This window comes from Evansella sp. AB-rgal1, assembly GCF_041820985.1.
Classification (GTDB): Bacteria; Bacillota; Bacilli; order Bacillales; family Salisediminibacteriaceae; genus Evansella.
On record NZ_JBGUAU010000012.1, the window covers coordinates 57,672 to 115,342 of the forward strand.

A 57,671-nucleotide genomic window follows, 5' to 3' on the forward strand; every position below is an offset into this window, starting at 1 on the left:
AGTACAACGAGACGCCCTAATTTTAAATGACCTGCCAATGATGCAGCTTCTGCAGACACACCTTCCATTAAATCACCATCACCACATATGCTGTATGTATAATGGTCGACTACATTAAAATCTTCCTTATTATAGGTAGCCGCAAGGTGTCTTTCTGCCATTGCCATACCTACTGCCATAGCAAAACCTTGTCCTAATGGACCTGTTGTCGCTTCAACACCAGGAGTATGCTTATATTCTGGGTGACCTGGAGTTTTACTTCCTAATTGACGAAAGTTTTTTAAGTCATCTATGGAAACATCGTATCCATGTAAATGAAGTAAGCTGTATAATAGCATAGAACCGTGTCCTGCTGATAACACAAACCGATCACGGTTAAACCAATCAGGATTTTTTGGATTGTGATTCATATATTTCGCAAATAAAGAATAGGCCATAGGAGCCGCTCCCATTGGCATCCCAGGATGTCCAGAGTTTGCTTTTTCAACACCATCAATGGACAACGTTCGAATCGTACTAATAGATAGAGCCTCGATATTATCTACCATAAAAAAATCATCCTCTCATCAAAAATTGACATTTTCTTCATTCATCATATACTTTCTTTTTTATTAAGACAACAGTATATACATGATTTGCTCAAAAAGCATAATCAGCTAGTATATAGTTAGTATGTACAAAAGAAGGTATGATAACAATGAAATCACTTACATACTTTTTCTTCCTTTTAAAATTTGTCAAAATCCATCTTTTCTTTTTTAAAACATGCTTACTATCATAATGATTTAATGATAAAGATATTAAGAAAAAACACCACAGGTAAAAAAATATACTTTCACAATAAAAAAACAACTACTAAAAAATTAGTAGCCGATAGATTTAATGTATGAAAGGATCATTGTTTTTATCTTTTTTTAACTTCTCCGGTGTTACATCATTTCCCTCTTCATCTACTATCTTTACAGATTTTAATTGATTTTTAAAAGATTGCCTTACATTTTTTAGATATGCCTCTCGTAATTCTTTTTGCTCTTTCTGTTCCTTCAATGAAAGACCTTCTTTTTTCGCTTTTGCTGATAACTCATTTATGCGTTGTAGCTTCTCTTTACTTAACATTACACTACCTCCAATGTATTACATACATTCTATCGTACATAAGTGACATAGGAGAATCAAGTTTTATGCCCATCATAAATATAACATACTTATCAGTCATGTTCAGAAGCAAAGGATTCCAATAATATTGGAACATAAATGGTTTGTCCAGGGTAAATTCTTTCACTACTTAACCCATTTTTATTTTTTATCCATGTAATTATCTCTTCCATTACCATTTGATCCCCCAGTTGATTCTTTGAAGCAATAGTCCATAACGACTCACCTTCCGAAACAACCCACTCTACCGTCACATAGTCATCTATTGCATGAACTTGATTAGAATTTATGTATGTCCATGTGAATAATCCGATTGCTAGTAATAATACTGCGAATGATGCATCTATTTGGTTTTTAAATTTTCGTATAATTTTCATTTTTCATCACCTCATGAGAATGTATGTTCGAGTATAGTATAACAAGAACACTCGTTCGTGTCAACAGGAAAGTAGAACGAATGTTTGCACCACTGCCACTCACATGGTATAATGTTCCTAAATATATCTCTGGTCTTGCATCAAATACATATATTCAAGTTTCGTAATCTAGTAAACGAGGTGCTATTATGTCAAATTTATCGAAACGTCAACAAGATATTTTAGATTTTATAAAACGGGAAGTGAAAGACAAAGGATATCCTCCTTCTGTTAGGGAAATTGGGGAAGCTGTTGGCCTAGCCTCTAGTTCCACAGTTCACGGTCATCTTTCTAGGCTAGAAAAAAAAGGACTCATTCGTCGCGATCCTACGAAACCAAGAGCCATTGAAGTAAGGGGAGTACCATCTTCCAACATCTCGGAAACTCCATCAATCTATGTTCCCATTATCGGGAAAGTTACCGCTGGTTCTCCTATTACAGCCATAGAAAATGTGGAAGAGTATATACCTTTACCTGCAAATTTTGTACAAGATGAAAATTCGTTTATTCTTGAAATCCAAGGAGATTCTATGATAGAGGCGGGTATTTTCGATGGTGATTATGTTGTAGTTCGTCAACAGCAAAGTGCCAATAATGGAGAAATTGTTGTCGCAATGACAGAAGAAGATGAAGCAACGGTTAAACGTTTCTTTAAAGAAAAAGATCACTTCCGTCTTCAGCCGGAAAACTCCTCGTTAGAACCTATCATTTTGCAAAACGTTTCTATACTCGGTAAAGTAGTTGGTGTATTCCGGTCTATTCATTAATATGTATTTATCTTATCTTTAAGCCTTTAAATAAAGACTCTTACAAACCGCGAATTGTTATTCTCTGTTTGTAAGAGCCTTTTTCTTTTGATTTCCCACACGGCTCCGATTAATACCTTTCCTTCATACTATAATAAAATTGTCCACCCTCATCCATGGAAAGTAAAAATACATCTTTATGGTCGGTAATCCCTAATTTTTTCATCTGATTAGAAAGCCATTGGAGTGATCCAACCTTCTTAACATTGGCATGAATGATTCTTCCGTCTTCAATTAAAATTGTTGGATAACCTTTTGGGTTTGTACTTTTGTTCATATCATTTGGAGTGATTGATTGAAATTCGCTTTTCTTAATTACGCTAATTTGTCCATTTGCCTCTAAAACAGCATAATCGATTTCATTAAAATCACTAGCACTCTGTAAACGTAAGTCCATCAATAGCGAATCAATCGTTACTTTGGCTTTCGTTAGCTCCTTATGCATAATTTTTCCATCTTTCATTAATATAAGTGGTTCATCTTCAATAACTCTGCGAAACCTCGGAGTTTTTAGAGCAATATACGATAAAGCTAAATGAAAGAACCCGATCATTGATGCAGCAGCTAATGGACCAGCCAACGGGAGGTCTCCACTGGACAATGGTTCACCGATAACATCCCCAATAACAACACCGAAGATAAAATCAATTGGGCTAATAGTTCCCATAGATCGTTGACCTAAAATTTTCACAAGCAAAAATACATATGTATAAATTATAGTGGCTCGAACTAAAAATCCATAGATTGGAAGATCTTCTGCTCCAGTCCAAAAATCAAACATTATTATCTCCTTCCAAATATACCTTCGAATAGTATCAATCTTAAAGGTTCTCTTTATTGTTATATTTTCCATTTATCATATTGGTATGTAAGGAGAAGTTTGGTAATTATGAAAAGCACAAGCATCCGAATCTAACATCATTCAATAGTTATATGGTTTTTTTGCATAAGAAAACCCCAAAGCCTAAGCTTTGGGGTTTTGCATATTAATAAGTAGTCATATACTGCTCTCTTTCCCAAGGGTGTACTTGGGTACGGAACATGTCCCACTCAATCTCTTTTGCTTCAATGAAGTGCTCTAATACGTGAGCCCCTAAAGAGCTTGTAATGATTTCATCTTTCTTTAAAGCATCAATAGCACCTTTTAAAGTTGCTGGTAAAGCTTCAATACCTTCAGCTAAACGCTCGTTTTCATCCATAACATAGATGTTTCTGTCTGTTGCTGGAGGTGGTGTTAATTGATTACGAATTCCATCTAATCCAGCTGCTAGCATTGCTGCCATTGCAAGGTATGGATTTGCTGATGGGTCTGGACTACGAACTTCAACACGAGTACTTATTCCTCGAGAAGATGGAATACGAATTAATGGTGAACGGTTTCTCATAGACCACGCAACATAACAAGGTGCTTCGTAACCAGGAACTAAGCGCTTGTAAGAGTTAACTGTTGGATTCGTAATTGCAGTAAAAGCTGCAGCATGTTTTAAGATACCAGCAATGAATTGCATCGCAGTTTCACTTAATTGTGCAGGTGCATTTTCATCAAAGAATGCATTTTCTTTTGGTCCACGGAATAGTGACATATTAGCATGCATACCACTTCCGTTTACACCGAATAATGGTTTTGGCATGAATGTCGCATGTAAACCATGTTTTGCTGCAATCGTTTTTACAACTAATTTAAATGTTTGAATGTTATCGCACGTTGTAACTGCATCTGCATATTTGAAATCAATTTCATGCTGACCAGGAGCTACTTCATGGTGAGATGCTTCAATCTCAAAGCCCATATCTTCTAATTCTAACACGATATCACGACGGCAGTTTTCCCCAAGGTCAACTGGTGCTAGATCGAAATATCCACCTTTATCATTAAGCTCTAATGTAGGCTCACCTTTTTCATCTGTTTTGAAAAGGAAGAACTCTGGTTCAGGTCCGATATTAAAATCAGTGAAACCTAATGCTTTTGCTTCTTCTAATACTCTCTTTAAAGCTCCACGTGGGTCTCCTGCAAATGGAGTTCCATCTGGGTTGTATACGTCACAAATTAAACGTGCTACTTTACCTTTTTCTTGGTTCCAAGGGAAGATAACCCAAGTGTCTAAATCAGGGTATAGGTACATATCAGATTCTTCGATACGTACAAACCCTTCGATAGAAGAACCATCAAACATCATCATGTTATCAAGTGCCTTAGGTAATTGATCCACTGGAATTTCTACGTTTTTGATAATCCCTAGTAAGTCAGTGAATTGTAGACGAATATAACGTACGTTTTCTTCCTTTGCAATTGCTAAGATGTTTTCTTTTGTGTATTTACTCATTATTCTTCCGCCTCCTTAAAATATCTCCTACATGGAAGTACAATAGAGATTAATTTCTTCCCCATTCATCTTCACCTGTTTGACCTCGAGTCCCTTTTGAAAAAGTAACTCGTTGTCTTTGTTATCTATTATACTATCGAAGATTAAATCCCTTGTGTTAAATCATGTTAGATTATCTGACATGGTAATTTATCTGACATTATAAAGTTATATTTAATGAGGGTTGATGTGACAAGGGTTTAGTAGTGGAAACAAAAATATATTTTTCTAAAAACTTTTTTCCGACCACACCTTTAAGTTTCAACAAATACCGTCAAATTTACACATTTACTTTCAACAAATTTTTATTAATCAGAGACAAAACAGCATCAAAGACGCCTACTTTTACATGTTCATATGTTAGTCCTCCTTGCACATACGCAGTAAATGGGGGGCGTATTGGACCATCCGCTGTTAATTCTATACTTGCACCTTGTATGAAGGTTCCCGCTGCCATAATGACATCATCCTCATAGCCAGGCATTGGACTCGGGTATGGTGTCACATGCGCGTCTACGGGAGAGGAAGCCTGTATAGCTTGGCAAAAAGCAATCATCGTCTCTTTCGTTGGAAAAGAAACAGATTGAATTAAATCCGTTCTTTGATCATTCCAACTAGGAGATGTGTTCATCCCTATTTCTGCTAAAAACTTTGCAGTAAACATGGCACCCTTTACTGCTTGATTTACAATATGTGGTGCTAAAAAGAAACCTTGGTACATTTCTAATAAGCTATATAAGGACGCTCCTCCCTTTAGACCGATACCAGGGGCAGTTAACCGAACAGCACATTGCTCAATATAATTTTTCTTCCCAACTAAATACCCACCAGTTTTTACAATGCCTCCTCCTGGATTTTTTATTAAAGAACCTGCCATTACATCTGCCCCTACATCACAAGGTTCGCTTTCTTCAACAAATTCACCATAACAATTATCAACAAAGACAATGAGATTTTCATCAATTTCTTTAATAAACCTTACCATTTCCCCTATTTGGTCCACAGTAAAGGAAGGTCGATTGTCATATCCTTTCGATCGTTGAATTCCAATAACTTTCGTTGAATTCGTTATCATCTTTTGAACTTGAACAAAATCAATAGCACCGTTATTCAAAGGTACAAATTCATAAGATATTCCAAAATCCTTTAAAGATCCGTTTGATTCTCCACGGATTCCAATTACCTCTTCTAAAGTGTCGTAAGGCTTTCCTGTAATATATAACAACTCATCCCCTGGACGAAGTAAGCCAAACAGTGCTGTACTTATTGCATGTGTTCCTGAAACAATTTGTGGACGAACAATTGCCTTTTCCCCTCCAAAAACTTGCGCATATATTTTTTCTAACGTTTCTCTCCCTACATCATCATACCCATACCCCGTAGATGGCTGGAAATGAAACTCCGAAACTTCATGATCTCGAAATGCCTTCAAAACTTTCCGTTGGTTACGTTCACTTATTTTATTTCTCGTAGTAAAACTTTCTTGTAACTCCTGTTCAATAGTACTTGCTAAATGATCTAATTGGTCCTCAATACTCATTCTCTACTTCTCCTCTAGTTTCTCTTGTTTTCATTTCGTGATAAATAGCTGACTCATCAGGTGCATACCCTCTTACAACATATTGCTCTGTTTCTTCATCAAACACTCTTTCAAGTTGGATGGTTTCCTTTTGTAAGCGGTGAAGCGCTTTTCCATCATGTGCATCAATATGCACAATATATGGCGAAAAGTTTTCTTCCATGATGGATTGTATTTTTAATTGGAGCTTGTCCAAATCATCTTCATTCATGGAACTAATTAATATGGAAGGACCATTTGTGTAAGAAAAGAAATCCTCTGTTAATAAATCTCGCTTATTGTATACAGTAAGCATAGGAATTTTTTCAGAGTTTAGGTCTTGCAACAAGTCAAGAACTGTCTTTTCATGGTTTGGATGATCTTCATTGGACGAATCAACAACATGTAAAATTAAATCTGCTTCTTGTACTTCTTCTAATGTGGATCGAAAGGCAGCAATTAAGGCGGTAGGCAACTGTTGAATAAAACCAACAGTATCAGTCAAGAGTACTTCCATCCCAGATGGTAGCTTTATTTTTTTTGTCGTTGGATCTAACGTAGCAAACAATTTATCTTCCACATAAACATCCGCCTGTGTTAATTTATGTAATAATGTTGATTTACCAGCATTCGTATATCCAACCAGAGAGATTTGAAATACTTGGTTCTTTTTTCGTCTACTACGATATCTCTCTCGGTGTGACACAATTTGGTCTAGTTGGGTACGAATGTCTGTCATTCTTGATCTTATATGTCGTTGATCTACCTCTAACTGCGTTTCACCTGGACCTCGCGTACCAATACCTCCACCTAATCTTGATAAGGCTACTCCTTGGCCCCGAAGTCTTGGTAGCAAATAGCTTAACTGTGCTAACTCAACTTGAAGCTTCCCTTCTTTTGATCTAGCTCTTCTTGCAAAGATATCTAATATTACCTGCGTCCGATCAATTACTCGAACCTCTAGCGCATTGGATAAGTTACGAAGCTGAGAAGGAGAGAGCTCATCATTAAAGATAACGAGCTCTACTTCTTTTTCTTCAATTAGCATCTTCAATTCATCTACTTTTCCACTTCCGATATAAGTCGCCCGATTTGGATTTTCACGATTTTGCGTCATTTCCATTACAACTGTACCACCTGCAGTAGAAGTTAACGCCTTTAATTCCTGCATTCGATACGAAAAATCATCGTCTGCTATTTTCGAAGTTTTTAATCCTACTATAAGAACTCGTTCTTCTACATCTTTACTATTCAAGTAAAAACACCTTCCTTATTCTAATTTAACATCAGGATGATAATAAGCTTTTGATATATCTACACCTTTTATTGTAAGTAGCTCTTCTTTTTCGTAATTCCCTTCTTCTAACAAACGAACTGCTTGAGCTCGTATTGCTCTCTCCAGCAAATTACGGATAAACCTACCATTACTAAAATGTTCTTCTTCTTTTTCTTTGGAATGCCTTAACAAATCTTGTAAGGTAGTTTCTGCACGGGCATCTAATTGATACTCTCTTTCTTTAATCATTTTTCTTGCCATATTTGTTAACTCTTCCACTGTATAGTTGGGAAACGTAATTTTCATCGGAAAACGAGATGGTAAACCTGGATTTAGCTTTAAAAAACGGTCCATCTCTTTAGGATATCCAGCTAAAATTAATACAAACGAATGTTGCTGATCTTCCATAGCTTTTACTAACGTATCAATGGCTTCTTTTCCAAAATCCTTTTCTCCACCACGTGCTAACGAATAGGCTTCATCTACAAAGAGAATCCCACCTAAAGACTTCTGTACTAATTCTCTTGTTTTTTGTGCTGTATGTCCTATATATTCCCCTACTAAGTCGGCTCTCTCGGCTTCAATAAGGTGTCCTTTTTCTAACACTCCCATATCTTTGAATAATTTTGCGATCAGCCGAGCAACGGTGGTTTTCCCAGTACCAGGATTCCCTTTGAATACCATATGAAACACCTGTTTCCCCGTTTTCAATCCTTCCTCCTGCCGTCTTTGGTTTAGATATAACCATGCATAAATCTCTTTCATAAATTGCTTGATGCTTGATAGCCCAATGAATTCATTCAATTCTTCTTGGATTTGTTTATACGTTGTATGTTCCGGTTTTTCTAACAAGTCGGATTCTTGATGGGAGAGGAGAGCTTCATCTTCCGTTTGTTTTTTTAGTACAATATTAATTTGCCCTCTTTTTCTCATTCTTGCTGCTTGTTCCAACGAGGTCACCATCCTCCATTGTATAGTGGAAACTTCTCACTCACAACTACTATACGCAAATATATGATGCACGTGACAAAAGCCCAAACAAAAACACAGGAAAGTTATATAGTGTATACTCCTTTGAAAAGATCTTAAGCTTTAATACCCAGGTTGCTAAAAAGGGTTGACCTTTTTTGTACCATTCATCACTATCATACTAGTTGATAAGCAAAGACAAAACCGAAAACTTTCTTTATAATGAAACTAGAATAAGAGATGGGGTGAAATAATGGACTTAACACAAAATATAGACCAGTTTTTAGACCATTTATCACTAACAAAACAGCCTAGTACAATAAAAAGGTATCGTTATGATTGTTTACAGTTTCTTCAATGGATGAAACAGTATCGAAAAAACCCCAGTACCTCTATCACACCGTTTCCGTCTATTGAAGAAGTCTCCTCTTACTATTCATATTTACATAGGGGTGAAATATATTCACCAAATACAATTCGACGAATATTGTCTGTGCTACGTCACTTGTTTATTTTTACTACTAAACAAGAGCATGTATATCTTATTTCCGACTTAATTAAGGAAACAAAGGTGAAAAAGCCGGGGAAAAACACACCATACTTACACCTCGATGACATAACAAAATTATTTAAAACGATTCATTCTAACCGAGGTTTAACTGAGAAGCAGAAGCAGTATCGTTATATGATGTATGAAAGAAACGAATCTATCTTCCGGCTAATTCTTCATTACGGCTTAACGATTCAAGAAATATCATCGTTAACAGTAGATCGCATCCACTTTGCGTCAAATGAAATTGAATTGTTCAGCCGTAAAGGAAAAAAACGCACTTTAAAGATCACACCTGACGACAGAAAGAAGCTGTTTGATTATTATATGAGGATACCGCCAGCAATACGACCAAATCGTTATGATTCCCTTCCTTTTTTCATCGCATTTGATTATCAAAGGGGGTCTTACCGCTGGGATGAGGAACATAACTGTGGGAAACAATTATCGGATGTTGCACTTCAAAAAATGATCCGAATGGAAATGAGACGAGCTGGATTTACAAATAATATGAATGCACAGAAGCTTCGAAAAACATACATCATCAATCAATTTATGGACGGAGTTGAAAAAGAAGAGTTACGAAAGAAATTAGCACTAGAAACAACACAGCCTTTAGATTATCTAGAACAAGTTGCTGACGAGATCATGAAGAATAAAATAACGATAAAGAGTATGAAACAATAATTTAACTACCAATAACGCACGTATTTTCACGGTAAACCCCAAAGAGTAAAACCTAACAACGTTAAAATAAGGCCATTGAAAAGGAAATCCCTCCTTTTCAATGACCTTATTTCTATGCTTCATTACCTATTGTTGCTCTTGGTTTAACTGAACGTTGCGTTGCGGAGAAAAAGTAGAGATTGCATGCTTATATACTAGCTGCTGCTTCCCATCTGTATCTAAGATCACAGTGAAATTATCAAAGCTCTTTACAAATCCCCGTAATTGAAAGCCGTTTGTTAAAAATACAGTAACTGGAATATTCTCTTTCCTTAGCTGGTTTAAAAATTGGTCCTGAATATTAACTGGTTGTTGTTTCATGACTGGTAGCCTCCTCATATCCACATTATTATCTATATTCGCTATTTAAAACAGCTTTCCTTCAACAAATTGATGAATTTCTTTTAGCTTTTTTTCTTGATCTGTTGTCATGGAAAACCATGTTATATCCATTTTATTACGGAACCAAGTTAATTGGCGCTTCGCATACCTTCGTGAGTTCCTTTTTAATAGTTCAATTGCTTCCTCTTTCGTCAATTCACCATCGAAATAAGCATAGATTTCTTTGTAGCCGATTGCTTGAACAGATTGACAATTGCGTATCCCTTGATCGTAAAAGTGTTTCGCTTCTTCTATTAATCCCTCTGCGATCATCCTATCTACTCTAAGATCTATCCGTTCATACAATTTTTCCCGTTCCATCGTTAAACCGATCACCGTTGCATCGTATGGAGAGGTTTCTGGCTGATCCGGGCGATCACCTATGGTTTTCCCTGTTACATGATATACTTCTAAAGCTCGAATGACTCTTCGTACATTATTTGGGTGAAGTTCCCCATAGCTTATTGGATCAATCATTTTTAATTTTTCATGCAACGCTTCATTCCCATAATTTTTTGCATACATTTCTAATTCTTCACGGAAGTCAGAATCTCCTTCTGATGAGGAAAAATCGTAATCATAAATAACAGAATTTATATATAACCCTGTTCCTCCTACGATAAGAGGTATTTTTCCTCGATTATGTATCTCTCCAATAGACTCTTTCGCTTGCGCCTGGAAATCGGCAACTGAAAAAGACTCTCTCGGATCCCTAATATCAATTAAATGGTGCGGAACACCATCCATTTCCTCTTTGGTTACTTTTGCAGTTCCTATGTCCATTCCTTTATAAACCTGCATTGAATCTCCACTAATGACTTCCCCATGAAAGGTTTTTGCTAACGAGATTCCTGTTGCTGTTTTTCCCACTGCAGTAGGACCAACAATAACAATTAGTTTTTTCATGTGTTCACCTGATTCCTTCTAATTCAATCGTTCCATAGTGATAGGTAGCAGATGGTCTTACTTGTACTTGGAAACCAAACTGCTGAAATCGTTGACTTCGGAAATGATCTTTAAGCACAACTCTTTTTCTTGCAACTCGCTTTGCTTCTATTATAGCGGTTTCTGTAAGCGGTGTAAAAAGCGTGAAAGGTCGCATACTATCAAAACCATCAGATCCTGATACTTTTTCTTCAAACATAGGGTCAAAATAAACAATATCCACTGAGTTTGTTGAAGCTTTTTGTAACCATTGTATATGAGACAAGTTCATTACTTTAATTCTCTTTAATGCTTTATTAAACTCCTGTACATCCGTTTCGTAACTCTGTAGACCTTCTTTGACTATAAAAGCAAGAAGAGAAGATGCCTCCGTTCCAAGTACCTTACCAGTGTGACCAACAGCCAAACTAGCTAATATTGCATCGGAACCAAGACCTAAGGTTGCATCATATAACGTATCACCAGGTGTCAGTTTACAAGCATCAATCAGAGGTTCCTTTCCCGTCTTCAACCATTTCTTTGCACGGAACATAGCTGTATTCGGGTGAAAGAAAAACGTAGTCTCCTTCGTTTTAACAGAAAGTTTGTCTTTGCCAACGACTACAACAGCATCTGCCTTATTTGTCATACGTACACTTTCAACAGAAACTTTGTTACGTCTTACAAAGGCAATATTTAACGTTTTAGCTATTGCTTTAGCATGGTTTATACTTTCATTTGACGGTCTTCCTGACGTTGTTACAATAATGTTCATTCACGTTTCCCCTTTACATACCATCACGCTTTTTTACATAATGCGCTTAAACATCCGTTCAATTTCATACGTTGAATGCTGAATGATTACTGGCCTACCATGAGGGCATGTATATGGCTCTTCACATAATCGTAAAGTTTCTAACAAGCGGAACATCTCCTCTTTCGTTAAATAGCGGTTTGCTTTAATTGCAGCCTTACAAGACATTAAGATAGCAGCTTCCTCACGTAATTTTCCAATATGAATGGACGATTGATTCTTCAATTGTTCTAGCATTAATTCTATAATTTCTTTTTCTTGTCCTTTCGGAAACCACGTCGGATGAGATCTTACAACATAGGTTCTCGAGCCAAACGGTTCAAGGAAGATTCCTACTTCTTCAAGAATACTCTTTCTTTCCTTGAATCTTTCTTCCTCTGCATGGGTCATTTCGAACGTCAAAGGTACAAGTAAGTCTTGAATCTCTAGGTCTACTTCACCTAGTTTCTCTCGGTAATATTCATATTTAATTCGTTCCTGTGCTGCATGTTGGTCAATGATAAATAAGCCTTGGTCATTTTGAGCTAAAATATACGTACCATGTAACTGACCAATGGGATATAAGGTAGGAACTTCTTTATCACGATGTTTTGTACTAGATGTAGAACTTTTTTCAGAAAGTTCTACCCTTTCTTCAAAAACAGTTGTAGCAGTTTCTTCTTCAAAAGATTCCTCTTTTTCCACTCCAGAAGATTCACTATCACTTATTAGTTGCTGCGAATAATTCTCGTTTGTAGCTACGTCTTCTTTCATAAGGTTCCATTTTTTTTCTACAAGCGGTGCTGTTCTTTCAGGTTCCACCGTCTTTTTCACAACATCATGAGTTAAGGTAAAGGTTAGTTGTTCTGAAGCTTTCTTTTCTCTTTTAGAAGTAGTAGTTACTTCTGGAATAAAACGAGTTTGTTGGAAAACCTTTTTCATACTTTCAATGACAAGTTCCTGTAGTGCCTGCTCCTTACTTAAACGAACTTCCAATTTCGCAGGATGGACGTTTACATCAATTAAATAAGGGTCCATTTCTATATGGAGCACCACGATGGGATACTTCCCGATCGGTAGGAGTGTATGATATCCCTCTTGAATTGCTCGTAATAACGCATAATTTCGAATATATCTTCCATTAATAATGGTGGACATATAAGAACGAGAAGAACGTGTTACTTCCGGCTTTCCAATAAAACCTGTAACTTTAAAATCTAATGATTCTCCTTCTATTTTCAACATACTTTTTCCAATACTGGAGCCATAGATAGAAGTAATCACTCGAAGGAGATCCTCATTTCCAACAGTTTTTAACAGTGTTTTCTCATTGTGTGTTAAATGAAATGCAATCTCTGGATGAGCTAACGCCATTCGATTGATACAATCAGATATATGTCCTAGCTCTGTATGGATTGTTTTTAAATATTTTAATCGGGCTGGGGTGTTATAAAATAAGTCTGTAACAACAATTTCCGTTCCTTTTCTGGCAGAGGTATAGCCTTTATGACTAATCTTTCCACCTTCTAGACGTATTTCTTGCCCTTTCTCCGTACCGTCACTCGTTTTTAATATAAGCTTTGATACTGACGCAATACTGGGTAACGCTTCCCCACGAAATCCTAACGTAGCAATTCGAAACAGATCTTGATCATTTCGAATTTTACTCGTTGCATGACGGTAAAAAGCTGTTTCTACATCGTCTTCCGCAATGCCGTCTCCGTCATCTAATATCCGAATGAGCGAAAGTCCACCTTCTTGTATATCTACACGAATATGTTTGCTATTCGCATCAATGGAGTTCTCTACAAGCTCTTTCACAACAGAAGCGGGTCTCTCTACTACTTCCCCTGCAGCAATTTTATTAGATAATTCATCATCTAGTTGATATATTTTCCCCATAAAAACCCACTCCTGTTCTTTACTTTTTCGTTACTTTTCGTTGTAATTCATCCAGTAATGTAATAGCTTCAATCGGTGTTATATGAAGCAAATTCAATGATTGTAGCTTCTCAATGACTGCCTTTTCTTTGTTCGAAAGCTTCTTTTCATCAGAACTTATAAACTCCTCACCAAACAGAGTCATTTGACGAACTTCTTCCTTTATTGAAGCCTCCTCTACATAGTTAACGTTTGATCCTTTGTTCGCTAACTGATCTCCCTGTTCAAAATCCTTCAAAATTGTTTTTGCTCGAGAAATTAACTCTTCCGGAAGTTCGGCTAATTCTGCAACATAAATACCATAGCTACGATCCGCTGCCCCATCTACTACTTTATGAAGAAATACAACTTTACCGTTTTCTTCCATGGCAGAAACATGGACATTTTTTAGTAAGGGTAATTGATCTGCTAAAATCGTTAACTCATGATAATGTGTGGAAAACAATGTTTTCGCACCGATTTCATTGTGTATAAATTCAACAATCGATTGTGCTAACGCCATTCCATCATACGTAGACGTGCCTCTACCTATTTCATCTAGAAGTAGTAAACTGTTTTTCGTAGCTCTCGTAACAGCGTGTTTTGTTTCTAGCATTTCAACCATAAACGTACTTTGACCTTGTGCCAAATCATCCGCTGCACCAATTCTCGTAAAGATCTGATCAAATATAGGAAGTTCCGCTTCTTTAGCAGGAACAAAGGAACCGATTTGTGCCATGATGGATATTAATGCTAGCTGTCGCATATACGTACTTTTCCCGGCCATGTTCGGACCTGTAATAAGAAGCATACTATTTTTATCATCTAGAATAATATCGTTTGCTACGTAATCCCCTTCATCAATCATTCTTTCTACAACAGGGTGTCTCCCATCCACAATATGAACATTTCCACCAATTGCAACATTTGGTTTCACATAATGATATTGTTCTGCCACTTCTGCAAAGCTCTGAAGAACATCGATTGTACTAATGGCAGATGCCAATTGTTGTAGCGGACGGATGAATTTTTTTACCTTTTCTCGTATCTCCATAAAAAGCTCGTATTCTAGCTTCTCACTTTTTTCTTCCGCTTCTAATATTAAAACTTCCTTTTCTTTCAATTCTTCCGTAATATAACGCTCTGCATTCGCTAACGTCTGTTTACGTTCATACCTTCCTTCTGGTAAATGGGCAATATTTGCTCTTGTCACTTCAATGTAATAACCAAAGACTTTGTTAAACCCAATTTTTAACGATTTTATACCAGTCTCTTGGCGTTCTTTTTGTTCAAGAGACGCAATCCATGTTTTTCCATTTCTCATTGCGTCACGGTACTGATCTAATTCGGGATGATATCCGTCCCGGATAAGGTTTCCTTCTGTAATAGATACAGGGGGATCATCTACAATACTGTCTGCCAGTAGTTCGCAAAGTTCGTGACAATCGTCTATGTTTTCTAACAACGTCGTTCCATAACCGTTGTTCATATTTTTCACCGTTTCAAAGATTTCCGGAACTGCCTGCAAAGAACGCTTCAATTGAAGCATCTCCCGTGCATTTACATTACCGAAGGCTACTTTCCCAGAGAGTCTCTCTAGATCATAGACACCATGAAGCTGCTCACGAAGGGTCTCCCTCGCAAAAAATTGATCTAATAAAGTTTCCACAAAGCCATGTCGTTGTTCTATTACCGACTTTGAAACGAGTGGCCGCTCAATCCATTGCTTCAGTAAACGTCCTCCCATCGCAGTCTGTGTCTCATCTAATATCCAAAGAAGGGATCCTTGCTTCTTTTTCTCTCGTAACGATTCTATTAATTCTAAATTTCGTTTTGAATGAACGTCAATTCCCATATACTCATGTGGCAAATAGAATACCGCTTTTTGTATATGATCAAGAGATCGTTTCGTTGTTCTGTGAAGATAACGAATTAAACGGCGACAAGCTTCTTTTGCACATCTGTCTTCTATTTCACCTACTAAACTTTCACTAGCTTCTTCACTTGCCAATTCTGACTCGTGAGATAAAGTAACTCCTAAACGTTGCTGAAATAGAGCTTGTCCTTCTTGCGGAAAAAACTCAGGTAGTACAATTTCTCGTGGACGAAACGAAGATACTTCGAATAATACATCCTCTAGTTCTCCAGTAATGGAAGTAACAAGAAACTCTCCTGTTGTCATTTCTACTGCTGCAATCCCAAATAATCCATTTTCATATGGAGTTATCGAAATTAAGTAGTTATTATCTTTATCTGCAACAATATTTCCATTCATCACGGTACCAGGCGTAATTACTTGAACTACTTCTCGGCGAACGACACCCTTCGCTTGAGACGGGTCTTCTGTTTGTTCACAGATAGCAACTTTATAGCCTCTTTTAATTAATTGAGTGATATACTGTTCTGCCGAGTGATGTGGCACTCCACACATAGGAATTCCTTCCTCACCCTTTCCTCGGCTAGTTAATGTAATCTCTAGTTCCTTAGCTGCTTTTTTCGCATCATCAAAAAAAAGCTCATAAAAGTCACCTAAACGAAAAAATAAAAAGGCATCCTCATATTGTGCCTTAATGGATAAGTATTGCTCTATCATAGGGGTTTGTTTCACTGCCATAATGAACCTCCAAATTAAGAAAATCTTAAGCACCTTGGCATAGTGCAAAAGGTACTAAGCTACCATTTATCGTTAAGTTTACCTGCCAAAAACAGATAAAGCGTCACATATGTACATCCGTTTTCATATACACGACATATTATAACATACGTCTATCAATCTGCTAATCAATCTCCTCGTTTTTTTCTAACCATATTATCCAATTTTCCATATTAACTTCTTCTTTTTTTGTCAAAAAATTCCTAGCGTATGTGAAAAGTTGATATACTTCTTCTTTCAGTGTGCTATGATCTCCTTCATAATAAGCATGTATTGTTCTTTCAGCCAGGTTTATTTTCGGTAATCCACTGTTAAAAAGAAGAGTTTCAACCCAAGTGAAAAAAGGCTCTCCTCCTTCAATAAAGTGATACCAAGATGGAAGACTTCGATATTCAAACCCTTTAAATCTATTTAACCGAACAGCTCCTAGTTTTCCATACAGACTACGTCTGTCCGGCTTCTTTAGTTTCGTAATCGACGCAATAGGTAAAGTAAGCAAAGAATCTAAAAGAGAAATTTTACGATAGGTAGGTGTTGCATTTGAAACATGAAAATGCCCTCCTAAAAAGAATCTACCTGTAGGATTTTCCTCTGAAACAATTAGAAGATTGTTTTTATCTGCTCGAGATTCTAATTCTTTCTTTAAAAACATGAATTCCTCATGAAGCTCTTTTCCTGATTTTTTCGGATCTGCTCGTAATTCTATGATTGGTTGAGAGAAGGACGTTCCTTGGCGAATTAACGCACGGTCCGCGCCTATTTTGTTATCATATCCATTGCCTAATGGAAACGAGATAAATGGTCCATTTTTTCTTCTAGCCATTACCTCTAAGTCTGCACCAATAAGGGATGTATTGTTGGATAAATTACCATTTACGCATGTTCTTGTTTCTTTTTTTTCTTCTACATGTATTATTTGAATGTCTTTCCCAATCCTTTGAACTACTATAGAGAAACAGGAAATATCAGCATAGTACGCTGACATCACAGCAGCATCAAGCATGTCTTGTCCTAAATAGAATGCACCAAGTTCCTTTCTATTTTTAAGTACTTTTCTTGCTCCACTTGGAAAGAAAACATGAATAGAAGTAGGAATGAATTCATGTCCTTGAATATGTAATTGAAAGGATTGACTATTTGATATAGAGGAAGAAATTTTATGAATATTCCATGGGTCATTCACGATACTCACTTCCTTTTTTTGGCCTGTATTCCTTATGGTAGACTTCCATGGAATATTTTTACCATGGAGGATGAAAATTCGTTGTGAAGAAGATTAGTACAATAAACTTCCGATGGAATGAGCGCAAGTCCACGAACTCCTGTGGATGAAGAGCAGAGGCGTGACTTCGGAGCGACGAAGGAGTGTAAGCTCCCCTAGGAAAGCGAATGGAATAAAGACCAACGAAGTTAGTAGTACTAGATAGATAACCTCTAATTAACATACTTATTTTCATGTAAAATAAAAAGAAATAAGGAAGAAGACTTTCTCTCCTTCCCAATAACAATTATTCTTCTAAATCACCCATGAGGAAGTTCGGATCTAAATCTTCAAATTCTTCATCTTCCACATCGTAATCCCAGACTTTGTCATCCCAATCGTCTGTACAACCGTCTGGATTGACGTAAACACATACTTTAGTTTCGCCAATTACTTCTACTAAAAATTCACGTTCCACTTGAACTTTCACATCGCATCCATTAGCTGCAATTGTCGCTTCTAACGTGTTTGGCTGTTGAACAGCTCTTGCAACTACTTCTAGTTGGTCAGAAAGAACATTTTTATCTTGCATTGCTAATGGTACAACATCGGTGTAAGTAACCGTTTCTGTTGCAACATCTGTTTTTGTATTGTTACTGTAGGAATACCATATATTAATATCGTACTTCCCTCGTACTTCGATGGCATCACCTTTTTTGGTTGCCTCATATTTGTGATTAATGATCCAACAACCTAAAATACTCGTTGGTTGTTGTGCAGGTGTAATCGTGTGACTCGCCTGCGAAAACTTTCTACCTTTTCCACATACGGCTTTCGTGATAATCTCTCTGTAGTTTAGCTCTCTGTCTGCTGGTGACATACTTTTCCCTCCTCAAACAATTGATTGACGCGCAGCAAACGAAAATTCTTAGAAATCAAGACGGTTTCACTTGCATACTATGCAAGACAAATGACCAATGTGATTATTAAAAATGTTCTACTGCAACCTATGAATTGATAAGCCAAATGGTTACAATTGTTTTGGTCAAATTGGCTTACATTCAAGTGAATACTGTTCATTACGCCCCGAGAATTTACATATCAACCTAATAGTTCAATTATTTATATGTTATACATACGAGGTTCATGAATGAGAAATAACAAATATTTTATTTTTATAAAAAAAATTTCGTTAATTAGGATAATTTGAGTAAGATAAATATCTGTTTTCCTATTACTACTATATGTATGATTGGGTGAATGGGTGACTATATAGGAGACATGGTGTCTAGTATTCGCTTGTAAACAACAAAACCAGCACCCTATCGAAGGGCACTGGTTCCAACACTTTCTATTAATGTGTCGTTATACGTTAAACTTAACAGCCTTGAGAATGTAGTGGGTTCTTTGTTGTAGTTCCTTTTAATACATCTCCACCTGTTGATTTGATAATCTCATTCGTTACATTGTTCGAAATTGTAGTACTAACAAGCTGAAGTAGTTGGTTTACATCTGTTTGAGACTGTTTAAATTCTCTTACTAATGGAATCTCATCTAATTCATCTTGTAATGCGTCGATTTTCTCTTCCACTGCTTTTAAGCCTTCCTGCTTTTGATAGTGCTGTAAATTAACCGCTTCTTTTTGAAGAGACTTAATTTGTGCAATAATTTCTTGAACACGAAGATGGTCATTTATTTGTAGCTCTGCACGTTTAAAAAAATCAACTTCTTCTGTTTCTGCAATCATTTTTGATAATTCTTTTGCTTTATCAACAATTTGTTGTTTCGTATAAAGATTCGACATTATTTAATCACCTCAGCAGTTTCGACAAGCTGGCCATCTAGTGACCAAGACTTTGCTTCTGTTATTTTAACATAAACGATCTCACCAATGCTTGATTTAGGACCTTCAAAGTTTACAAGACGGTTTGTTCTCGTTCTTCCAGACAATACATCAGGGTTCTTCTTACTTTCCCCTTCTACAAGAACTTCCACAACTTTCCCCTGAAACGCTTTGTTTTTCTTTGCAGAAATCTCTCCTACAACTGCATTTAAGCGTTGCAGGCGATCTTTTTTCACTTCCATCGGAATATTGTCTTCCATTTTCGCAGCAGGAGTACCCTCACGTGGTGAGTACACATATGTGTACGCACTATCGTATTCGATTTCTTTCATAAGAGACAGGGTATCTTCAAACTGTTCATCTGTTTCATTAGGGAAACCAACAATAATATCTGTTGTAAACGATGCATGTGGAATTGCTTCTTTAATTTTATTTGCCAAGACAATATACTCTTCTCTTGTATATTTACGTGCCATTAGTTTTAATACATCATTATTTCCACTTTGAACTGGTAAATGAATATGTTCTACTAAATTACCGCCCTTAGCTAAAACTTCAATTAAATGGTCATCAAAATCTTTAGGGTGACTTGTTGTAAAACGAACACGAGGGATATCAATTTTGCGAATTTCAGCCATTAAATCTCCTAATCCATAGTCCATATCTACCAAGTCTTTTCCATATGCATTTACGTTTTGACCTAGTAACGTGATCTCTTTATAACCATTTCGCGCTAAATGACGTACTTCTTCAATAATGTCCTCAGGACGTCTACTACGCTCTTTTCCGCGTGTATACGGTACAATACAATACGTACAAAACTTATCACAGCCATACATAATATTTACCCAGCCTTGAATTTGACCTTTTCGAGCACGAGGCATGTTTTCAATGATGTCGCCCTCTTTAGACCAAACTTCAACAACCATTTCTTTATTAAAGATAGCATTCTTTAATAGAGTTGGAAGACGATGAATATTATGTGTACCGAAAATTAAATCCACATGTTGATGCTTTTGAAGAATCTTATTAACTACTGACTCTTCTTGAGACATACATCCGCAAACACCTACAATTAATTCTGGTCGTTCACGTTTCATTGTTTTTAAGTTTCCAATTTCACCAAAAACCTTATTTTCTGCATTTTCGCGAATAGCACAAGTATTTAATAAGATAACATCTGCTACGTCCGTTTCTGTCGTAGATTCAAATCCCATGTTCAGTAAAATTCCAGCCATGTTTTCAGAATCATGTTCGTTCATTTGACATCCATAAGTTCTAATAAGAAATTTCTTCCCTTTACCGATTGCTTTCATATCTTCAGGGATTTCAAAATCGTAAAGAATTGATACATCTTCTTTCCCACGTTTTTTTGCTTGTTTTAAGTCAGGAGCAATATACGTTGTTTGGAAATATTGAGAGAAGTCCTTCTTACCCTGGTCGGATTTTTTGTCCGCAGAATAAGCTCCTTCTGTTTGCTGTTTGCGTTGTTCTTCGTTCATGTTATATCCCCTTCCCACAAAGTTTAAAACTATTAACTATTGTTAACATACAACTTATCATTATAAACCTTCCAAGGGAAACAAACAATAGATTCTCTGTATTCACCAAAAAGAGGTAGAAACAAATTGTTTCTACCTCTAAAAATGTAGCTTAGTGATTTACTTCATATCCAGCTTCTTTCCAAGCCTTTGTTCCGCCTTCAATGTACGCTACATCGGTAAAGCCCATTCCCTTTAATATGTATGCCCCTAGAGTCGCTTGTCCACCTGCTCCACAAGTAACTAAAACAGGACGACTACGGTCTGCTAAATCAGGATCTCTCATTTGCTCTGGTAACTCTAAGTCTGCACGAATTGGTAACATTCCGAGTGAGATGTTTTTACTGCTAGGAATTAATCCACATGCACCTGCGTCTGCAGCATCTTGTACATCGATTACTAACGTATTAGGGTTTTCACTGATCTTTTTGCGTGCTTCCTCTGAAGTTACACCATTTACATGTTCACGAGCATGAGCAAGCATTTGTTTAAAAGTTAATACCATAGTAAATCCTCCTTTTAATGTTTGTTTTCCAACAACGATGTGTTTTGTCTCGTTGTTGTCACACGTACATGGTACCGTTATTTAAGGGATAATTCAATTAGTTAGCTTTGAAATACACTCATGAGGTGTATTATGAGTGCATGAGAAAGCCTCCTCATCACAAAAACAGGCAAAAAAGCTTATGACGCCTTTTATACCTGTTTTAGTTTATCATTATTAGATTAACCCTAGTTCTTTTCCGGCTTTCTCAAATGCATCTAATGCTTCTTGTAATAGCTCTTTCGTATGGTCTGCCGTTACGATCGTACGAACACGAGCTGCTCCCTTAGGTACTGTTGGAAAAGCAATTCCCTGTGCAAATACTCCATATGATAATAATTTATCAGAAAGTTGATGTGATTTTGCACCATCTCCAACTACAACAGGAGTAATTGGAGTTTCACTGATACCAGTTTCGAAGCCAAGCTTTTTCAGACCATCTTTTAAAAATCGTGCATTTTCCCATAAACGTTCCATTCTTTCTGGTTCATCTAAGAGAATATCAATCGCTTCTGAGCAAGCTGCTGTTACTGCAGGAGGATGAGATGTACTAAATAAAAACGGACGCCCTTTATGGATTAAATAATCTCTAACTGCCTGTGTGCTTGCAATATACCCTCCTAAAACACCAATAGCCTTACTTAATGTACCAACTTGAATATGAACACGGCCATTTAAATTAAAGTGATCTACTGTTCCTCGTCCATTACTACCTAGTACACCACTTGCGTGTGCATCGTCAACCATAATTAACGCGTCATATTTTTCACAAAGCTCTACAATTTCTGGGAGGGGAGCAATATTCCCATCCATTGAAAAGACTCCATCGGTTACTACTAAACGTTTACGATATTCTTGTGTCTCTTTTAGTGCCTCTTCTAAACTTTCCATATCTACATGTTTATAGATCTTTCTTGCAGCCTTCGTTAAACGAATACCATCAATGATGGACGCGTGGTTTAACTCGTCAGAAATAACAACATCTTCTTTTGTTAAAATAGAAGATAAGATCGCTTGGTTCGCTGTGAATCCTGACTGAAGGACAAGCGTTGCCTCCGTGTGCTTAAATTTAGCTAGTTTTTTCTCAAATTCTTCGTGCATGGAAAATGTTCCAGCAATGGTACGAACAGAGCCGGTACCTGCACCAAATTTTTCAACAGCCTTTAGTGCAGCATCCTTCATTCTTGGATGATTGGTTAGACCTAAGTAGTTATTTGAGGAAAGCTGGATCACTTCTTTGCCATTAATTGTTACTTTTGCTCCTTGGTCAGACTCAATCGGTACTAACGTTCGGAACACCCCCTCCTCTTTCATTTCTTGCAATTCCTGCTCTAAGTACTCAAAACCTTTCATAAATAAATGCCTCCTTAATGGATGTTATGGATGTAATACGACCTTCCCACAATTTCCTTGCAACATAAGTTCGAAGCCTTTTTCAAACTCCTCTAAAGAAAAGTGATGTGTAATCATTGGTTGTACATCTACTTGCCCAGAGCTTAATAAACCAGAAACTTGTTGCCACGTTTCATACATCCGTCTTCCTGTGATACCTTGAACTGTTATTCCTTTAAATACAATATCATTTGTAATGTCTATCTCTACTGGTTTTACTGGCAAACTTAAAATAGAAACTCGACCACCGTTTTTCACCATTTTAAACCCTTGATTCATAGCAACTGGATGACCACTCATTTCACAAACTACGTCTACTCCATATCCGTTTGTTAATTGAGAGACTACTTCCAATGGGTTTTCTTTTCCTGGGTTTACTAGTGAAGTAGCACCCATTTTTTTCGCCAAATCTAATCGGTATTCATTTAGATCTAGTGCAATTACTTGTGATGCTCCTGCAGCCTTAGCAACTCCAACAGACATGATTCCAATAGGACCACAACCAATAATAGCAACAGATTTACCTGCTACATCACCTGCTAAAACTGTGTGAACGCCATTTCCTAATGGTTCCTGGACACTTGCTACTTCAAATGGTAAAGAAGGATCATTCTTCCACATATTTTCTGCAGGCAGTGCCACGTATTCCGCAAAACATCCATCACGATCTACGCCAATAATCTGTGTATTTGCACATATATGTGCTTGACCTGTTAAACATTGTGGGCAATGTCCACAAACAATATGTGTTTCTGCAGATACATGATCTCCTATTTCCACATTGTTTACAAGCTTTCCTTTTTTTACAACAACACCAGCAAACTCATGACCGAAAACATATGGGGGTTTAACTCGGCTTTGAGACCATTCATCCCAAGCATAGATATGAACGTCCGTACCACAAATTGAGGTTGCTTTCACTTGTATGAGTACTTCCAGATCTCCTATTTCCGGAATAGGAACTTGCTTTAACGTTGCACCAGGAGCCATTTTATCTTTCACAATTGCTTTCATCATGTTGTTTGCCATTTATATACCTCACCCTTTAAATTGTGAATAAAAATCAAACTTTTTTATCATCGAGTTTATTTTATCACGCGAATTTGTACACGTAAACAGCACTGTCTTTATATGAAGGACAATTGATTTTTCATTGTGTATTTTAGGAAAAAAATTTTAATTTCTCTGCTCACATTGAAAACAGACAATAAATTCCTTTAGGCTTCTATATAACTTTGCGAACAAGTTACCGGAGGAGCAAGAAGGCGGTGGAGCTAGACTTCTTTCCATGACACAACTAGCTATCCACAGGTCGATTATTTTATAATTTCCAGGTAAACAAAAAAAGACAGCCTATCTATATTTAGATTGGGCTGTCTTTAACTAAAGTATTACATGAATTCTGCTACTAGTTTATCAAATTGTGCTTGATCTAAGTCTAAGTATTGCTTAGCAAGAGCTTCGTCTTTAAATCCTGTCACTAAAGATTCGTAAGATGGCTTTTCTTTATCTTGATAAATAAGACCTGTCACTAAACCGTTATGCTTCATTAACGTATTCATAGCACCTAAACGATCGTGAGAATCATATCCTTCAATATCAGATAAAGAAGTTAAATTTTCTTTAAACCAGTCATACGTATTAATTTTATTAAACGTTACACAAGGACTAAACACATTAATTAATGAAAATCCTTTATGTTGAATTCCTTGCTCAATAAGAGAAGTAAGTTCTTTTAAGTCACTAGAGAAGCTTTGCGCAAGGAACCCGATTCCAGACGATATAGCTAGTTCCATTACTCCTAATGCGGATTCAATAGAACCACCCGGAGTACTTTTTGTTTTAAAGCCCATCTCACTTCTTGGAGATGTTTGACCTTTTGTTAATCCATAAATCTGATTGTCCATAACAATGTATGTTACATCTATGTTTCTACGAATGGCATGAATCGTATGCCCCATACCGATCGCAAATCCATCTCCATCTCCACCAGATGCAATAACAGTTAATTCACGATTCGCCATTTTTACACCTTGAGCAATTGGTAAAGAACGGCCATGAATACCATGGAATCCATATGAATTGATATATCCAGAAATTCTTCCTGAACAACCGATTCCAGATACAACTGCTAGCTCTTCTGGTACAACACCAACATTAGCAGCGGCTCTCTGAATTGCAGCTTGAACAGAGAAGTCACCACAACCAGGACACCAATTTGGTTTTACGTTATTTCGAAAGTCTTTGAACGTAGCCATGTTAGACCAACTCCTTGCATTGGCTGTAAATTTCAGATGGTAAGAATGGATTTCCATCATATTTTAGAATTGATTGAACATTACTGTAGGCAAGGTTCATCTTAATTAAACTTGCAAGTTGACCAGTTGCATTATTTTCCACTACAACAACTCGTTTTGCTTTCTGTACCATTTCTCTTACTTCTTCCGTTGGGAATGGATGAAGTAATCGAACCTGTCCATGATTTACCTTTAACCCATCATTCTCTAAACGAGGTATTGCTTCTTGAATTGTTCCTCTAGTAGAGTTTACTCCCAAAATCAAAACGTCTGCTTCTTCATGACGCTCATCTTTAAATACTGGATTAGGATACACACTATGAAGGTCGTTTAACTTTCTCATACGTTTATCCATTTGTGCTTTACGGTTCTCAGGGCTTTCAGAAGGCTTCCCTTGTTCGTTATGTTCTACACCAGTAACATGGTGCAAACCGTTTTTCATACCTGGAATAACGCGTTTTGAAACGCCATCCTCTGTTACTTCATAACGTTTGAAATATTCTTTGCCTTCAGCTTCTGGTAACTCTTCAGAAATATCCAGTTTCCCACGACGAATTTCTACTTTATTGAACTCTAATGGTTCTACTGTTTGTTTTCCAAGAGATAATGCCAAATCCGTAACAATAATAACTGGTACTTGGTATTCTTCCGCAATGTTGAACGCCTCTACTGTATCATAAAATGCTTCTTCAACTGTAGATGGAGCCATTACCACTTTTGGAATTTCTCCATGTGTTCCGTATATCATTGCAAAAATATCAGATTGTTCCTGTTTCGTTGGTAAACCAGTACTTGGTCCACCACGTTGTGTATCAACGATTACCAATGGAGTTTCCGTAATACCACTTAAACCAATCGCTTCCATCATTAAAGATAAGCCTGGTCCTGCTGATGCCGTTAAACTACGAACACCTGCATAGTTTCCTCCAATTGCCATTGTACAAGCAGCGATTTCATCTTCCGTTTGGATTACAGTACCACCATATTCTGGTAATTTCTTAATTAAATACTCCATAATTTCAGAAGCTGGGGTTATTGGGTAAGCAGGCATAAACCTTGCTCCACCAGCTAGAGCTCCAAGTGCGATTGCATCATTTCCAATCATAAACATACGATTTTTACCATCAGCTTCTTCTAGACGAAAATCACCTACATCTCCTTGAGCTTCGTTGTGGAAATATTCCATCCCTTTTGCGATAGCTTGCATATTTTTTTCTACAACAGATGCACCTTTTTTCAAGAAGATCTGTTCTACTACTGATTGAAATGATTCAACCTTCAATCCTAATAGTGCACTCGATGCACCTACTGCTACCATGTTTTTCATTAAAGATGTTCCTAATTCAGACGCAATGTCTGTAAATGGAACGGAAAATAGTTTTGCACTACATCCTTCAGGTAGTTTTGGAGTAAATTTACTATCTCCAATAATTACCCCACCATTTACTAATTCATGGTGATTCAAATCTATTGTTTCTTGGTCAAAGGCTACTAAAATATCTAAATCATCTGAAATAGAATTCATAGGCTGTGTACTCACACGAATCTTATTATTCGTATGACCCCCTTTGATCCTAGAAGAGAAATGTCTATAACCGTATAAATAATATCCTTGTCGGCTTAATGCCATGGAGAAGATTTCCCCAGTACTTTCTATTCCTTCACCTTGTTGCCCTCCAACTTTCCATGAAAGTTGATTGATCATCTTATTCTCCACTCCTTTTGTATGACAATGAAATCTAGTAGTACTACATTGAGTTGTGAATGTGAACACATTCATATACTCTAACAATTCAAGAATTTCAATTAATTACCTTTAACTATATACATTAAAATCGTTAAAATCAAAGAATATAGTTTGAAATCATTGAAAGGATTTTTATCTATCAATTCTCGATTTGTCACATGTCACATGAATTAAAATATGTAGCCGTGATCCTGGTTTATAAATTGCTGAAAGACGTTCCAAGAAACACCTCAACTTTCCGACACCCTAATCTAGGCTTCGTATTAGATAACAAAGGAAAATCGCATTGTCAATATGTACATTTATATATAAAGCGTTTTCACCCTGCATAAAGATGTTATCTTTCTATATTGTAACATAACTTTCACAATTTCTTAAACATGAATATTCAATCAATTTCGTAAAATAATAAATTTATTTATAAAATTACCTATTATTACCTAAAAAACGGGTTAATATTCTATTATTTCATATAATTATGGCTTTTCTAAATAACACTGCATGTATAGGAGAAGTAATACTAAATAGTTATAACCTCGACATTCGTTCCGAGATTTTCGAAGGTAGTCCTCCATACAAGTAAAAATTACACCATGGCGGGATAATACGTTATTAGATGCATTAGTAGCATCAACTCTATATGGACTGAAGTGAATGGAATACAAATCAACAAAGTTAATATTACTAGATAGTCTGATACGCGAGGGTAGACCCAAAAATAGTTAAGAACAAAATCGCAAGGCGCCTGGAGCTAGACACCTTTCTAATTTCAAAAAAAATTTATAAATTCTTATCCTTTTAAAAAACAGAGAAAATCCACAAAAAAAACTACTTAACCGTCGTTAAGTAGGAAAAATTTGTAACTATTAGCGAGGCTCAATAATAAGTTTTATAGCAGTGCGTTCCTCACCATCAATTTGAATGTCAGTAAATGCCGGTATACAAATGAGATCGATACCACTTGGTGCTACAAACCCTCGAGCAATAGCAATTGCCTTAATTGATTGATTAAGTGCACCTGCTCCTATTGCTTGAATCTCGGCTGCTCCTCGTTCTCGAATGACTCCAGCTAACGCTCCGGCGACAGAATTTGGATTAGATTTTGCTGAAACTTTTAATACTTCCATTTCAGAACCTCCTTTAAGGATGAATTGGTGGTATATAGATCTTAAAACATATCTAGTAATCACTAAGTGTTGTCTCTTTATATCACAGCATAATTACTGATATGGAGTTTCTAAACAAGTTGTTTGTAATTTGAATATATTCACGATTTGTGTAATTATTCTTGATTCCCTTATTTAGTCAAAAAAAGGACGATCTTCGTTGATAGAAATACGTTGTATGGATTCAGCTAATCCTGTTTTACTGTTTAAAGAGATAAAGACTCCATTACACTGTTCCCTGCCCTTTGATACTTCAAACTTTGCAGGTAGACTAGTAAGAAACCTGTTGATAATAATATCTTTATCCATTCCCAAAATCCCATCGTATGGGCCTGTCATTCCAACATCTGTAATATAAGCAGTTCCTTTTGGTAAGATTCTTTCATCTGCTGTTTGTACATGTGTATGAGTACCAACAACTGCTGATACTACCCCATCAAAATACCAGCCTATTGCTAATTTTTCACTTGTTGCTTCTGCATGAAAATCCAGAAAAATGTACGGAGTAATCTTTTTCACTTCAGAAACTATTTCTTCGATTACTCTAAACGGACAATCAATTGGTGGCAAAAAAGTGCGTCCTTGTCCGTTAATAACCGCTATTTTTTTGTTTCCAACATTCTTTATTATATACCCAGCACCTGGTGTTCCCTTTGGAAAGTTAGCTGGGCGAACAACATCATTTACATTATCAATAAAATCGAAAATTTCTTTTTTATCCCATGCATGGTTTCCTAACGTAATAACATCAGCTCCAGCATGTTTTAATTCATGATATATTTTATCCGTCAATCCTTTACCACCAGCTGCATTCTCTCCATTTACAATGGTTATATCAGGTCTATATTTTCCTTTTAACTTATGTAAGTACTCTTTTATTACATTTCTTCCAGGAGATCCAACTACATCTCCAATAAATAATACTTTCATTTTTAGTCTCCTTCTTATATTAACAATACAACATTTTCTATAAAAATTTCTATATGTTTATCTATTATTTCATATTTAAGTAAAAAAATCCAAAGCTCAATAAGATAAAGAGTAAACTGACGATCATACGATAATTTTCAACAAATTTTTAATGTATATAAAAATAAAGTGGCATAAACACGCCACTTTATTTTGCATACTCAACTGCTCTTGTTTCTCTAATCACGGTTACCTTAATATGACCAGGATAATCGAGCTCTTCTTCTATTTTCTTTGTAATTTCCCTAGCCAAGCGATAAGAATCCTCATCGGTTATAAAGTCAGGTTTAACCATAATTCTAACTTCACGCCCTGCTTGAATTGCATATGTTTTTTCTACCCCATCAAAAGATTCAGATATTTCTTCTAACTTTTCAAGGCGTTTTATATACGTTTCAAGCGTTTCTCTTCTTGCTCCAGGTCTAGCTGCAGATAATGCATCCGCTGCTGCAACTAATGTTGCGATCACTGAAGTAGCTTCCGTATCACCATGATGTGATGCAATACTATTTATTACAACTGGATGTTCCTTATATTTTGTAGCAAGCTCCACACCAATTTCAACGTGACTTCCTTCTACTTCATGATCAATAGCCTTTCCTAAATCGTGAAGTAATCCTGCTCGACGAGCTAATTGAACATCTTCCCCAAGTTCAGCTGCCATAAGTCCACTGAGATAAGCAACTTCCATTGAGTGCTTTAACACATTTTGTCCATAACTTGTACGGAATTTTAAACGCCCTAAGATTTTTATTAAATCTGGATGTAAACCATGTATTCCCATTTCAAAGGTTGTTTGTTCTCCGTATTCTCGAATCAGCTCATCAACTTCCCGTCTAGACTTGTCCACAGTTTCTTCGATACGCGCTGGATGAATTCGTCCATCTTGTACAAGCTTTTCTAAAGTTGTTTTGGCAATCTCTCTACGGATAGGATCAAAACCAGATAAAATAACTGCTTCTGGTGTATCATCAATGATTAAGTCAATTCCTGTTAAGGTTTCCAATGCACGAATATTTCGGCCTTCTCTTCCTATAATACGGCCTTTCATTTCATCGTTTGGCAAACTAACTACTGAAACAGTCGTTTCAGCAACATGGTCAGCAGCACAGCGTTGGATAGACATGGACAAGATTTCTTTTGCCTTTTTGTCTGCTTCTTCCTTCGCTCTAGTAACTGACTCCTTAATTAACACCGCTTTCTCATGTGTTAATTCTTCATCAACAGTTTTCATGATAATCTCTCTTGCGTCGTCTTTTGTAAAACCAGATATTCTCTCTAATTCATCTTGTTGTTTTTGTAACATTTCCTCGACTTTGCTATTCATCTCGTCGATTTGTTGTTGACGTTTTGACAAATCATTATCTCTTCTTTCAAGAGTTTCTTCTTTCTTGTCTAACGTTTCACTTTTTCGGTCCAATAATTCTTCTTTTTGAACTAATCGATTTTCCTGCTTCTGAATATCGTTACGGCGATCACGGACTTCTCGTTCCGCTTCCATACGAATTTTATGAGCTTCGTCTTTCGCTTCTAAAATCGCTTCTTTTTTACTTGCATCTGCTTCACGCTTCGCATCTTCTATTGTTTGTTTTGCAAGCTGCTCTGCACTTGAGATTTTGGCTTCTGCAATGGATTTGCGAACGAAATATCCAATGAAGAAAACGATAACTGCAGTGAATAGCAAAATGAGGATTTGAACAAAGAAATTAGGCATCTGATTCACCTCCTCATGCTATTTCTTGTTGGAACTTAGTTTCATTTGTTTAACTTTGTCATTTTCATAAAAATTACATCAAGCACAGATAATACATTTTGAGTATGATTAAAGTAATTCTGTATTCTTTCTAATTGTATGCTTCATAAATAACAATGTCAAGCATTGGAAAGGTTTCAGACATTCCCATTATTTTAATTTAACATACTACTAGAGTATTCCTGTCATATACAATAACTCACTAGAGCCTTACATATATAGTATTCTAGAATGCTATTTTTTTCGACAAAAAAGGATAATGAGTAAGTACCCATTACCCTTTTATATTAAACTAGTGGTAAATCTTCTTCCATTGGATCTTCTGCAGGAATAGTTTTTGCTGAATCTAAAGCATAGTACTCTCTAATTTGTGATTCTACAGCTTTTGTTATTTCAGGGTTCTCTTTAAAGAACTGCTTTGCATTTTCTCTACCTTGTCCAAGTCGTTCTTCATTATAAGAGTACCATGCTCCACTCTTTTGTACGATATCTAGTTCTGCACCGATGTCTAGTATAGAACCTTCACGAGAGATACCTTCTCCATACATGATATCTACTTCTGCTGTTTTGAATGGAGGGGCTACTTTGTTTTTCACCACTTTAATTTTTGTTTTGTTACCAACCATATCGTTCCCTTGCTTTAATGTTTCTGCACGACGTACTTCTAGACGAACAGAAGAGTAAAATTTTAGTGCACGACCTCCTGGTGTCGTTTCAGGGTTCCCAAACATAACCCCCACTTTTTCACGAATTTGGTTAATAAATACCGCAAGTGTTTTTGATTTGTTAATGGCACCTGAGAGTTTACGAAGGGCTTGAGACATTAAACGCGCTTGAAGACCTACGTGGGCGTCTCCCATTTCACCTTCGATTTCAGCTTTCGGTACTAACGCAGCAACAGAGTCAACAACGATAATGTCTACAGCACCACTTCGAACAAGTGCTTCAGCAATTTCTAGCGCCTGCTCACCTGTATCCGGTTGAGATAGTAATAATTCATCAATGTTAACACCTAGTTTTTGAGCGTATGCTGGGTCAAGCGCATGCTCTGCATCGATGAAAGCTGCTTGTCCACCATTACGTTGAACTTCTGCAATTGCATGAAGAGCTACAGTTGTTTTACCAGAGGATTCTGGTCCGTATATCTCTACAATTCTTCCTTTTGGATATCCGCCTACTCCTAAGGCAATATCTAATGCTAACGCTCCACTTGATACAGTAGAAACTCGTTGTTCAGCTTGTTCCCCTAACTTCATGATTGATCCTTTACCAAATTGTTTTTCAATTTGGCGTAATGCCATGTCTAATGCTTGTTTACGATCCGACATTGTATTCTCTCCTTTAATAAAACTAGAATATATATTTATGAAAAAGATCTTTTAAATATCTATTTTCTATCTTACATCTATTCTACTATTTTGCCAACAGAATTGCAAACATTCGTTCGGTTTTCATAATAATAAATTTTTATATCAATTCAATACATTACTAACTAAAACCAAAAGAAAAAACGCATCCTGAAATGCGCCTTTCTTTCAGCCTACCATAGTTCCTAATCACAAGCTCATAATTTATTATTTTCTTTTTGGTCTTGGTTTTGCAGGTTCTAAATTAATTCTCGCTCCATTTAACCGAGAATATTTTAAACCTTCATATACAAATGGAGCCACTTCTTGTGGAACTTCCATAAATGTAAAGTTATCGAAAATATCTATTTTCCCAACAGCTTGTGCAGGAATACCAACTAACTGGGATACTTCTTCTACTACTTTTTTCGGAGTAAGCTCCACATTCCTACCTACGTTGATGAAGAATCGAGTCATGCCAGGTTGTGCTCCTGTATCACCAAAATCATACCCATCATCATCGATATCTTCATGACTATAGAAAGCAAGTTTTAGTAACGAAGTAATAATTTTATCAGGAGGATATTGTCCTAACAAATCATTTACTAACCCATCATATAGGCCTGCTTCTTCCTCTTCACTCTCGATTAAATCAATAATTTGAGCTTTCCAAACATGCTGTTGTTTTTCAACAACCTCTTCCACAGACGGAAGTCTTTGGGATGGTATACTCATTTTAATCTCTGATTCGATGGAACGTAAATGCTTCATTTCTCTCGGAGTTACTAACGTTACTGCTACTCCATCTCGACCAGCACGACCTGTTCTACCAATTCGATGAACATAGCTCTCAGGATCTTGGGGAATGTCATAATTGATAACGTGAGAAACGTTTTCCACATCAATTCCTCGTGCGGCTACGTCCGTTGCAATTAAAAACTCGATGGAAGAATCACGAAATTTTTTCATTACTAAGTCGCGTTGAGATTGTGTTAAATCACCATGGAGTCCATCAACTGCATACCCACGTGCTTGAAGCGCCTCAGTAAGCTCCGCCACTCCTTTTTTCGTTCGACAAAAGATAATCCCTAAATCAATTGTCTCACTATCTATGACACGACAGAGAGAGTCTAATTTATTCTTTTCTAGTACTTTAAAATATACTTGATTAATGGATGGTGCTGTAACCTCACCTTTACTAATCGTTACCTGTTTTGGGCGATTCATGTACTTATTGGATAGCTTTCGAATCGGAGGAGGCATTGTTGCAGAAAACAACATTGTTTGTCGCTGCACATTTACTTGTTGAAGAATTTTTTCAATATCTTCAATAAAGCCCATATCCAACATTTCATCTGCCTCATCTAAAATTAACGTATGAACCTTACGTAACTGTAACGTATTTCTGCTTAGATGATCCAACACACGTCCTGGTGTTCCAACAACTACTTGAACTCCCCGTTTTAAAGCTTTGATTTGATGTCCTATAGATTGACCACCATAAATTGGTAATATTTGCATATTTTTATATTTGGACAGTTTTTGAAGCTCTCCTGCAACTTGTATAGCGAGTTCTCGTGTTGGGGTTAAAATAAGGGCCTGGACGTTTTTATCTGGTGTAATATGCTCAATTAAAGGTATACCAAAAGCCGCTGTCTTTCCGGTACCCGTTTGAGCCTGTCCAATGATATCTTGGTTTTTTAAAATTTCTGGAATTACTTTTTCTTGTATAGGAGACGGTGCTTCAAAGCCCATATCCTTTATTGCTCTTTTAATTTCATCAGAGATTTGAAAATCTTCAAATTTCAACATTATTCATCCACCTTTTCCGTTTCCTTTCGTATCCATTGTAACAAAAAATGTACTCCATATTTAACAGAACGCTCTCGAATATTCTGTCGACTACCTGCTAATTTAATTTCATAACTTTCCGTCTTGCTTTTAGAAGAGATTCCTATATAAACTGTTCCAACAGGGTGCCCTTCTAATGAATCTGGTCCAGCAACACCTGTGAAGCTAATACCATAGTCCGTTTTTGCCTTTTCCCTAGACTTTTTAGCCATTTCCTTTGCACAAGCGTGACTAACTGCTCCGTCATTTTGTAAAAGTTCATCTGAAATATCTAATTGCAAAGACTTCATATCGTTTCCATATGTAATAAAGCCACCAGGGAATATTTTACTTGTTCCAGGTTCATTTGTCACACCTGCTGAAAACAATCCTCCAGTTAGGCTCTCTGCAGCTGTGATTGTTGTGTTTGTCTGTTGTAAGAGTCTGACAAGCATCCCCATTAATGTCTGGTCTCCAATGCCTACAAAAAAAGACCCGACTTTTTGCAAAATTTTATTTTGTACTTCATCTAGAAGATAAGTATTCTCCTCTTCCTTTTCCCCTTTTACTGTAAGTCGTAACGTAACTTCTCCATCTGATGCTAAAGGAGCAATGGTAGGATTCGTTTGTGTTTCAAGTAAATTATCAATTTTATCTACAAGTTGTGACTCACCAATGTCAAAAAAACGAAGAACTCTTGACTGTATGAATGACTTAACCTTCATTTGTTTTTGAAAGTATGGGATTGCATACGTTTCGAACATTGGCTGTAGTTCCTTCGGAGGCCCAGGTAACATGAGAATTTGTAGTTCCTTCGAGCTTATTGCCATTCCACATGCTAGCCCATGATCATTAGGAAAGACATGCGAACCTTCAATAATAAGGGCTTGCTTACGATTGTTTTCTGTCATTTCCCGCCCTCGTTTTTCAAAAAATTGACAAATTCTCTCTTCTGTTTCTTTGTCATGAACGAGCTGCTTCCCAAGCATTTTTCCAACTGTCTCTTTCGTCAAATCATCCTTCGTTGGTCCTAACCCACCTGTTAAGATAAGTAAATTCGAACGTTCTTTTGCTATGGAGAGAACATCGGAAAGTCGAGATTCGTTATCTCCTACTACAGTATGATAATATACATTAATACCTAAGTGAGATAATTGCTCTGATAAATATTTAGCATTGGAATTTACAATTTGCCCAAGCAATAATTCTGATCCTACAGCAATAACTTCTGCGTTCACTAAAACCATCCTTCCAACTAGAGTACCATTTATTTACTAAGCACATGTTTATTTTTTATGAAGTAATCTAAGCCTGACCAAACAGTAAGGATAACTGTGATATAGATCATGATTGTTGCGAATGGTATCGATAGCAGTTCAAAAATCGTATTATGTAACATTACAGCGGAAGCAGCAATTATTTGAGATACCATTTTTAATTTGCCTCCTTTTCCAGCCGCTAAAACAGAACCTTCGCCTGCTGCTACTAATCTTAAACCCGTTACTGCAAACTCCCTTGTTAAAATAACAATAGCAGCCCAAGCTGGAAACATTTCTAATCCAACTAAGGAGACAAATGCTGCAGTAATTAAAAGTTTGTCTGCTAACGGATCTAAAAATTTCCCCATATTTGTAACGAGATCGTATTTTCTAGCATAATAGCCATCAAGCCAATCTGTTGCAGAAGCAAGGATAAAAATGATGGCAGCAATAAAATGGTGAGTTGGTATTATTGCTCCAAACAAACGAATATCTCCCCATGTAAATGGAACGAGTAAAAAAATCATAAAAACAGGAATCAAAAATATTCGTGATATGGTTATTTGATTAGGTACGTTCACCTTAATCCCCCTTACAGCCTCATGTTCAATTTGAAAATGTTAAAAAAAGTTCGTAAGCTTTATCAATTTTACCAAAAACAAGCGTATATTGCGAATTTTACTTTCAAACTTTTAAAAAATTGTATGAACTGGCAATATTATTATCTAGATGCTAAGAAAAGTGCAAGGCGCCCTCTCAGGACCGAAATGCAAATGTTCTGGACGAACGAAAAGCTTAATCCGCTTGCATATCTGCGAAGAAAAATGTTCTTTCAGTTGAAAAGTGCTCTCTACTTTTCTAACTGGAAGGTTATTTTTCACAGCAGATAGCGGATGTAGCTAGACATGAAAAGTGCTTTTTACTTTTCATCATCCAGGTTATTTGACACGAGGTCATTGCGCCTGGAGCTAGACAACTTTCTAAGTCCAAAAATGTTATACTTATCTTTTAAAAAAGTACCTAGCGAATCTCCGCTAGGTACTTTTTCTTTACTCTTCTTGTTCTCCGTTTTCTGCTAAAGTAACTACAATATACTGTACATTATTCGGAATTTGATATTCTACTTGATGATCTTTTATAAAAATGACCGTATTACCAGAATTCCCTAAATGAAATGTTACTTCTTCTTCTTCAAACTCAGTAGAAAACTCATCACCACTTTGATAAGTGTTCTGATATCCTATTACAGGAATACTAATCCAACTTGCACCAGTAAACTCCATTCTCATTTCAATTACATCTGCGTTCGATAATGTAAAATAAGTTGTATTACCTTCAACTCGATTAAAAGTTAATTCTGGCTCCGGTTCAGGTTCAGGGTCAGGCTCTCGCTCTGGCTCATCTTCCACAGGTTCATTCTCATCCTCATCTTCATTCAATTCGTCATTATCCTCAATTTCTGAGCCAGAAAGATCTACATTTGCACCTGATTGAGCTTCCTCTCTGGTGACACCTGTATTATTCGAATCTAGTGACTGGTAGTAATACCAAAAACCTCCTATGATTGCTAACACAAATATCACTGCAATGAGAGTTGGAACAAGGGATGCCAGCTTTGATCTCTTTTTTACTAACTTAGGTCTCGATCGATTAACACGTGGAGGAATTTCAGCATGCTCTTTTTTTGATTGTGGTAATTCGTCTCTGTGTTCTTCAAATAGAACTTCTGCAGGAATCCCTACAACGTCCGCATAGCTTTTCACGAAAGCTCTAGCATAAAAATCGCCAGGTAAACGAGAAAAATCTCCTTCTTCAATTGCAATTAAATATCGTTTCTGAATCTTTGTTTTCACTTGTAACTCTTCTAGTGAATATCCCTTTTCTTCTCTTGCGGCTTTTAGCCTTGCTCCTAATTCTGACACTCTATACACCTACCAACTTAGCTAATATCAAAGGATGAGAAGCCTGATTCTACCGCTTCATATGTAATCTTTTCACCCTCTTCACTTCTGAGCTCAATGATATAATCGAAATCATCTAACGTATATTCTGTTTCCCGTATAAAAATATCGGGGTGCTCCACAACTTTTGTAGCTGGTAATCGCATAATTTCACTTACGAGCATTTGATGTCTTTCAGAAGCTCTCATCGTTGAAACAATCCCATCAATGATATAAATGTGATCCTCTGATAGCTCATCATCAGCCAACTGACTCCGGATAGTCTGTCGAAGCAATGTTGATGACAAGAAAGACCAACGCTTACTTGCACATACACTAGCAGCAACGACTGATTCTGTTTTTCCTACTCTCGGCATTCCACGTATACCAATTAATCGATGCCCATCCTTTTTAAACAATTCTGCCATAAAATCTACTAACAGACCGAGTTCATCTCGGACAAAACGGAATAATTTTTTCTCATCTTCATCTCTCTCGATATATCTACCGTGGCGAACTGCTAATAAATCTCTCAATTTTGGTTCACGGATTTTTCGTAACGTAATAAAATCCATTGTTTCCAAAATATATTTTAAACGTAAGATCGCTTCGTCATTCTGACTTTTAATGAGCATTCCTCTTCGTTGATTTTCAACACCATTAATAGTCATAATATTAATTCGTAGCATTCCGAGTAAAGATGCAACTTCTCCAAGTAGACCTGGGCGGTTTTTATTAATTTGATATTCTAAGTACCATTGTTTTTCTTCCATCCGACCAACTCCTTCCCATAGAAACAAACACGAGCTTTCATCTACTACTACCTATCATAATTGATTTTTTTCGTCATTAAAAGAGATTTCTTTGCATAATTTGTAGAAAAATCAAGAGAACGTTATTTCATACCTTACCTATTTATCCCCACTCTGTATCTGTTAACCAATTATTGTATTTATTCATTGTATCCTTTTTCCTTTTATTTATGTATGTAAACTTGTTAAGTAAGCAAAAAGAAAGTGCCGCAGTATTGGCGGCACTTTATGGGAATTTATCGTTGAACAAGCTTAACCATCATATTCGCAATAGCATGCTGCTCTTCTTCAGAAGCAACATTCCAAAGATCAGCCAGAACTTTCTCTTGATCATTTTTTGGTTCTACTTGCTCAGATAAATATTCCCCTACCTGATAAGCAACATCAGTAATGACTTGTTGATTCATACCTTCACTTTTTGCTTGCTGTAAACGATCACCTAAAAAATCTTTCCATTGCTCCCAATTATCTAATACAGACATTGATGAATTCCTCCTTGTGATAAAATTCGTTCATAGTTTTTCACCAACAAGGAAATTTATTCATTATAATTTTTGACAATATTATTAACAATACCAACCACCATTAACAGAGATGATTTGACCGTTAATGTAGTTACTTTCATCGGATGCTAAAAACCCTACCGTGGAAGCAACATCATTGGCCGAGCCTAACCTTCCAGCAGGTATATCTTGTGTTAGTATCTCTAGATCATGCTGAGAAATGGTATGCAACATGGGAGTTTCAATGGCTCCTGGTGCTACACCGTTCACTTGAATATTACTTGGAGCAACCTCTTTTGCTAATGCCTTTACAAATGTGTTCATACCACCCTTAATTGTTGAATAGAGTACTTCACAGGAAGCACCAGTTAATCCCCAGATGGAAGAAATTACAATTATTTTCCCCACCTTCTTGCTAATCATCTCAGGAAGATATGCTTGTGTTATTAAAAAAGGTGTGGTAATCCCTATCGCTAATTCACTCTGTACTTGTTCAAATGACACCTCGGTCATTAAGTGAATATTTGAGGAACCACAGTTATGAACAATCACATCTACGGAACTTGCTGCTGCTTTTATTTTCTCTACTGCTTCAAGTGAATGAGCAAAATCAGCTTGAACTACTTCACAATGAACATCATATGTTTTAATTTCTTCTAATAACTGATATATATTTTCTTTATTTTTATTGAAATGGAGAACTAATGAATATCCTTTTTTGGCAAACATTTTTGCAATCGCATTCCCTATTCCCCCACTAGCTCCTGTAATAAGAGCTACCGGTCTCTCCTTCATGCTTCATTCTCCTTTAGGTGTAATAAGGCATTGGCTACTTTGTGTATCCACGACAAAGTGCTCTTCCAATGCCGTTTGTAAATCTTGTTTACTTATAGATTCTAAGACTGGAATCACATCAAAAAGATCCATATCATTAAAACGGTATCTTGTAAATTGGTTTGCAATATACTCTGGTGAATTTAATGAGCGTAGGAAATACCCTATCTTCTTTTTACGAATGCTTTCTAATAGCTCCTCATTTAACTCTTTCCCTTTAAATTCTTCTACCATCGAAGAAATTCTCTCTCCTAGAAGTTCTGGCTTATCAGAATCTCCACCAATCACAGAAAAACCAAACCCGTACTCTCCTGAATAATCAAAGGAAAAAGAATCATCAATTAAACCAGCTTCATAAAGCGTTTGGTAATTTTCACTACTCTGACCAAACATCATTTCTAATAACAATTGAATAGACAGTTCATATGCTAATAAATCTTTTCCTTGTCTATCAGGTTTACGATCCTTAAAGCCAACTAAACATTTCCCTGTATTCACATTCATCGGTATTTTCACTTGTTTTTCGTGAACACCCTCTGGTTCTTCGTCAAAGAAACGGTCAATCTTTTCGGGCTTGGAAAATTCTTTCCCAGCTTGATTCTCTCTAATAAATTGTATGGTTTCTTCTGGATTTAAATTACCAACTACAAAAAACACCATGTTACTAGGGTGATAAAATGTTTCGTAGCACTTATAAAGCATCTCTTTTGTAATTTCGTGTATGGATTTTACTGTTCCAGCAATATCTATTTTTACTGGATGTTTTTCAAACATACTTGCAATTAATCCAAAATAATTTCTCCAGTCAGGATTATCCTCATACATTTTAATTTCTTGTTCAATAATTCCCTTTTCTTTTTCCACTGATTCATCTGTGAAATATGGCTTTTGGACAAAATTTAAAAGAGTTTCAAGGTTTTCCTTTAAGTTCATCGTACTTGAAAACAAATATGCTGTTCTCGTGAAGCTTGTAAATGCATTGGCAGATGCCCCTTGCTTACTAAAAAGCTGAAACACGTCTCCTTCTTCATCTTCAAACAGCTTGTGCTCTAGGAAATGTGCGATACCATCTGGCACTCTTAGCGCTTCTTTTTCACCTAATGGAGTAAAGTTATTATCAATAGACCCATATTTCGTTGTAAAGGTAGCGAAAGTCTTATTAAAACCTGGTTTTGGTAAAACATATACCTGTAAGCCATTAGGAAGTTCTTCGTGGTATAACGTTTCTTGTAGTTGATCAAATGTTACTTTATTCATTTGATGACTCCTCCTTCCCCTTTAAAAAATACACGGTGTCAAGTTGCAATTTTTTTGCAACTCGAATAATATCTTCTTTTTGCACTTTATCAATTTCATCCATCCATCTATCAAGTGGTCGCTTTGTGGAGGAAAGCAGATTATGATATTCAAGCTCAACAATACCACGAGGTACATCCATTGTTTCTAATAATTGATTTTTTAGAACTGCTTTTGTTTGTTCTAAATCTTGATCTGAAAAGTTACCTGCTTTCATTTCTTCCATTTGTTCGAAGATAATTTTCGTTGCAGCATCATATTTGTCAGTCTCAATACCAGACATAACAATAAGTAGTCCTTTATGACTTTCCACTCGTGAAGCTGCATAGTAAGCTAAACTCGCTTTCTCTCGAACATTGATAAAGAGTTTTGAATGAGAGAAACCACCAAAAACTCCATTAAAAAGCTGCAGTGGAAAATAGTCTTCATCTGAATAAGTGATATTGGTTCGATAACCAATATGTAATTTTCCCTGTTGGACATCTTGTTCTTCTTTGATTTCTTTCGAATCTCTTTTTAAATCAAAAGGCTTGTTTTCAAAAGCCAACTCACGTTGTGGAAAACTAGTTAATCCATGAAAGTGCTTTTCAATCACCTTTTTCATATCACTTTCGTTTACATCTCCTACGATAAATAGATCCAGTTGATCTTTTGAGAGCGCTTCTTGATAGTAGCTATATAATGCTTTCTCATCTATTTCAGGAAGATCATTTGCATCACCAAGAACAAATAGACCGAATGGCTCTTCTTCGCACATTTCTTCTGTTAGCCGCTTGTTTGCAAAACGCATTTTATCGTCATAAACCGATGAGAGCTTTTGATTCAGAGTTCGCTTTTCTCCCTCAACAATTGTAGAATCGAAAGAATCTTCCGTTGTTTTAGGCTGTAAGATTACAGATGAAAATAACTCTATTGCCCTCTCTAGTAAAGGTCGATCATCGGATAAAAACTTTTCATTTGCTACTTCCATTTTGAACGACATCATATGGTTTTCACCTTTTTTTGACACATCCACATTTAATGTGGCTCCATATAGCTCATCTAATGATTGGCGAATTTCTTTTCTAGATGGATGGTTTTTCGTTCCACTTTGTAGTACATATGGAAGAAGCGCACGCTTTGTAACTGTTTCTTTTGTTAATGGAGACCGCATGTGAAGTACTAATGTATTGGTTTTGTACGTCGTGGAAGGCAATACATGTACATGTAACGGGCCAACCGAAAATGTTTGTAATTTCAATGAAATTCCCTCCTTGTTATTCCTATCATTATCATACCTAATCCGTCGTTAGTTTATGTTTTAAAATTTTTCGGTCTAGTATATTGTAACGAATCAAAGTATATAAAAGCAATTTTTGGAATAAGAGGGATATATGACTAACATATAAGAACAAGAGATTTTATCCAAGGGGAGACTTCCATGGAAGAGCGACGGAGTCAGTCGTGAGGAGGATCGGCAACTCCCCACAGAAAAGGGAGTGGGCAGTAGGGAATGGAATACAAACAACAAAGTTAGTATTCCATATTGTCTGATACACGTATTTTCAGGGTAGACAAAAAAATGACCAGGGTTTTATAACTCTAGTCATTAGAATATAGCTTATTGCGACGAAACCTCTTGTTCATCCGTCTTAGCAATCAAAACCTCTCTCGGCTTACTACCTTCATATGGTCCAACGATACCTCTTGCTTCCATTTCATCAATCAATCTTGCAGCACGAGTATATCCTATTCGGAAACGTCGTTGGAGCATCGATACAGAAGCTGTTTGCATTTCGACTATTAATTGAACCGCATCTTCATAAAGATCATCTTCCACTTCATGAGTTGAGATATCTTCCCCTTCTTGCGGCATCATTTCTTCTGCATATTGAGCTTTTTGTTGTTCGATACAGTGATCTACTACTCTTTCCACCTCTTCATCAGATAAAAATGCCCCTTGTATACGCGTAGCCTTGTTTGCACCAACAGGCAAAAATAGCATATCACCTCTACCTAGTAATTTTTCTGCTCCATTTCCATCAAGGATCGTACGCGAATCCGTTGAGCTTGAAACACCAAAGGCAATACGAGATGGAATATTCGCTTTAATAACACCCGTAATAACATCAACGGAAGGCCTTTGCGTTGCAATAATTAGATGGATTCCTGCAGCCCTTGCCATTTGCGCTAATCTAGTAATGGAATCCTCTACATCGTTGGAAGCAACCATCATTAAATCCGCTAGCTCGTCCACAATAACGACAATATAAGGCAATGGCGGATGTTGTTCACTTTCATCCCTTTTTTCATTTTCACGTTTTACATAATTATTATATCCTTCTATATTTCTAGTTCCTGAATAAGCAAACAATTCGTATCGTCGTTCCATTTCATTTACTACTTTTTTTAATGCCTGTGAAGCTTTTTTCGGATCCGTTACAACGGGAGAAAGAAGATGTGGAATCCCGTTATATATATTAAGCTCTACCATTTTAGGATCAATCATCATTAGTTTTACTTCATGTGGTTTACTACGCATTAATATACTAACAACTATTCCATTAATACAGACACTTTTCCCACTACCTGTTGCTCCTGCTACAAGTAAATGAGGCATTTTATTTAGTTCTGCTATAACTGCATCACCAGAAATGTCTCGACCTAATGCAATTGCTAATTTATTTTTATTATCTTTCATTGTTTGCGATTCTAGTACTTCTTTTAACGTAACCAGGGCTACCTCTTGGTTTGGAACCTCAATACCAATAGCAGATTTCCCAGGAATAGGTGCTTCCATTCGTATATCCTTTGCAGCTAATGCTAACGCTAAATCATCTGTTAGATTTACAATTTTGCTTACCTTTACCCCAACACTAGGATATACTTCATATTTTGTAACAGAAGGACCTAAATGTACTTTTGTTACTTTCGCACTTACCCCAAAGCTTTCAAGCGTTCTTTCTAATTTTCGAGCATTCTTTGATAACATAGAATGCTCCCTTGTTTGATTTGCTTTTACAGGACTTGCTAATACATCTAAAGGAGGCACTTCATATAATTCATTTTCCTTTGCACTTACAACTAATGACGTTGTAGTAACTGGAACCTCTAATTCTTCCCTTTGATCTATCGTTACTTCCTCTTTAGGTTTTTGTAATGCAGACGATTCAACATCGATTACTTCCGCTCCACCAATAGTGGTATTAGTTTCTTGATATGCTTTTGTGGAAAAATCATAGATAATCGGTTCTTCATTAGGTTCAATAGCCGTTTGTTCTAGAGGTGGTTCTAAAGATGCTTCTTTTCTTTCACGTTTTTTCTCTTTTGATTTTTCCCATATGCCATTGATAAAAGATACGGCTTCTTTCCATTCCTGAATCAACCAATGCTTCATTTTTTGTAAAACAGAAGCGGAACCGCCCCCACCTTTTCTGATTATTTCCATGAAAGACTTTCCTGTAATTAACACTCCAGAAGTAATGATAAGACCAATGGCAAAGATAGGAGTTCCCTCTGTGGAAAAGAGAAAATGTGAGAATGCAAAACCAAATGCACCTATCATCCCTCCACCTAAATCATCAATAATTGCATTATCTTGAAGCTGTAGCCAAAATAAATGCCATGTATTTCGGATGACTGAATGATCCATAAATTCTGTTTGGGATGATAATTTATCAAACAAACTTACGTGACTGAATAATGCAAAAGAAAAAATTAATAAGTACACACCAATGAGTCTTCTTGTCCAGATAAAGGGAGTCTCTCTTTTTATCATCAAGTACAGGGCAAAACTTAATAGCCCTATTGTTAATGCAGCATGCCAACTACCTAGAAAAAAACGAAATAATTGAACAAGACCCTCTCCCACAATTCCTAATCTTGCAAATGTTATAAAAGAAATAATAAGTAAAAACAACCCTACTAATTCATAGGTAAGCTGTTTTTTCCACTTTTCCTTTTTTCGGCTTTTTCGAGCCATGAAAGACCACCTCAATTTTATTATCTAAAAGGCGTTAATACTATGTATTGTTACATAAAAGGAAGAAGCAGCCGAGCATACGGCTGCTGTCTAACGAACGCTTGTTTTCATTATTATAGCATAAAATGTCTCTTTTTTGCTACATAAGGAAAAATTTCATTATTGTTTCGTGAAATATTCTCCAGGGTTGTATTTATTTTCTAAGTACATATTAGGATCTGTAGAGAATAAGCGTACAATTTTATACTGTAAACCATATTCTCCTTCTTCTTTTTCAAGTAAAAGCTGACCCCCAGGAATGTCGACCATCTCCTGCCTAGAGAAATCCTTCTCATCGGTAGGAAATATTGCTTCTTGATTTACATACGTGTATAGAATCATTGGATAACATCTCCATTAGGATGCATTTTCTTATTTTGATCAATTAATTCATTAAGCTTAGATAAAGCCTGGCCAATTCCACCCACCTCATTAATCAATCCATAAGAAACTGCGTCCTTCCCTATTACATTCGTACCAATATCTCTCGTCAAATTACCTTTTGATAACATTAATTCTTTAAAGTTTTCTTCCGATATTCCAGAGTGTCTAGTTACAAAATTTATTACTCTGTCTTGCATTTTATCTAAATATTCGAAGGTTTGTGGAACACCAATTACTAAACCTGTTAAACGAACAGGGTGAATTGTCATCGTAGCTGTTTCTGCAATATAAGAAAAGTTTGCAGCTACAGCAATAGGAACTCCGATGGAATGACCCCCACCTAATACTAATGTTACCGTAGGCTTCGACATAGAGGATATCATCTCCGCTAAAGCTAGACCAGCTTCCACGTCACCACCAACAGTGTTTAATATTATTAATAAACCTTCTATTTTAGGGTTTTGTTCTGCAGCTACAAGCTGTGGAATAATATGCTCATACTTTGTTGTTTTATTTTGAGGTGGTAATTGCATATGCCCCTCAATTTGACCGATAATTGTTAACACATGAATATTTGATTGCTCCATTTGAGGTACATTTGTTTGACCTAACTGTTGAATCTTTTCAATAATGCCAGATCCCTTTTGATCTTTACCTTGGTCTTGGTTAGGGTTCGGTTGTGGATTTTCATTCATAAACGAGCCACTCCTTTCGCTCATAGTATGATAAGAAAAAAGAGGAAGTATACAATAAAAGAACTGAGCGGATCCGCACTTCAATTTTTAGCTAGTTGGGAGTGCTTTCCTTTTAATATGGTATTGGTTTACGAAATGTTGTAGATAGATAAAAATGAATGATTCTCATTTCTGGTTACTTAAAATAGTTCTAGAAAGATAGGAGAAGACCACTGAAAAAGATGATATCCTTTTCAATGGCCTTCTAAACAAAAATAGATATTTATTTGGTTTACTTAATAAGTGAAGCTAGTAAGTTTCTTTCTTCTGACGTGAGAGGAACTAATGGTAAACGTACGCCCCCCACATCTAGACCTTTTAGCTGTAGAGCTGTCTTCACAGGAGTAGGACTTGGTGCCATAAAAATACCTTTTATTGTTGGTAATAGTTCTTGGTGAATTTTGGATGCTTTCTGGGTATTACCACTAAAAAAGGCGTCAACCATTTCCTTTATTTCATTCCCTACAATATGACTAGCGACAGATACTATCCCGGATCCTCCTATAGATAAGACAGGAAGTGTAAGGGAGTCGTCTCCAGAATATAAGTGAAAATCATCACTCGTATTCGCCAGGATGGCAGTCATTTGCTCAAGGTCACCACTTGCTTCTTTTACTGAAACAATATTATTTATCTTAGATAACGCTATGACCGTTTCAGCATTTAAATTAGAGACCGTTCTACCAGGTACATTGTAAATCATGACAGGTAAATAGGTTTTTTCTGCAATTGTCTTAAAGTGTTCATACATACCTCTCTGTGATGGCTTATTATAGTAAGGTGCGACCAGCATGATCGCATCCACACCTATTGTCTCTGCTTTTCTCGTTAGTTCCACAGAAGCATACGTGTTATTAGACCCTGTTCCTGCAATTACAGGGATTCGTCCGTCTACAACTTTTACAACATGACGAAATAAAGCTAATTTCTCTTCGTTTGATAATGTTGGCGATTCCCCAGTTGTTCCAGAAACAACAAGACTGTCCGTACCGTTTTGAATTAAATACTCAACTAATATGGACGTTTTTTGAAAGTCAACATTACCTTTTGAATCGAACGGTGTAACCATTGCGGTGACAACGCGGCCGAAATTCATGATAACCCTCTCCTTTGATATTATCTCTCTAGTTGAAAAATCGAGTGGAGAGCATTGACAGCGTTAATCATATCCTCTCCTCTTACTAATACCCAAATTGTTGTATGAGAATCGGCAGATTGGAGAATTGGAATGTTTTTACTCGTTAACGCTTCAACGATTCTTGACGTTACTCCGGGTACACCTGTCATTCCTGCGCCAACAGCAGAGACTTTCGCACAATGCTTTAATACTTTTGGTTCCAAGTTCAAGCCTCTTAAAATAGAGATTGCATGGTCCGCTACATCATCACTAACAGTATAAACGACACCTAAAGGATGGATATTAATAAAGTCAACGGAAATCCCTTCATTTGCCATCGCTTTAAACACTTTATACTGAAGGTCATAATCACCGTTTTCAGAAAACACTTTAATTTGTGTCACATTGCTAACATGTGCTATTCCTGTAACCGCGCGTTCCACTACATCTCTTCCAACGTCTTGTGACGTACTTGACGTAATAAGAGTTCCGAGATCATCTGAATTTGTTGACCGAATGCGTATTGGGATCTTTGCTTGCATCGCAACTTCCACAGCACGAGGATGGATTACTTTTGCACCTTGGTATGCTAAATTACATATCTCGTTATATGTGACAACACTTAAAGGTCTTGCATTATCAACAATACGAGGATCAGCAGTCATCACACCGTTAACATCCGTAAATATATCCACAACCTCTGCTTTTAATGCTGCGCCTAACGCTGTAGCGGAAGTGTCACTCCCACCTCTGCCTAACGTGGCAGTTGTACCTTTTGGTGTTTCTCCTTGGAAACCAGTTACCACAGTTACGTCATGGTACTCTAATTCATTGATAATTCCTTCGACTTTCATTTCCATTATTTTCGCATTAGTATAATCTTCATTTGTTCGGAACCCTGCTTGAGCCCCTGTCATGGCTAATGATTTAATCCCTTTTTTATTCAATAAGTTTGAAAAAACTACAGAAGAAATCGTCTCGCCACATGAAGCTAATAAATCAAGTTCTCTTTTTGACACATGACTTTTTATCCCATCAACTAACTGCAATAACGTATCTGTGGCATAAGGATCTCCCTGACGGCCCATCGCAGATACTACAACGACGACCTTATAACCGTTTCTTAACGCTTCACCAACATGGTCTGCTGCTCGGTCACGAAGTTCTTCCTTTCCTAAAGATGTTCCACCAAATTTTTGGACTACGATTTTCATCTTTTTCCCTCATCCACCTTTATATGCTAATAGGAATATATCTTTAAGCTATTATTATTTCAATAAACCTAATTTTGCTAAAGAAAAGGCAATTTGAACAGAGTTCAAAGCAGCACCCTTCAGTAGGTTATCTGCTACAATCCAAAGGTGAAAGGCATTATCTTTATCTAAATCATTGCGAATTCTTCCAACAAAAACATCGTCTTGCCCTGCTGCTGTTGTTGCCATTGGATATAATTGTTCACTTGGATTATCCTGTAAGGTAATCCCTTGTGCAGAATGAAGTAATTCCTTTATTTGAGATACTGAAATTCCTGTCTTTTCAACTTCAATATAAACCGATTCTGAATGACCAGTTTCCACAGGTAAACGAACACACGTAGCAGCAACCTGCATAGAGTCATCGTGCATGATTTTTTTCGTTTCATTTATCATTTTCATTTCTTCAAATGTATATCCGTTCTCTTCAAACTTGTCGATTTGCGGAATCGCATTAAACGCAATCTGATAATGCTTTTTGTCTCCACCTACTGGCAAAATTTCTGCCTTTACCTCTTGTTTATTCAACACCTGCTGTGTTTGTTCATACATTTCATCAATTGCTTCTGCTCCTGCACCAGAAACTGCTTGGTACGTTGAAACGATAATTCGATTTAAGCCAAATGCTTTACGAATTGGTTCTAATGCAACTACCATTTGAATTGTAGAGCAATTCGGATTTGCAATTATTCCATTATGCTCCTTTAAATCTGCTTCATTTACCTCTGGAACAACTAATGGTACATTTGGATCCATTCGGAAAGCACTTGTATTATCTACTACGATTGCTCCCCTTTTAACCGCTTCTGGTGCAAGTGCCTTTGAAACAGATCCACCTGCACTGAATAACGCTAATTGAACGCCTTCGAATGATTCCGGTGTTGCCTCCTCTACCGTTACTTCCTCACCCTTAAATAAAACTTTTTTTCCAGCTGAACGTTTCGAAGATAATGGAAGAATAGAAGCTACTGGAAATTCTAATCTTTCAAGCGTTTTTAACATTTGTTGTCCTACTGCACCAGTTGCACCTACAACCGCTACACGATATCCTTGCTGACTCATAAAACAAAAACCCCTTTCAATACACTAAAATAGATTCATTGCCTTCTGTTTTTATTACTTGATACTCAGATAAAAAACTATTTATGAAAAAACATACGTAGTTAAGGGAAAAACCTTAACTACGAGAAAGCACATGATTAGTAAGCTTATTTTATCTTACTATATATATCTATTTTAGCAAAGTTTCTGTTTTAATTGCTATTCTTCTTTATATCTTTCTATTAAAACTGGTTGGTATTGCTCATGATTTAGTGCAGACTCTATTGTTTCAGGAATTTTTGTCATATCAGCTACCAACGAATTTGGCTTTTTGAAAGGGTGATCTTGCCCAAATGGAACAAAATATATATTTTTTGTGGACATTAATTTCATAATATTTACTCCATTAAGTCCTAAAGCATCGTTAGTTGATATAGCAACAACTACTGGTTTTCCTGTACGAAGAGTTGCCTTCGCCCCCATTAATACAGGAGAATCTGTTAGTGCATTTGCTAGTTTGCTTGTAGAATTACCTGTCATTGGGGCAATTAACATACAATCTAATGGTGTTTGTGGTCCGAAAGGCTCTGCTTTAGGAATAGTATCTACTAATGGTTCATCAGTAATCTCTTGTATTCTTTCTAGCCAATCTGCACTTTTACCGAATTTTGTATCTGTAGATTGTACTGTATAGCTTACAAAAGGAGTGACACGTGCACCCGCTTTTACTAACTGTTCCATGACTGGCATAACCTCTTCGTACGTGCAGTGCGATCCTGTTAACCCAAAACCAATATGTTTTCCTTTGAGTGACATCAACTTTTGCCTCCTTTATTTTCCCTGTGCTCCATTAACAATGTTGATAGCACTTTAGCAATAATTTGCCCTGCTGTTTTTGGGGCAACGATACCAGGTAACCCTGGTGCCAATAAAGCTTTTATCCCTCTTTTTTCAGCATAACGGAAATCTGTTCCTCCAGGTTTCGATGCAAGATCAACAACGAGTGTATGTGAAGGCATTCTCGATAAAACATCCACTGAAAGAACTTTTGCTGGAATGGTATTAATTACTACATCTGCATTTTTCACACGTTTAGGTAACTCATTCACAGAGTAACTAGGCATCTGCATTTCTAATGCTCTTGCTCGCAACTCTGGTTCATTCGCAACAACTTCCACATTTGCACCTAAGTTTTTCAACGTTCTCGCAACCGTCATTCCCACTCTACCAAGGCCAGTGACAATAATGTTTGAACTATGGATGGTGATGTCTGTATTTTGAATAACCATCATAATCGTTCCTTCTGCAGTTGGAACAGAATTATATATTGCCACGTCATCTCTATTCATTAATTCAACTAAATCACGATTTGCATTTGTAGCCATTGATTTTAATACATCATTTGAAATACCAGTAAATATTTTCATGTGCTTTGGTGTCTTTTCAAGCCAATTCTCAGGAAAGAGAATTTTTTCACCTGAAAATATGGATTCAATCTCTCCATCTTCGTTCATACCACTTACTGGAAGTATGATGGCATCTAACGTTTCAGAAGATAACGTGTGAAATGTTTGCTTTTTCGCACCAACAAATCCATCATCAAGCTGATCGAATCCGATGAGAGATAGTTTCCCATCTAATTCTGAAAGTTTTCTAATTATTTCAAGCTGTCTAGCATCCCCGCCGATAATTGCAATGTGCATATCTGTTAACACAACGATATTCTCCCCTTCCTTACTTTTCATTTTTTTAAGGGGGAACTTGCTTGCGATGTTTACCTCACAACATATTATGTGAATGCCTTAGTACGTGTGAAACGTGGACAATCAGTTAATTAATTAATATTAGATAAATTTAGATTATCGCCAGTTTCTAATGGAGAAAGCCTTCCTTTTTCTTATACTTTAATCCTTTGAGGGAAACTTTCTTAAAGTATAAAAAAAGCACGCGAAGATTAAATCGCCTGCCTTATTTCTAAAAATATTCTATTTATATCTTTAACAATTGTGCTTGTTTACCAGTTATTACATAATAATTAACCTATTCAAACTTCAATAATGATCATATCTTGACCTATTTTCTTAATTTGTTTCCAATATACAGTGACTTCTTTTTCACGCTTTCCTAATCCAAACCATTTTAATGTTGGAATAACAAAAGCTTCAATTTGACCATTTTTTTCATCAATGAGTAAATCTGTCTGACCTAGAACACCTAAACGTTCCCCTTTTTGATAATCGATGATTTCCTTATTACTAATCTCACTTAATCGCACCTTTACCCTCTCCTCCACAGACCTTTTCTCTATACTATGAAAAAGCAAAAAAAAACATGCCCTACGGGGACATGTTTTTCGATATTTTTTAATGTACTCCTTTTGGTAATTTACCATCTGGGCTAATAAGGGTTAAGGAATAATCTTGTGAAAATATCTTTTCACTCGTATCTTGTATCATGTCAAGCGTCACCTTATCAATTGCATCAATTATCTCATCCAATGATCGATGCCGTCCTAATAATAATTCATTTTTCCCATTCCGACTCATACGACTATTTGTACTTTCTAGGCCCAACATAAGACTACCTTTTAGTTGTTCTTTCCCGTTTGTAAGCTCTTTTTCGGTCATACCACTATCACGCATTTTTCCTATTGTATCCATTAGGATTTCAAACAGTTGATCCAAATGTTTTTGAGCCGTACCAGTATATACGGTTAACATACCAGTATCATGGAAGGAAGAATGGTAGGAGAATACAGAATAAGCTAAGCCCCTTTTTTCTCGAACTTCTTGGAACAGTCTACTACTCATACTCCCACCAAGTGTATTATTTAATAAAATTAAACTATAGATTTGTTCATCACTTAACGGAAACCCTTCAAATCCAAGACATAAGTGGGCTTGTTCCGTATCTTTCTTTCTTGCTATACGATCAGAATTAAAAGAAGGTTTTACGAGAGTTTTGGAGCCACTCCCTTTTTTCATCTTTGAAAAAACTTCTTGAACATACTCTACAAATCCTTCTGATACATTTCCACAGATAGATATGACAACATTATCTGCATTATAGTATTGTTCCATATAGTTAATTAAAGATTGCGAGGAAAATTGTGATAACGTCTCTTCCGTACCTAATATAGGATAACCTAGAGGGTGATCACCAAAGCTCGCTTTACTTAATAAATCATGAACGATATCATCAGGTGTATCCTCATACATTTTTATTTCTTCTAAAACAACACCTTTTTCTTTATCTAGTTCATTTTTATCAAACGTGGAATGGAAATACATATCTGCTAGAACATCAACAGCATGCTTCGCATGGTTATCTAAAACCTTTGAATAATAACAAGTATATTCTTTCGATGTAAAGGCATTGACATGTCCACCAATGGAATCAAATGATTCTGCAATTTGTTGGGCGGTTCTTGATTTCGTTCCCTTAAAGAACATATGCTCAAGAAAGTGCGATACACCATTTTCTTGTTTCGATTCAAATCTTGATCCTGTTCCAATCCATATTCCAATAGCTACAGATCGAACAGTTTTATTCGGTTCAAAAACAATTCTTAAACCGTTATCTCCTATAAATCGCTTAATCACAAGTTGATCCCCCTATTTTTAATACTATTATGTCCTTTTTATGTCTTTCATTATTATTTTACCCTAGACTCACTTAACGTTTCACTCAACATGCCTATGTGAAGATCTTTTTCTTTAATACCCTTAATCATTAATTCTAACCCTTTTGCGGATGATGCAGTTGGATGCATTAATATTAACGAACCTGGCTCTACTTTCTCAATAACTCGATGAGCCATGCTAGTATATTCTGGATTTCTCCAATCTATTGTATCAACTGTCCATAGTACTGTTCTCATTCCATATTCGTATGCTACATCCACCACTTCTTGCCGATAACTCCCGCTCGGTGGCGCAAACCATCGAGGTTTTTTATTAATCGTTGCTTCAATTATCTCATTCGTACTCTGAATTTCCTGATTAATTCTACTTCGAGATAAATTTTTCATATTCGGATGAGAATATGCATGATTACCTATTTCATGATCTTCTTCTATGATCATCTTAGCCAGTTTAGGATTGTTTTTTACCCAAGATCCATCTAAAAAGAAAGTAGCACGTACATCATGATCTTTCATCGTCTTTAACATATCAGGTAAGTACTCATTACCCCAGGCAACATTCACCATAAAAGAGACCATTGGCTTTTGACGATTTCCCCTATAAATAGGTGCAGCAGGTAAATCTTTTAACATCGTTTTCGGAGGAATTTCGTTAAATACGAGGTTCTCTTCCTCAAATGTACCCTCTTTTTTCATTTTTTCATAAGAAGCCTCTACATCTACTGCTAGTCCATTATATCCAGGAATCGCCTTCCATACTTTATCTATTACGGCATCCTTTGGTTCTATATTATATTCCAATTGTTTTTGCTTGATCTCTGAAAATAAAGGATCCTCTACTTTCAATACTGTTTCCGCTTCGCTTCTTAATTCATAGATATATCCAGTGGTAATCGGATTGTGAACACTCGTTAACGATATCATTAATATCATAAAGAAAGTGATCCATTGTAATACAAACTTCTTTACCATACACTGTCCCCCCTCAACTAAAGAATTATGCAAATAGAGGACAAGTTAGAACAAATGTATTCTGTAAGTACCTATGTATTTAACATCGATTTTTTATGAAAAGCGCATAGCGTCGGAGCCAGACAACGTTCTAAGTCAAAAATACTTGATTAAATTGTTAAAAAAGACCAGGAAAGTCACTTTTCCCAGTCTTTATCTTTATTCTTTATTCTCTGGTAAGAGAGCTTTTCTTGAAAGATTAACGCGCCCTTGGTTATCGATTTCCGTAACTTTTACAAGTATCTCATCTCCAATAGAGACAACATCTTCTACCTTGTTCACACGTTCTTTTGCAAGTTGAGAAATGTGTACAAGACCATCTTTTCCTTTAAAAAGTTCCACGAAACAACCGAATTTTTCTATTCTTTTTACTTTTCCAAGATACGTTTGACCAATTTCCACTTCGCGAACGATATCTTCAATAATTTGCTTCGCTTTTACATTCATTTCGCTATCGGCAGAAGCAATATACACCTTACCGTCTTGCTCAATGTCAATTTTTACACCAGTGTCTTCAATAATTTGATTAATCATTTTTCCGCTTGGACCAATAACATCACGAATCTTGTCTGGTTTAATATACATCGTCAAGATTTTTGGTGCATACGTACTTAACTCTGTACGAGGGCCTTCAATTGCGGATAGCATATTTTCTAGGATCTTTATACGTCCGTCTTTTGCTTGGGCCAAAGCCTCTTCTAAGATTTCACGATTTATTCCGTCTATCTTAATATCCATTTGTAAAGCTGTAATTCCTTTTTCTGTTCCCGCTACTTTGAAGTCCATATCACCTAAGGCATCTTCCATACCTTGAATATCTGTTAATACTGAAACATCATCTCCGTCTTTCACGAGACCCATAGCAATACCTGCAACTGGGGCTTTAATTGGAACACCAGCAGCCATCATTGCAAGTGTACTAGCACAAATACTTGCTTGTGATGTAGAACCATTGGATTCAAGCACTTCAGAAACAAGACGAATCGTATAAGGGAAATCATTCTCATCAGGGATAACTTGTTCTAGTGCTCTTTCCCCTAATGCACCGTGACCAATCTCTCTTCGACCTGGTCCACGGATTGGCCCTGTTTCACCAACGCTAAAGGAAGGGAAATTATAGTGATGCATAAATCTTTTCGACTCTTCAATTCCTAATCCATCTAAGATTTGTACATCGCCTAATGCACCTAATGTACAAATACTTAATGCTTGTGTTTGTCCTCTTGTAAATAAACCAGAACCATGCGTTCTTGGTAATACATCTACTTCAGAAGACAATGATCGAATTTCATCTACTTTTCTTCCATCTGGACGTATTTTATCTTTTGTAATTAATTTTCTAACAGTGTCTTTAAACAGTTTGTCCAAAACCTCGCGAGCTTCAGAAGAACGATCTTCTTCTTCCGTTATATATTCTTCCATGACACGTGCCATTAGTTCTTTCACTGCAGCATCTCGTGCATGCTTCTCGTGCACCATGGCAGCTGCCTTCAAGTCTTCACCAGCTTTTTCTCTGATTTCCACTTCAAGGTCATGGTTGATTTCGATTAATTTTACATCCATTTTTTCTTTACCAACTTGAGCGACAATTTCTTCTTGGAAGGAGATAATTTTCTTAATTTCCTCATGACCATACATGATTGCTTCTAACATCGTTTCTTCAGGAACTTCTTCAGCACCTGCTTCAACCATGTTAATTGCATCCTTTGTACCTGCAACAACAAGTTCAATGTCACTCTTATCTAATTGTTCTGGTGTTGGATTAACAATAAATTCACCATTAATACGACCAACCGTTACACCTGCAATTGGTCCACCAAATGGAATATTAGATATAGATAACGCTAATGAAGATCCAACCATCGCAGCCATCTCAGCCGGTGCGTCTTGGTCATTACTCATTACAATACTAATTACTTGCACATCATTACGGAAACCATCTGGAAATAATGGTCGAATTGGTCTATCAATCAATCGACTAGTCAATACTGCATGATCACTAGGTCGACCCTCTCTTTTAATAAAACCACCCGGAATTTTTCCTGCAGCATATAAACGTTCCTCATAATTCACAGTAAGAGGGAAAAAAGGTAAATCCTTTGGTTCTTTTGATGCAGTTGCAGTAGATAAAACTGCTGTGTCACCGTAGCGAACTAAAACCGCCCCATTGGCTTGCTTTGCAAACTTACCAATTTCAAACGTTAAGGGACGACCAGCCCATTCAATTGTAAATGTTTGATGTTCTTGTGTCATCTTACGAGTAACTCCTCTCGTCCAATTAATCTTTTCTTATTATCATTATTGTTGGCTTATTTTTATGTAGTAAACATGCTGACGTTAGAAAATTCTAATTTCACAAAGGAAATATAGGATATATATACCTTCCATGCTTCTAGCAATTATAATATCAAAAAAGTAGTAAAGAAGAAATATGTTAATATAATACTATAAAAAGAAATATCGCCAGTTTTACCAATAAATTCTTTACTTACATACAGCAAAAAAGCGGGATGACTCCCGCTTTTCGAAAAATTATCGACGTAATCCTAGCTTGTCAATAAGTTGACGATAACGCGCAACATCTTTGTTACGTAGATACGTAAGTAAGTTACGACGTTGACCTACCATTTTCAAAAGACCACGACGTGAGTGATGATCCTTTTTGTGTGTACGTAGGTGATCGTTTAACGTATTGATTTGCTCTGTAAGGATAGCTACTTGAACTTCAGGAGAACCAGTATCATTCTCATGAGTTTTGAAACCTTGAATGATTTCATTTTTACGTTCTTGTGTTAATGCCATCCAATCCACCTCCTTCATTTGTAAACCCCATTCGCCTAGCAGCCGTTGGTGATTCGGACGGCCAAGCAATGGTTCTTTGTAACATCTATCATCATACTAGTATTTATAACATTTATCAAGGTTTTATTTCATTTTTTACTTGGAAATAAACTTCAGCTTCAGTAACATCTAATTGTAATTGACTCACTAATTCATCAACAGATGCAAACTTCATTTCGTTTCGGATCTTCCTATGCCACTGAACTTTAACATGTTCACCATAAATATTCTTATCAAACCGAAAGATATGGACTTCTATTGTCGGTTTGTGAAGTGTATCATGGAATGTTGGTTTAAACCCGATGTTACATACTCCATTATACCATTTATTATTTACCATAATCCGCACAATATATACCCCTGTATTCGGAATAAACGCTCTTTCACCAACTTGAACGTTTGCTGTTGGAAAACCAATAGTTCGGCCACGTTTATCTCCGTTAACAACGATTCCACTTGATTCATATGTTCTGCCTAAATACTTATTCGCAACGGATATATCTCCCTTTCCTAGAGCTTGACGGATATTTGTTGAGCTTATTTTATTTCCATCACTCTCTACCTTATCCACAGTTGTATAGGTTAGTTTGTTTCGAGAATGAAAAGGTAGTGTTTCCATTGTACCTTTCCCTAACCTTCCATATGTGTAGTCAAATCCCGCTACCACATGCTTTACATTTAGTTGAATTAGATATTGATCAACAAATTGTTGAGGATTTAATTCAGAAAAGGAAAGGTCAAAATGGACAACGAATAAATAATCTATTCCCAGTTCTTTCATTAATTGTTCCTTTTCTTCCATAGATGTTAGATAGTCTACCTTTGTTTCTTTTCGAAGAACTTCTTTAGGATGTGGGAAAAAAGTCATAACTCCACTTTTCAAG

The 57,671-nt window shown here is 36.5% G+C and carries 51 protein-coding genes (2 of these 51 cut by a window edge); 2 read left to right on the forward strand and 49 right to left on the reverse strand.

Annotated features, from left to right (window positions below; translation table 11 throughout):
• The 3 genes from tkt to yneA form a co-directional block, all read right to left on the reverse strand.
• A protein-coding gene (gene tkt / locus ACERII_RS11825; RefSeq protein ID WP_373642560.1) for a transketolase crosses the window boundary here: on the reverse strand, positions 1-548 show its 5' portion. The gene continues 1,450 nt to the left of window position 1, outside the view; only the first 548 of its 1,998 coding nucleotides appear in the window; it begins with the start codon at positions 546-548; its stop codon lies off the left edge, out of view.
• A gap of 331 nt (positions 549-879) precedes the next feature.
• Positions 880-1,116, reverse strand: coding sequence for a DUF896 domain-containing protein (locus tag ACERII_RS11830; RefSeq protein WP_373642561.1), 237 nt, complete (start codon positions 1,114-1,116; stop codon positions 880-882).
• 92 nt (positions 1,117-1,208) lie between these two features.
• The gene (yneA, locus tag ACERII_RS11835) at positions 1,209-1,532 is read right to left on the reverse strand and encodes a cell division suppressor protein YneA (RefSeq protein ID WP_373642562.1); all 324 of its coding nucleotides are present in this window, start codon (positions 1,530-1,532) and stop codon (positions 1,209-1,211) included.
• A 188-nt stretch (positions 1,533-1,720) separates the two neighbouring features.
• Between yneA and lexA the strand changes: the two genes are divergently transcribed.
• Positions 1,721-2,338: a transcriptional repressor LexA gene (gene lexA, locus ACERII_RS11840; protein ID WP_373642563.1), complete on the forward strand. Its 618-nt coding sequence runs from the start codon at positions 1,721-1,723 to the stop codon at positions 2,336-2,338.
• A 109-nt stretch (positions 2,339-2,447) separates the two neighbouring features.
• On the opposite strand, the gene ACERII_RS11845 is transcribed toward lexA, so the two are convergent.
• The 5 genes from ACERII_RS11845 to spoVK all read right to left on the reverse strand — a co-directional run bounded on the left by ACERII_RS11845 (position 2,448) and on the right by spoVK (position 8,537).
• Positions 2,448-3,158, reverse strand: coding sequence for a DUF421 domain-containing protein (locus ACERII_RS11845; protein WP_373642564.1), 711 nt, complete (start codon positions 3,156-3,158; stop codon positions 2,448-2,450).
• Between the two features lie 205 nt (positions 3,159-3,363).
• Positions 3,364-4,701, reverse strand: a complete 1,338-nt coding sequence (gene glnA / locus ACERII_RS11850) for a type I glutamate--ammonia ligase (RefSeq protein WP_373642565.1) — start codon at positions 4,699-4,701, stop codon at positions 3,364-3,366.
• Between the two features lie 319 nt (positions 4,702-5,020).
• Positions 5,021-6,280 (reverse strand): methionine gamma-lyase family protein, encoded by a 1,260-nt coding sequence (locus ACERII_RS11855; RefSeq protein ID WP_373642566.1) that lies wholly within the window; start codon positions 6,278-6,280, stop codon positions 5,021-5,023.
• The gene (hflX, locus tag ACERII_RS11860; protein WP_373642567.1) at positions 6,270-7,553 is read right to left on the reverse strand and encodes a GTPase HflX; all 1,284 of its coding nucleotides are present in this window, start codon (positions 7,551-7,553) and stop codon (positions 6,270-6,272) included. Before hflX ends, ACERII_RS11855 begins: the two co-directional genes overlap by 11 nt.
• Positions 7,554-7,568: 15 nt before the next feature.
• Positions 7,569-8,537, reverse strand: coding sequence for a stage V sporulation protein K (spoVK, locus tag ACERII_RS11865; RefSeq protein WP_373642568.1), 969 nt, complete (start codon positions 8,535-8,537; stop codon positions 7,569-7,571).
• Positions 8,538-8,796: 259 nt separating this feature from the next.
• Between spoVK and ACERII_RS11870 the strand changes: the two genes are divergently transcribed.
• Positions 8,797-9,780, forward strand: coding sequence for a tyrosine-type recombinase/integrase (locus ACERII_RS11870; protein WP_373642569.1), 984 nt, complete (start codon positions 8,797-8,799; stop codon positions 9,778-9,780).
• A gap of 126 nt (positions 9,781-9,906) precedes the next feature.
• Here ACERII_RS11870 and hfq read toward each other — a convergent pair whose 3' ends face one another.
• From hfq to ribF, 41 genes are all read right to left on the reverse strand, one after another.
• A complete protein-coding gene (gene hfq / locus ACERII_RS11875) occupies positions 9,907-10,140 on the reverse strand; it encodes an RNA chaperone Hfq (RefSeq protein WP_373642570.1) in 234 nt (77 codons plus the stop codon).
• Positions 10,141-10,185: 45 nt separating this feature from the next.
• Positions 10,186-11,106, reverse strand: a complete 921-nt coding sequence (miaA, locus tag ACERII_RS11880; protein ID WP_373642571.1) for a tRNA (adenosine(37)-N6)-dimethylallyltransferase MiaA — start codon at positions 11,104-11,106, stop codon at positions 10,186-10,188.
• Between the two features lie 4 nt (positions 11,107-11,110).
• Positions 11,111-11,899 carry a class I SAM-dependent methyltransferase gene (locus ACERII_RS11885; protein ID WP_373642572.1) on the reverse strand — a complete coding sequence of 263 codons (789 nt, stop codon included), beginning with the start codon at positions 11,897-11,899 and terminating at the stop codon, positions 11,111-11,113.
• A gap of 33 nt (positions 11,900-11,932) precedes the next feature.
• Positions 11,933-13,819, reverse strand: a complete 1,887-nt coding sequence (gene mutL, locus ACERII_RS11890) for a DNA mismatch repair endonuclease MutL (protein WP_373642573.1) — start codon at positions 13,817-13,819, stop codon at positions 11,933-11,935.
• A gap of 19 nt (positions 13,820-13,838) precedes the next feature.
• Positions 13,839-16,451 carry a DNA mismatch repair protein MutS gene (gene mutS, locus ACERII_RS11895; RefSeq protein WP_373642574.1) on the reverse strand — a complete coding sequence of 871 codons (2,613 nt, stop codon included), beginning with the start codon at positions 16,449-16,451 and terminating at the stop codon, positions 13,839-13,841.
• A gap of 163 nt (positions 16,452-16,614) precedes the next feature.
• On the reverse strand, positions 16,615-17,673 hold the full coding sequence (locus ACERII_RS11900; RefSeq protein ID WP_373642575.1) for a putative amidoligase domain-containing protein: 1,059 nt from the start codon (positions 17,671-17,673) through the stop codon (positions 16,615-16,617).
• A 325-nt stretch (positions 17,674-17,998) separates the two neighbouring features.
• Positions 17,999-18,571: an outer spore coat protein CotE gene (locus ACERII_RS11905; RefSeq protein ID WP_373642576.1), complete on the reverse strand. Its 573-nt coding sequence runs from the start codon at positions 18,569-18,571 to the stop codon at positions 17,999-18,001.
• A gap of 498 nt (positions 18,572-19,069) precedes the next feature.
• Complete coding sequence (locus ACERII_RS11910; RefSeq protein ID WP_373642577.1) at positions 19,070-19,495, reverse strand: YlbF/YmcA family competence regulator; 426 nt, start codon at positions 19,493-19,495, stop codon at positions 19,070-19,072.
• Positions 19,495-21,036, reverse strand: a complete 1,542-nt coding sequence (miaB, locus tag ACERII_RS11915) for a tRNA (N6-isopentenyl adenosine(37)-C2)-methylthiotransferase MiaB (protein WP_373642578.1) — start codon at positions 21,034-21,036, stop codon at positions 19,495-19,497. The genes ACERII_RS11910 and miaB overlap by 1 nt, the downstream gene beginning before the upstream one ends.
• A 151-nt stretch (positions 21,037-21,187) precedes the next feature.
• Positions 21,188-21,580 carry a rhodanese-like domain-containing protein gene (locus ACERII_RS11920; RefSeq protein ID WP_373642579.1) on the reverse strand — a complete coding sequence of 131 codons (393 nt, stop codon included), beginning with the start codon at positions 21,578-21,580 and terminating at the stop codon, positions 21,188-21,190.
• Between the two features lie 216 nt (positions 21,581-21,796).
• The gene (locus tag ACERII_RS11925) at positions 21,797-22,972 is read right to left on the reverse strand and encodes a glycine C-acetyltransferase (RefSeq protein WP_373642580.1); all 1,176 of its coding nucleotides are present in this window, start codon (positions 22,970-22,972) and stop codon (positions 21,797-21,799) included.
• A 24-nt stretch (positions 22,973-22,996) separates the two neighbouring features.
• Complete coding sequence (gene tdh, locus ACERII_RS11930) at positions 22,997-24,040, reverse strand: L-threonine 3-dehydrogenase (protein WP_373642581.1); 1,044 nt, start codon at positions 24,038-24,040, stop codon at positions 22,997-22,999.
• Between the two features lie 362 nt (positions 24,041-24,402).
• A complete protein-coding gene (locus ACERII_RS11935) occupies positions 24,403-25,269 on the reverse strand; it encodes a 2-oxoacid:ferredoxin oxidoreductase subunit beta (RefSeq protein ID WP_373642582.1) in 867 nt (288 codons plus the stop codon).
• A 1-nt stretch (position 25,270) separates the two neighbouring features.
• Positions 25,271-27,013 carry a 2-oxoacid:acceptor oxidoreductase subunit alpha gene (locus ACERII_RS11940; RefSeq protein WP_373642583.1) on the reverse strand — a complete coding sequence of 581 codons (1,743 nt, stop codon included), beginning with the start codon at positions 27,011-27,013 and terminating at the stop codon, positions 25,271-25,273.
• Between the two features lie 908 nt (positions 27,014-27,921).
• Positions 27,922-28,182 carry a stage V sporulation protein S gene (locus tag ACERII_RS11945; protein ID WP_373642584.1) on the reverse strand — a complete coding sequence of 87 codons (261 nt, stop codon included), beginning with the start codon at positions 28,180-28,182 and terminating at the stop codon, positions 27,922-27,924.
• 174 nt (positions 28,183-28,356) lie between these two features.
• Positions 28,357-29,151, reverse strand: coding sequence for a TIGR00282 family metallophosphoesterase (locus ACERII_RS11950; RefSeq protein WP_373642585.1), 795 nt, complete (start codon positions 29,149-29,151; stop codon positions 28,357-28,359).
• A gap of 187 nt (positions 29,152-29,338) precedes the next feature.
• Positions 29,339-30,904: a ribonuclease Y gene (rny, locus tag ACERII_RS11955; protein ID WP_373642586.1), complete on the reverse strand. Its 1,566-nt coding sequence runs from the start codon at positions 30,902-30,904 to the stop codon at positions 29,339-29,341.
• Positions 30,905-31,230: 326 nt separating this feature from the next.
• Positions 31,231-32,271 carry a recombinase RecA gene (gene recA, locus ACERII_RS11960; protein ID WP_373642587.1) on the reverse strand — a complete coding sequence of 347 codons (1,041 nt, stop codon included), beginning with the start codon at positions 32,269-32,271 and terminating at the stop codon, positions 31,231-31,233.
• A gap of 246 nt (positions 32,272-32,517) precedes the next feature.
• Positions 32,518-34,101 carry a DEAD/DEAH box helicase gene (locus ACERII_RS11965; protein ID WP_373642588.1) on the reverse strand — a complete coding sequence of 528 codons (1,584 nt, stop codon included), beginning with the start codon at positions 34,099-34,101 and terminating at the stop codon, positions 32,518-32,520.
• A complete protein-coding gene (locus ACERII_RS11970; protein WP_373642589.1) occupies positions 34,101-35,357 on the reverse strand; it encodes a competence/damage-inducible protein A in 1,257 nt (418 codons plus the stop codon). The genes ACERII_RS11965 and ACERII_RS11970 overlap by 1 nt, the downstream gene beginning before the upstream one ends.
• 29 nt (positions 35,358-35,386) lie before the next feature.
• Positions 35,387-35,959, reverse strand: a complete 573-nt coding sequence (gene pgsA / locus ACERII_RS11975) for a CDP-diacylglycerol--glycerol-3-phosphate 3-phosphatidyltransferase (RefSeq protein WP_373642590.1) — start codon at positions 35,957-35,959, stop codon at positions 35,387-35,389.
• Between the two features lie 468 nt (positions 35,960-36,427).
• Positions 36,428-37,300 (reverse strand): helix-turn-helix domain-containing protein, encoded by an 873-nt coding sequence (locus tag ACERII_RS11980; protein ID WP_373642591.1) that lies wholly within the window; start codon positions 37,298-37,300, stop codon positions 36,428-36,430.
• 17 nt (positions 37,301-37,317) lie between these two features.
• Positions 37,318-38,091, reverse strand: coding sequence for a DUF3388 domain-containing protein (locus tag ACERII_RS11985; RefSeq protein ID WP_373642592.1), 774 nt, complete (start codon positions 38,089-38,091; stop codon positions 37,318-37,320).
• A gap of 275 nt (positions 38,092-38,366) precedes the next feature.
• Positions 38,367-38,612: a DUF3243 domain-containing protein gene (locus ACERII_RS11990; protein WP_373642593.1), complete on the reverse strand. Its 246-nt coding sequence runs from the start codon at positions 38,610-38,612 to the stop codon at positions 38,367-38,369.
• Between the two features lie 84 nt (positions 38,613-38,696).
• Positions 38,697-39,428 carry an elongation factor P 5-aminopentanone reductase gene (gene ymfI, locus ACERII_RS11995; RefSeq protein ID WP_373642594.1) on the reverse strand — a complete coding sequence of 244 codons (732 nt, stop codon included), beginning with the start codon at positions 39,426-39,428 and terminating at the stop codon, positions 38,697-38,699.
• 3 nt (positions 39,429-39,431) lie between these two features.
• A complete protein-coding gene (gene yfmH / locus ACERII_RS12000; protein WP_373642595.1) occupies positions 39,432-40,724 on the reverse strand; it encodes an EF-P 5-aminopentanol modification-associated protein YfmH in 1,293 nt (430 codons plus the stop codon).
• Entirely contained in the window at positions 40,717-42,003 is a 1,287-nt protein-coding gene (gene yfmF / locus ACERII_RS12005; RefSeq protein ID WP_373642596.1) for an EF-P 5-aminopentanol modification-associated protein YfmF, read from the reverse strand. The genes yfmH and yfmF overlap by 8 nt, the downstream gene beginning before the upstream one ends.
• 360 nt (positions 42,004-42,363) lie before the next feature.
• Positions 42,364-44,724, reverse strand: a complete 2,361-nt coding sequence (locus ACERII_RS12010; RefSeq protein WP_373642597.1) for an FtsK/SpoIIIE family DNA translocase — start codon at positions 44,722-44,724, stop codon at positions 42,364-42,366.
• Between the two features lie 159 nt (positions 44,725-44,883).
• Entirely contained in the window at positions 44,884-45,105 is a 222-nt protein-coding gene (locus tag ACERII_RS12015; RefSeq protein ID WP_373642598.1) for a YlzJ-like family protein, read from the reverse strand.
• Positions 45,102-45,842 carry a ClpP family protease gene (locus tag ACERII_RS12020; RefSeq protein ID WP_373642599.1) on the reverse strand — a complete coding sequence of 247 codons (741 nt, stop codon included), beginning with the start codon at positions 45,840-45,842 and terminating at the stop codon, positions 45,102-45,104. The genes ACERII_RS12015 and ACERII_RS12020 overlap by 4 nt, the downstream gene beginning before the upstream one ends.
• Positions 45,843-46,113: 271 nt before the next feature.
• Complete coding sequence (gene dapA, locus ACERII_RS12025) at positions 46,114-46,980, reverse strand: 4-hydroxy-tetrahydrodipicolinate synthase (protein WP_373642672.1); 867 nt, start codon at positions 46,978-46,980, stop codon at positions 46,114-46,116.
• 17 nt (positions 46,981-46,997) lie between these two features.
• On the reverse strand, positions 46,998-48,212 hold the full coding sequence (gene dapG, locus ACERII_RS12030) for an aspartate kinase (protein ID WP_373642600.1): 1,215 nt from the start codon (positions 48,210-48,212) through the stop codon (positions 46,998-47,000).
• 54 nt (positions 48,213-48,266) lie between these two features.
• Positions 48,267-49,313 (reverse strand): aspartate-semialdehyde dehydrogenase, encoded by a 1,047-nt coding sequence (gene asd / locus ACERII_RS12035; protein ID WP_373642601.1) that lies wholly within the window; start codon positions 49,311-49,313, stop codon positions 48,267-48,269.
• Positions 49,314-49,511: 198 nt separating this feature from the next.
• Positions 49,512-50,108 (reverse strand): dipicolinate synthase subunit B, encoded by a 597-nt coding sequence (locus ACERII_RS12040; protein ID WP_373642602.1) that lies wholly within the window; start codon positions 50,106-50,108, stop codon positions 49,512-49,514.
• Entirely contained in the window at positions 50,108-51,007 is a 900-nt protein-coding gene (gene dpaA / locus ACERII_RS12045; protein ID WP_373642603.1) for a dipicolinic acid synthetase subunit A, read from the reverse strand. The genes ACERII_RS12040 and dpaA overlap by 1 nt, the downstream gene beginning before the upstream one ends.
• A gap of 329 nt (positions 51,008-51,336) precedes the next feature.
• Complete coding sequence (locus tag ACERII_RS12050; RefSeq protein WP_373642604.1) at positions 51,337-51,567, reverse strand: YlmC/YmxH family sporulation protein; 231 nt, start codon at positions 51,565-51,567, stop codon at positions 51,337-51,339.
• Between the two features lie 88 nt (positions 51,568-51,655).
• Positions 51,656-52,894 (reverse strand): M16 family metallopeptidase, encoded by a 1,239-nt coding sequence (locus ACERII_RS12055; protein WP_373642605.1) that lies wholly within the window; start codon positions 52,892-52,894, stop codon positions 51,656-51,658.
• Positions 52,895-52,947: 53 nt separating this feature from the next.
• Positions 52,948-53,907, reverse strand: coding sequence for a polysaccharide deacetylase family protein (locus ACERII_RS12060; RefSeq protein ID WP_373642606.1), 960 nt, complete (start codon positions 53,905-53,907; stop codon positions 52,948-52,950).
• Between the two features lie 198 nt (positions 53,908-54,105).
• The gene (locus tag ACERII_RS12065) at positions 54,106-56,199 is read right to left on the reverse strand and encodes a polyribonucleotide nucleotidyltransferase (protein ID WP_373642607.1); all 2,094 of its coding nucleotides are present in this window, start codon (positions 56,197-56,199) and stop codon (positions 54,106-54,108) included.
• A 279-nt stretch (positions 56,200-56,478) separates the two neighbouring features.
• Positions 56,479-56,748: a 30S ribosomal protein S15 gene (rpsO, locus tag ACERII_RS12070; RefSeq protein ID WP_373642608.1), complete on the reverse strand. Its 270-nt coding sequence runs from the start codon at positions 56,746-56,748 to the stop codon at positions 56,479-56,481.
• 115 nt (positions 56,749-56,863) lie between these two features.
• A protein-coding gene (gene ribF, locus ACERII_RS12075; RefSeq protein ID WP_373642609.1) for a riboflavin biosynthesis protein RibF crosses the window boundary here: on the reverse strand, positions 56,864-57,671 show its 3' portion. It continues 155 nt past the right edge of the window; 808 of the gene's 963 nt are visible here — the last part of the coding sequence; its start codon lies beyond the right edge, outside the window — the gene reads right to left on this strand; the stop codon is at positions 56,864-56,866.

Bases quoted from the DNA above. Each gene is read 5' to 3' on its own strand.
- ACERII_RS11830 (WP_373642561.1), bottom strand. From the start codon at position 1,116: ATGTTAAGTAAAGAGAAGCTACAACGCATAAATGAGTTATCAGCAAAA.
- yneA (WP_373642562.1), bottom strand. From the start codon at position 1,532: ATGAAAATTATACGAAAATTTAAAAACCAAATAGATGCATCATTCGCA.
- lexA (WP_373642563.1), top strand. From the start codon at position 1,721: ATGTCAAATTTATCGAAACGTCAACAAGATATTTTAGATTTTATAAAA.
- ACERII_RS11845 (WP_373642564.1), bottom strand. From the start codon at position 3,158: ATGTTTGATTTTTGGACTGGAGCAGAAGATCTTCCAATCTATGGATTT.
- glnA (WP_373642565.1), bottom strand. From the start codon at position 4,701: ATGAGTAAATACACAAAAGAAAACATCTTAGCAATTGCAAAGGAAGAA.
- ACERII_RS11855 (WP_373642566.1), bottom strand. From the start codon at position 6,280: ATGAGTATTGAGGACCAATTAGATCATTTAGCAAGTACTATTGAACAG.
- spoVK (WP_373642568.1), bottom strand. From the start codon at position 8,537: ATGGTGACCTCGTTGGAACAAGCAGCAAGAATGAGAAAAAGAGGGCAA.
- ACERII_RS11870 (WP_373642569.1), top strand. From the start codon at position 8,797: ATGGACTTAACACAAAATATAGACCAGTTTTTAGACCATTTATCACTA.
- hfq (WP_373642570.1), bottom strand. From the start codon at position 10,140: ATGAAACAACAACCAGTTAATATTCAGGACCAATTTTTAAACCAGCTA.
- miaA (WP_373642571.1), bottom strand. From the start codon at position 11,106: ATGAAAAAACTAATTGTTATTGTTGGTCCTACTGCAGTGGGAAAAACA.
- ACERII_RS11885 (WP_373642572.1), bottom strand. From the start codon at position 11,899: ATGAACATTATTGTAACAACGTCAGGAAGACCGTCAAATGAAAGTATA.
- mutL (WP_373642573.1), bottom strand. From the start codon at position 13,819: ATGGGGAAAATATATCAACTAGATGATGAATTATCTAATAAAATTGCT.
- mutS (WP_373642574.1), bottom strand. From the start codon at position 16,451: ATGGCAGTGAAACAAACCCCTATGATAGAGCAATACTTATCCATTAAG.
- ACERII_RS11905 (WP_373642576.1), bottom strand. From the start codon at position 18,571: ATGTCACCAGCAGACAGAGAGCTAAACTACAGAGAGATTATCACGAAA.
- ACERII_RS11910 (WP_373642577.1), bottom strand. From the start codon at position 19,495: ATGTCGAATCTTTATACGAAACAACAAATTGTTGATAAAGCAAAAGAA.
- miaB (WP_373642578.1), bottom strand. From the start codon at position 21,036: ATGAACGAAGAACAACGCAAACAGCAAACAGAAGGAGCTTATTCTGCG.
- ACERII_RS11920 (WP_373642579.1), bottom strand. From the start codon at position 21,580: ATGGTATTAACTTTTAAACAAATGCTTGCTCATGCTCGTGAACATGTA.
- ACERII_RS11925 (WP_373642580.1), bottom strand. From the start codon at position 22,972: ATGAAAGGTTTTGAGTACTTAGAGCAGGAATTGCAAGAAATGAAAGAG.
- tdh (WP_373642581.1), bottom strand. From the start codon at position 24,040: ATGGCAAACAACATGATGAAAGCAATTGTGAAAGATAAAATGGCTCCT.
- ACERII_RS11935 (WP_373642582.1), bottom strand. From the start codon at position 25,269: ATGGCTACGTTCAAAGACTTTCGAAATAACGTAAAACCAAATTGGTGT.
- ACERII_RS11940 (WP_373642583.1), bottom strand. From the start codon at position 27,013: ATGATCAATCAACTTTCATGGAAAGTTGGAGGGCAACAAGGTGAAGGA.
- ACERII_RS11945 (WP_373642584.1), bottom strand. From the start codon at position 28,182: ATGGAAGTATTAAAAGTTTCAGCAAAATCTAATCCAAATTCTGTCGCC.
- ACERII_RS11950 (WP_373642585.1), bottom strand. From the start codon at position 29,151: ATGAAAGTATTATTTATTGGAGATGTAGTTGGATCTCCTGGAAGAAAT.
- rny (WP_373642586.1), bottom strand. From the start codon at position 30,904: ATGCCTAATTTCTTTGTTCAAATCCTCATTTTGCTATTCACTGCAGTT.
- recA (WP_373642587.1), bottom strand. From the start codon at position 32,271: ATGTCGGATCGTAAACAAGCATTAGACATGGCATTACGCCAAATTGAA.
- ACERII_RS11965 (WP_373642588.1), bottom strand. From the start codon at position 34,101: ATGTTGAAATTTGAAGATTTTCAAATCTCTGATGAAATTAAAAGAGCA.
- ACERII_RS11985 (WP_373642592.1), bottom strand. From the start codon at position 38,091: ATGGAAGAAAAACAATGGTACTTAGAATATCAAATTAATAAAAACCGC.
- ACERII_RS11990 (WP_373642593.1), bottom strand. From the start codon at position 38,612: ATGTCTGTATTAGATAATTGGGAGCAATGGAAAGATTTTTTAGGTGAT.
- ymfI (WP_373642594.1), bottom strand. From the start codon at position 39,428: ATGAAGGAGAGACCGGTAGCTCTTATTACAGGAGCTAGTGGGGGAATA.
- yfmH (WP_373642595.1), bottom strand. From the start codon at position 40,724: ATGAATAAAGTAACATTTGATCAACTACAAGAAACGTTATACCACGAA.
- ACERII_RS12010 (WP_373642597.1), bottom strand. From the start codon at position 44,724: ATGGCTCGAAAAAGCCGAAAAAAGGAAAAGTGGAAAAAACAGCTTACC.
- ACERII_RS12015 (WP_373642598.1), bottom strand. From the start codon at position 45,105: ATGATTCTATACACGTATGTAAATCAAGAAGCAATATTTCCTACCGAT.
- ACERII_RS12020 (WP_373642599.1), bottom strand. From the start codon at position 45,842: ATGAATGAAAATCCACAACCGAACCCTAACCAAGACCAAGGTAAAGAT.
- dapG (WP_373642600.1), bottom strand. From the start codon at position 48,212: ATGAAAATCGTAGTCCAAAAATTTGGTGGAACATCTTTAGGAAAGGAA.
- asd (WP_373642601.1), bottom strand. From the start codon at position 49,313: ATGAGTCAGCAAGGATATCGTGTAGCGGTTGTAGGTGCAACTGGTGCA.
- ACERII_RS12040 (WP_373642602.1), bottom strand. From the start codon at position 50,108: ATGTCACTCAAAGGAAAACATATTGGTTTTGGGTTAACAGGATCGCAC.
- ACERII_RS12060 (WP_373642606.1), bottom strand. From the start codon at position 53,907: ATGGTAAAGAAGTTTGTATTACAATGGATCACTTTCTTTATGATATTA.
- ACERII_RS12065 (WP_373642607.1), bottom strand. From the start codon at position 56,199: ATGACACAAGAACATCAAACATTTACAATTGAATGGGCTGGTCGTCCC.
- rpsO (WP_373642608.1), bottom strand. From the start codon at position 56,748: ATGGCATTAACACAAGAACGTAAAAATGAAATCATTCAAGGTTTCAAA.